Source organism: Arthrobacter sp. 10N44_2 (assembly GCF_056394385.1).
The window spans coordinates 1-55599 of record NZ_JBFTHT010000020.1; the positions used below are offsets into that span (position 1 = coordinate 1).

Annotated in this window: 54 protein-coding genes (1 of these 54 only partly in view); 26 read left to right on the forward strand and 28 right to left on the reverse strand. The window is 66.2% G+C overall.

All coding sequences use genetic code 11. From position 1 onward, the window contains the following. Window positions 1-196: 196 nt before the first annotated feature. Window positions 197-1180, reverse strand: coding sequence for an ABC transporter substrate-binding protein (locus AC1DBX_RS17855; RefSeq protein WP_476856081.1), 984 nt, complete (start codon window positions 1178-1180; stop codon window positions 197-199). Between the two features lie 283 nt (window positions 1181-1463). Between AC1DBX_RS17855 and AC1DBX_RS17860 the strand changes: the two genes are divergently transcribed. After that, complete coding sequence (locus tag AC1DBX_RS17860; RefSeq protein WP_476932367.1) at window positions 1464-2003, forward strand: SRPBCC family protein; 540 nt, start codon at window positions 1464-1466, stop codon at window positions 2001-2003. After that, complete coding sequence (locus AC1DBX_RS17865; RefSeq protein WP_476932368.1) at window positions 2004-2606, forward strand: DUF6919 domain-containing protein; 603 nt, start codon at window positions 2004-2006, stop codon at window positions 2604-2606. A 51-nt stretch (window positions 2607-2657) separates the two neighbouring features. Here the strand turns inward: AC1DBX_RS17865 and AC1DBX_RS17870 are convergent, their stop codons facing one another. Beyond that, window positions 2658-2987: an antibiotic biosynthesis monooxygenase family protein gene (locus AC1DBX_RS17870; RefSeq protein WP_028275943.1), complete on the reverse strand. Its 330-nt coding sequence runs from the start codon at window positions 2985-2987 to the stop codon at window positions 2658-2660. Between the two features lie 228 nt (window positions 2988-3215). Between AC1DBX_RS17870 and AC1DBX_RS17875 the strand changes: the two genes are divergently transcribed. Continuing rightward, a complete protein-coding gene (locus AC1DBX_RS17875; protein WP_476849956.1) occupies window positions 3216-3536 on the forward strand; it encodes a GYD domain-containing protein in 321 nt (106 codons plus the stop codon). Window positions 3537-3643: 107 nt separating this feature from the next. Here AC1DBX_RS17875 and AC1DBX_RS17880 read toward each other — a convergent pair whose 3' ends face one another. Beyond that, entirely contained in the window at window positions 3644-4051 is a 408-nt protein-coding gene (locus AC1DBX_RS17880; RefSeq protein ID WP_476856078.1) for a (R)-mandelonitrile lyase, read from the reverse strand. Between the two features lie 87 nt (window positions 4052-4138). Next, window positions 4139-5182: an NAD(P)-dependent alcohol dehydrogenase gene (locus AC1DBX_RS17885; RefSeq protein ID WP_476849958.1), complete on the reverse strand. Its 1044-nt coding sequence runs from the start codon at window positions 5180-5182 to the stop codon at window positions 4139-4141. A 144-nt stretch (window positions 5183-5326) separates the two neighbouring features. On the opposite strand from AC1DBX_RS17885, the gene AC1DBX_RS17890 reads away from it, so the two are divergent. Then, entirely contained in the window at window positions 5327-6220 is an 894-nt protein-coding gene (locus AC1DBX_RS17890; RefSeq protein WP_476849959.1) for a helix-turn-helix transcriptional regulator, read from the forward strand. A 19-nt stretch (window positions 6221-6239) separates the two neighbouring features. Here AC1DBX_RS17890 and AC1DBX_RS17895 read toward each other — a convergent pair whose 3' ends face one another. Further along, on the reverse strand, window positions 6240-6656 hold the full coding sequence (locus AC1DBX_RS17895) for a DUF7793 family protein (RefSeq protein ID WP_476849960.1): 417 nt from the start codon (window positions 6654-6656) through the stop codon (window positions 6240-6242). Window positions 6657-6912: 256 nt separating this feature from the next. Here AC1DBX_RS17895 and AC1DBX_RS17900 point away from each other — a divergent pair, with 256 nt between their 5' ends. Beyond that, window positions 6913-7755 (forward strand): alpha/beta hydrolase, encoded by an 843-nt coding sequence (locus AC1DBX_RS17900; RefSeq protein WP_476849961.1) that lies wholly within the window; start codon window positions 6913-6915, stop codon window positions 7753-7755. A 212-nt stretch (window positions 7756-7967) separates the two neighbouring features. Here AC1DBX_RS17900 and AC1DBX_RS17905 read toward each other — a convergent pair whose 3' ends face one another. The 6 genes from AC1DBX_RS17905 to AC1DBX_RS17930 form a co-directional block, all read right to left on the reverse strand. Continuing rightward, on the reverse strand, window positions 7968-9089 hold the full coding sequence (locus AC1DBX_RS17905) for an ABC transporter ATP-binding protein (RefSeq protein WP_476932369.1): 1122 nt from the start codon (window positions 9087-9089) through the stop codon (window positions 7968-7970). A gap of 9 nt (window positions 9090-9098) precedes the next feature. Beyond that, complete coding sequence (locus AC1DBX_RS17910) at window positions 9099-9926, reverse strand: ABC transporter permease (RefSeq protein ID WP_026539571.1); 828 nt, start codon at window positions 9924-9926, stop codon at window positions 9099-9101. Continuing rightward, on the reverse strand, window positions 9913-10800 hold the full coding sequence (locus AC1DBX_RS17915) for an ABC transporter permease (protein WP_476856077.1): 888 nt from the start codon (window positions 10798-10800) through the stop codon (window positions 9913-9915). Before AC1DBX_RS17915 ends, AC1DBX_RS17910 begins: the two co-directional genes overlap by 14 nt. Before the next feature lies 1 nt (window position 10801). After that, on the reverse strand, window positions 10802-11896 hold the full coding sequence (locus AC1DBX_RS17920; RefSeq protein ID WP_018775012.1) for an extracellular solute-binding protein: 1095 nt from the start codon (window positions 11894-11896) through the stop codon (window positions 10802-10804). 329 nt (window positions 11897-12225) lie between these two features. Beyond that, window positions 12226-13425: a metal-dependent hydrolase family protein gene (locus AC1DBX_RS17925; RefSeq protein WP_476932370.1), complete on the reverse strand. Its 1200-nt coding sequence runs from the start codon at window positions 13423-13425 to the stop codon at window positions 12226-12228. Window positions 13426-13475: 50 nt separating this feature from the next. Next, on the reverse strand, window positions 13476-14525 hold the full coding sequence (locus AC1DBX_RS17930; protein WP_476932371.1) for a LacI family DNA-binding transcriptional regulator: 1050 nt from the start codon (window positions 14523-14525) through the stop codon (window positions 13476-13478). A 166-nt stretch (window positions 14526-14691) separates the two neighbouring features. Here AC1DBX_RS17930 and uriH point away from each other — a divergent pair, with 166 nt between their 5' ends. The 4 genes from uriH (at window position 14692) to AC1DBX_RS17950 (ending at window position 19541) form a co-directional block, all read left to right on the forward strand. Continuing rightward, a complete protein-coding gene (uriH, locus tag AC1DBX_RS17935) occupies window positions 14692-15705 on the forward strand; it encodes a uridine-preferring nucleoside hydrolase UriH (RefSeq protein WP_243178259.1) in 1014 nt (337 codons plus the stop codon). Next, entirely contained in the window at window positions 15702-17126 is a 1425-nt protein-coding gene (uriT, locus tag AC1DBX_RS17940) for a uridine transporter UriT (RefSeq protein ID WP_476932372.1), read from the forward strand. The genes uriH and uriT overlap by 4 nt, the downstream gene beginning before the upstream one ends. Then, entirely contained in the window at window positions 17123-18079 is a 957-nt protein-coding gene (locus AC1DBX_RS17945; protein ID WP_476849966.1) for a ribokinase, read from the forward strand. Before uriT ends, AC1DBX_RS17945 begins: the two co-directional genes overlap by 4 nt. Window positions 18080-18380: 301 nt before the next feature. Next, window positions 18381-19541: a M20/M25/M40 family metallo-hydrolase gene (locus tag AC1DBX_RS17950; RefSeq protein ID WP_476932373.1), complete on the forward strand. Its 1161-nt coding sequence runs from the start codon at window positions 18381-18383 to the stop codon at window positions 19539-19541. A gap of 114 nt (window positions 19542-19655) precedes the next feature. On the opposite strand, the gene AC1DBX_RS17955 is transcribed toward AC1DBX_RS17950, so the two are convergent. Next, entirely contained in the window at window positions 19656-20627 is a 972-nt protein-coding gene (locus tag AC1DBX_RS17955) for a polysaccharide deacetylase family protein (RefSeq protein WP_476932374.1), read from the reverse strand. 15 nt (window positions 20628-20642) lie between these two features. Continuing rightward, entirely contained in the window at window positions 20643-22172 is a 1530-nt protein-coding gene (locus tag AC1DBX_RS17960) for a purine-cytosine permease family protein (protein ID WP_476932375.1), read from the reverse strand. Between the two features lie 107 nt (window positions 22173-22279). Here AC1DBX_RS17960 and AC1DBX_RS17965 point away from each other — a divergent pair, with 107 nt between their 5' ends. After that, window positions 22280-23824, forward strand: coding sequence for a PucR family transcriptional regulator (locus AC1DBX_RS17965; protein WP_230008773.1), 1545 nt, complete (start codon window positions 22280-22282; stop codon window positions 23822-23824). A gap of 36 nt (window positions 23825-23860) precedes the next feature. Here AC1DBX_RS17965 and AC1DBX_RS17970 read toward each other — a convergent pair whose 3' ends face one another. The 4 genes from AC1DBX_RS17970 to AC1DBX_RS17985 all read right to left on the reverse strand — a co-directional run bounded on the left by AC1DBX_RS17970 (window position 23861) and on the right by AC1DBX_RS17985 (window position 28791). Next, window positions 23861-24670, reverse strand: a complete 810-nt coding sequence (locus AC1DBX_RS17970; protein ID WP_243178252.1) for an IclR family transcriptional regulator — start codon at window positions 24668-24670, stop codon at window positions 23861-23863. Between the two features lie 94 nt (window positions 24671-24764). Continuing rightward, a complete protein-coding gene (locus AC1DBX_RS17975; protein WP_223914764.1) occupies window positions 24765-26021 on the reverse strand; it encodes an aminopeptidase P family protein in 1257 nt (418 codons plus the stop codon). A 63-nt stretch (window positions 26022-26084) separates the two neighbouring features. Next, on the reverse strand, window positions 26085-27494 hold the full coding sequence (locus AC1DBX_RS17980; protein ID WP_476932376.1) for an MFS transporter: 1410 nt from the start codon (window positions 27492-27494) through the stop codon (window positions 26085-26087). Between the two features lie 625 nt (window positions 27495-28119). After that, on the reverse strand, window positions 28120-28791 hold the full coding sequence (locus AC1DBX_RS17985) for a GntR family transcriptional regulator (protein ID WP_476873351.1): 672 nt from the start codon (window positions 28789-28791) through the stop codon (window positions 28120-28122). Window positions 28792-28934: 143 nt separating this feature from the next. Between AC1DBX_RS17985 and glyA the strand changes: the two genes are divergently transcribed. The 9 genes from glyA (at window position 28935) to AC1DBX_RS18030 (ending at window position 39690) form a co-directional block, all read left to right on the forward strand. Beyond that, window positions 28935-30275, forward strand: a complete 1341-nt coding sequence (glyA, locus tag AC1DBX_RS17990; RefSeq protein WP_476859559.1) for a serine hydroxymethyltransferase — start codon at window positions 28935-28937, stop codon at window positions 30273-30275. Then, window positions 30272-31492 carry a sarcosine oxidase subunit beta family protein gene (locus AC1DBX_RS17995; protein WP_026539064.1) on the forward strand — a complete coding sequence of 407 codons (1221 nt, stop codon included), beginning with the start codon at window positions 30272-30274 and terminating at the stop codon, window positions 31490-31492. Before glyA ends, AC1DBX_RS17995 begins: the two co-directional genes overlap by 4 nt. A gap of 14 nt (window positions 31493-31506) precedes the next feature. Next, the gene (locus AC1DBX_RS18000; RefSeq protein ID WP_476932377.1) at window positions 31507-31851 is read left to right on the forward strand and encodes a sarcosine oxidase subunit delta; all 345 of its coding nucleotides are present in this window, start codon (window positions 31507-31509) and stop codon (window positions 31849-31851) included. Continuing rightward, window positions 31848-34802 carry a 2Fe-2S iron-sulfur cluster-binding protein gene (locus tag AC1DBX_RS18005; protein ID WP_476932378.1) on the forward strand — a complete coding sequence of 985 codons (2955 nt, stop codon included), beginning with the start codon at window positions 31848-31850 and terminating at the stop codon, window positions 34800-34802. Before AC1DBX_RS18000 ends, AC1DBX_RS18005 begins: the two co-directional genes overlap by 4 nt. Beyond that, window positions 34795-35430: a sarcosine oxidase subunit gamma gene (locus tag AC1DBX_RS18010; protein ID WP_476856065.1), complete on the forward strand. Its 636-nt coding sequence runs from the start codon at window positions 34795-34797 to the stop codon at window positions 35428-35430. Before AC1DBX_RS18005 ends, AC1DBX_RS18010 begins: the two co-directional genes overlap by 8 nt. After that, window positions 35430-36845, forward strand: a complete 1416-nt coding sequence (locus tag AC1DBX_RS18015; RefSeq protein ID WP_476932379.1) for an L-serine ammonia-lyase — start codon at window positions 35430-35432, stop codon at window positions 36843-36845. The genes AC1DBX_RS18010 and AC1DBX_RS18015 overlap by 1 nt, the downstream gene beginning before the upstream one ends. Window positions 36846-36847: 2 nt before the next feature. Next, window positions 36848-37723, forward strand: coding sequence for a formyltetrahydrofolate deformylase (purU, locus tag AC1DBX_RS18020; protein ID WP_476856229.1), 876 nt, complete (start codon window positions 36848-36850; stop codon window positions 37721-37723). Window positions 37724-37733: 10 nt separating this feature from the next. Beyond that, the gene (locus AC1DBX_RS18025) at window positions 37734-38996 is read left to right on the forward strand and encodes an N-acetylglucosamine-6-phosphate deacetylase (protein ID WP_476932380.1); all 1263 of its coding nucleotides are present in this window, start codon (window positions 37734-37736) and stop codon (window positions 38994-38996) included. A gap of 100 nt (window positions 38997-39096) precedes the next feature. Beyond that, window positions 39097-39690, forward strand: a complete 594-nt coding sequence (locus AC1DBX_RS18030; RefSeq protein ID WP_476856062.1) for an NADPH-dependent FMN reductase — start codon at window positions 39097-39099, stop codon at window positions 39688-39690. Between the two features lie 55 nt (window positions 39691-39745). Here AC1DBX_RS18030 and AC1DBX_RS18035 read toward each other — a convergent pair whose 3' ends face one another. Continuing rightward, window positions 39746-40564, reverse strand: coding sequence for a GAF domain-containing protein (locus tag AC1DBX_RS18035; RefSeq protein ID WP_476856061.1), 819 nt, complete (start codon window positions 40562-40564; stop codon window positions 39746-39748). 489 nt (window positions 40565-41053) lie between these two features. On the opposite strand from AC1DBX_RS18035, the gene AC1DBX_RS18040 reads away from it, so the two are divergent. Then, a complete protein-coding gene (locus AC1DBX_RS18040) occupies window positions 41054-41515 on the forward strand; it encodes a hypothetical protein (RefSeq protein WP_476849981.1) in 462 nt (153 codons plus the stop codon). Window positions 41516-41556: 41 nt separating this feature from the next. On the opposite strand, the gene AC1DBX_RS18045 is transcribed toward AC1DBX_RS18040, so the two are convergent. Continuing rightward, window positions 41557-42357 (reverse strand): glycoside hydrolase family 25 domain-containing protein, encoded by an 801-nt coding sequence (locus tag AC1DBX_RS18045; protein WP_476932381.1) that lies wholly within the window; start codon window positions 42355-42357, stop codon window positions 41557-41559. Between the two features lie 147 nt (window positions 42358-42504). Here AC1DBX_RS18045 and AC1DBX_RS18050 point away from each other — a divergent pair, with 147 nt between their 5' ends. Next, on the forward strand, window positions 42505-43380 hold the full coding sequence (locus AC1DBX_RS18050; protein WP_476870254.1) for a PhzF family phenazine biosynthesis protein: 876 nt from the start codon (window positions 42505-42507) through the stop codon (window positions 43378-43380). Here AC1DBX_RS18050 and AC1DBX_RS18055 read toward each other — a convergent pair whose 3' ends face one another. The 5 genes from AC1DBX_RS18055 to AC1DBX_RS18075 all read right to left on the reverse strand — a co-directional run bounded on the left by AC1DBX_RS18055 (window position 43381) and on the right by AC1DBX_RS18075 (window position 49582). Continuing rightward, entirely contained in the window at window positions 43381-44994 is a 1614-nt protein-coding gene (locus AC1DBX_RS18055; protein ID WP_476932382.1) for a glycoside hydrolase family 32 protein, read from the reverse strand. It lies immediately after the preceding gene. Window positions 44995-45118: 124 nt separating this feature from the next. Continuing rightward, window positions 45119-46717 (reverse strand): glycoside hydrolase family 68 protein, encoded by a 1599-nt coding sequence (locus AC1DBX_RS18060; protein ID WP_476870255.1) that lies wholly within the window; start codon window positions 46715-46717, stop codon window positions 45119-45121. A gap of 519 nt (window positions 46718-47236) precedes the next feature. Beyond that, window positions 47237-47485: a CDGSH iron-sulfur domain-containing protein gene (locus AC1DBX_RS18065; RefSeq protein ID WP_476849986.1), complete on the reverse strand. Its 249-nt coding sequence runs from the start codon at window positions 47483-47485 to the stop codon at window positions 47237-47239. Window positions 47486-47515: 30 nt separating this feature from the next. Further along, window positions 47516-48580 carry an iron-containing redox enzyme family protein gene (locus AC1DBX_RS18070; protein ID WP_476859570.1) on the reverse strand — a complete coding sequence of 355 codons (1065 nt, stop codon included), beginning with the start codon at window positions 48578-48580 and terminating at the stop codon, window positions 47516-47518. Between the two features lie 744 nt (window positions 48581-49324). Continuing rightward, window positions 49325-49582 (reverse strand): hypothetical protein, encoded by a 258-nt coding sequence (locus tag AC1DBX_RS18075; protein ID WP_476932383.1) that lies wholly within the window; start codon window positions 49580-49582, stop codon window positions 49325-49327. A 274-nt stretch (window positions 49583-49856) separates the two neighbouring features. On the opposite strand from AC1DBX_RS18075, the gene AC1DBX_RS18080 reads away from it, so the two are divergent. Then, on the forward strand, window positions 49857-50570 hold the full coding sequence (locus tag AC1DBX_RS18080) for a TetR/AcrR family transcriptional regulator C-terminal domain-containing protein (protein ID WP_476849988.1): 714 nt from the start codon (window positions 49857-49859) through the stop codon (window positions 50568-50570). 21 nt (window positions 50571-50591) lie between these two features. On the opposite strand, the gene AC1DBX_RS18085 is transcribed toward AC1DBX_RS18080, so the two are convergent. Continuing rightward, window positions 50592-51068, reverse strand: coding sequence for a DUF4188 domain-containing protein (locus AC1DBX_RS18085; RefSeq protein WP_476932384.1), 477 nt, complete (start codon window positions 51066-51068; stop codon window positions 50592-50594). A 71-nt stretch (window positions 51069-51139) separates the two neighbouring features. Here AC1DBX_RS18085 and AC1DBX_RS18090 point away from each other — a divergent pair, with 71 nt between their 5' ends. Next, window positions 51140-51757, forward strand: a complete 618-nt coding sequence (locus tag AC1DBX_RS18090; protein ID WP_476849990.1) for a MerR family transcriptional regulator — start codon at window positions 51140-51142, stop codon at window positions 51755-51757. On the opposite strand, the gene AC1DBX_RS18095 is transcribed toward AC1DBX_RS18090, so the two are convergent. The 3 genes from AC1DBX_RS18095 to AC1DBX_RS18105 all read right to left on the reverse strand — a co-directional run bounded on the left by AC1DBX_RS18095 (window position 51754) and on the right by AC1DBX_RS18105 (window position 53481). Beyond that, window positions 51754-52239: an N-acetyltransferase family protein gene (locus AC1DBX_RS18095; RefSeq protein ID WP_476932389.1), complete on the reverse strand. Its 486-nt coding sequence runs from the start codon at window positions 52237-52239 to the stop codon at window positions 51754-51756. The two genes, AC1DBX_RS18090 and AC1DBX_RS18095, sit on opposite strands and share 4 nt — an antisense overlap. A 32-nt stretch (window positions 52240-52271) precedes the next feature. Beyond that, window positions 52272-52622 carry an ArsR/SmtB family transcription factor gene (locus AC1DBX_RS18100; protein ID WP_459383543.1) on the reverse strand — a complete coding sequence of 117 codons (351 nt, stop codon included), beginning with the start codon at window positions 52620-52622 and terminating at the stop codon, window positions 52272-52274. A 118-nt stretch (window positions 52623-52740) separates the two neighbouring features. Then, the gene (locus tag AC1DBX_RS18105; RefSeq protein WP_476849992.1) at window positions 52741-53481 is read right to left on the reverse strand and encodes an aquaporin; all 741 of its coding nucleotides are present in this window, start codon (window positions 53479-53481) and stop codon (window positions 52741-52743) included. A 45-nt stretch (window positions 53482-53526) separates the two neighbouring features. On the opposite strand from AC1DBX_RS18105, the gene AC1DBX_RS18110 reads away from it, so the two are divergent. The 3 genes from AC1DBX_RS18110 to AC1DBX_RS18120 form a co-directional block, all read left to right on the forward strand. Then, window positions 53527-54201, forward strand: coding sequence for an arsenate reductase/protein-tyrosine-phosphatase family protein (locus AC1DBX_RS18110; RefSeq protein ID WP_476856054.1), 675 nt, complete (start codon window positions 53527-53529; stop codon window positions 54199-54201). A gap of 163 nt (window positions 54202-54364) precedes the next feature. Then, on the forward strand, window positions 54365-54787 hold the full coding sequence (locus AC1DBX_RS18115; RefSeq protein WP_476849994.1) for an arsenate reductase ArsC: 423 nt from the start codon (window positions 54365-54367) through the stop codon (window positions 54785-54787). Window positions 54788-54982: 195 nt separating this feature from the next. Then, window positions 54983-55599: the 5' end (the start) of an FAD-dependent oxidoreductase gene (locus AC1DBX_RS18120; protein WP_476856053.1), read on the forward strand. Its footprint extends 814 nt past the window's final position; only the first 617 of its 1431 coding nucleotides appear in the window; its start codon is at window positions 54983-54985; its stop codon lies off the right edge, out of view.

Sequence of the window (55599 nt, forward strand, 5' to 3'; positions counted from 1 at the left end):
TCACCGCCGAGGACCTCGAGGCAATCGCCGACAAGCTCAACAACCGGCCCCGCCCCACGCTGAACCTCGAAACCCCCAAACAACGCATGCGCCACCTCATCGCCGCCGCGGCCTAAACCCCGTTGTTGCAACGACCAATTGACTTTGAGTCTCCGGGATGGGCGCGATGTGACCCCGCGTTGGATTTAAGGGCGGGCTACTTCTTCGGCAAGCCCGCCGGATTCAGCTCCGACTTCGCGACGGCTTCCGCGGACAACCCCCAGCGGTCCAGGATCTTGGCGTAGCTTCCGTCCTGGATCAGGTGGTTCAGTCCGGCCTGGGCCGCTGCGGCAAACCCGTTGTCCTTCTTGGTGGTGACGGCGATGCTGGCCTTCAGCGGCCAGCCGCCGTCGACCAGGCCGACGAGCTTTGTCTTGGCGTCGGAGGCCGCCTTGTAGGCCGCCGTGGCGTTGGGGCCGAACGTGAGGTCCGCCCGTCCGGACTGGATGGCGAGCTGGGAGGCGGAGTCGTCGTCGTAATACTGGAACTCCACGGGCTTGAGGCCGTTTTTCTTGTTCTCCTCATCCCAGCGCAGCAGGATTGCCTCCTGGTTGGTGCCGGAACCGACGATCACGCGCTTGCCGGCGACGTCCGGGGCCGATTCGACCTTGGTGACACTGCTGTCCGCCTTGGCGTAGAAGCCGAGCTTGTCCTCACGGTAGCTGGCGAAGTCGAACTTGAGCTTGCGCTCCTCCGTGACGGTGACATTGGAGAGCACAGCCTCATACTTGCCGGAATCGACGCCGAGCGGCCAGTCGGCCCAGGCCGTCGGGACAATGTCTGCCTCCAGGCCCAGGGACTCGGCCAGAGCGACGGCGATATCCACCTCGTTGCCCACCGGGGTCTTGTTGTCCGTGGCGTAAACGGCCAGCGGCGCCGCAAACGGGCTCACCGCCACGGTCAGCTTCCCGTCCTTCTTAATGGCTTCCGGGACGAGCGCGGCGGCCGCGGCATCCACCGTGGCCTTGACGCGGTCCTGCTGCGGCGAGAGGTTGAACTGCTTCACCCCGGTGGACGACGACGCCGCTGCCGACGGGCCGCCGGCAGCGGCGGCGCCGGGATCAGAGCAGGCCGCCAGACCCAGGACAGTGGTGGCCGCCAACGCGACCGCGGCGCCTGATTTAAACGAAAGACTGGACATGTTCTCCCCTTGAGAGTGGACTGAAATGGTGCTGGTGCCAGCAACTATCCGGGGCCCGGGAGAGCCGGTCAAAGCGCCGTGAAACCGGGTGAAACCAAGGGATACAGGCGGTAATACCCGTTCATCCGGCGTCCGCGGACGCTGCCTGCGGACGCCCTGTGTTACCGAAGATTGCCCTGCGTGACGCGACGGGACGGAATTGTTCACGGCAGGCCGCAACTGCCCTAGCCTGCATAGAAGACCTGCAAGGTGACAGCACGACACAGGAGGGGTGAACTTGTCAGTGAGCACGCACCAGCAAACGCACCGGACCACGCACCGGCTCGGCATCAACGCCCCGGCGGACCTTGTCTTCAGCATGCTGCGCGACGCCTCACATTGGCCCTATCTCGAGGGCCTGACGGTGTACTCGGAGCGCGTCAGCGGCGACGACGCCGGCCACGAGCTGCGCACGTCCGTGGTGTCCAACGGCTCACTCAGTTCAAGCCACTGCTGGCGCGTCTTTGACACCGCCAGCCACCGCGCCCAGTTCCACCAGCTGGACCTCGAGCCCCCGTTCCGGGAGCTCGGCGGCGACTGGCAGATCCGGCCGGCGGACGGGCTCTCCGTGGTCACGCTGAACCACGAGTTCGAGGTCGACGACGAGCACCTCACCGAGCGGATCCGTGCGATCATCGAGGACTACAGCCGGCGTGAACTGCAGGCGCTGCGGATCAGCTGCGAACGGTTGTCCGTACTCCTGCAGCACCACGCCCCGCAGGCGCACCCCACCCCACATCTCACGGCGCAGTCCACCCCGCACCCCACAGCACAGGAGGCCTAAATGTCAGAGGCCAGGTTCACGACGGAACGGGACAGCTTCGGCCGGCTTCTCGCGGACCGCGAAGTCTGGCGGCAGGCCTCCACCATCCCGGCGGCCGGCGAACTGACCGCCCGTTGGCTGGAGGGCAACAGCCAATACCAGCCGGGCGTCTTCGCGCCCGGGTTCGACGAGGAGACCGCGACCATCGCCGGAGAGCTCGCCCGGCTGAACCGCAACGGGCTCTTCACCAAGGAATCGCAGCCGGGCGTTCAGGCCGGGGGCCTCGCGCAGCGCGCCTACGTCACGGCCTTCTGCGGCCCGGAGGCGGCGACGGCACTCCTGGCCCTGTCCGCACGGACCGGCCTGGTGACGGTCGTCCACGACCCCGGCGAGGCGAGCAGCGTCTCCATCCCGGTGACCGTACAGGACGACGACGTCGCGACATTGCTCGGCAGCAGCGAGGGGCCCGTTGGGGAGGACCAGCTCAGGGACTGGGCAGCCGAGACCAACGAGACCTTGGCCCTGGTCCTGGCGGATGCCTGGTACGTGGAAATCTTCGATCCCGTCTGGGGCCGGAACGATGTCCTGTTGGCCGCCGTACTCGAGGCGCTGCAGGCCGCTTAGCCGGCGGGAACGCGCGCCGCGCTGCCGGCGGCGACCCGGTTCCCGGTAAATTCACATATCGGTCGCATCCCACCCGATGCTCGCGGCCTCGTCCAGGGTTCGCGCCTCGAAATGCTCCAGCATGTCCTTCATTGCCTCGAGGCCCTGCTTGAACAGGGCAGAATCCCGCCACTGTTCAATCTGTTCCAGGGACTCCCACGGGCCGGTGCTGATGAACCTGTTCTTGACGTCGCGATCGTGCATCAGCACGGCTTTGGCGTTGGGAAAGTCTTCCTTCGTCTTCCTGGCCAGATCCCGCCAGGCCTGCACAAAATCGTTCTCGCGGCCGGGATGCACCAGCCAGATTCCGAGCGTATAAACAGACACGTCGATCGCCTCCATTGTCCGTACGGGTTGATACGCCGATTATGTTCCTGTCCTCCGGCCGGCGGTAGTGCCGGACCGCCCGGAGCCCGGTTGTGGCCGCAAATGAACCGTTGTAAGGGTGAAGTGGAAGGCCTAGCATGTGGGCAGACCCCCACTCTGGGGCCAGCCTCGGACCTTCCATCGTTGGGAGCGGGCACACGTTCGGATGCCGATGTCCTGGGCGAACACAGGATAGGAAAAACGATGAGCAAATATCTGTTCGAAGCGAACTACGTCGGCGACGGAATCAAGGGACTCATGCGCGAGGGCGGCACCAAACGGCGTGATGCCGTTGTCGAAGCCCTCAAATCGGTGGACGGCTCACTGGAAAGCTTCTACTACGCCTTCGGGGAGACCGACGTCGTCGGAGTCTTCGATATCCCCGACCAGGCCAACGCCGTCGCCCTGTCACTGATGATCAATTCCACCGGCGCCGTGAACCTGCACATGAAACCGCTCATGTCAGCAGAGGATCTCGACGCGGCAGCCAAGAAGACGCCGTCGTACCGGGCCCCCGGGCAATAGCCCACACGGTGCCCGGCGTGCCGGTGCGGGGCCAGTCCCCCGGGCTGGCCCCGCACCGGCAGCGCCGGATGTTTTAGCGCAGCCGCGCTAACTGCCTGGCGGTCGTGCTACTTGGCGCCGTTGTATTCCTCGTCGGTCACGAGGTCACCCCACTCAGACTCCGCGCCCTCCGCGGGCGCTTCCCACATCGCGAGGTGGGTCATGAAATGGTCCGGCGCGGCCCCGTGCCAGTGCCATTCGCCCGGCGGCGTGTAGATCGTGTCGCCGGGGCGGATTTCGGTCACTTCGCCGCCGCGGGCCTGGACCAGGCCGACACCTTCGGTGACGTGCAGGGTCTGTCCGACGGCGTGCGAGTGCCAGGCCGTGCGGGCGCACGGGGCAAAGTGCACCGCGTTGACGCGCATGCGGGACGGTTCGGGCTGCGGGGCCGCGACGACGTCAAACCAGACGTCGCCGGTGAACATCTGCGCCGGTCCCTTGACGCTTGGCTTCCTGGCTTGGATTTCCACTGTCATTTCCTCACAGGGTGTTTTTGTCGGGTGGCGGGCGCGACCGGAGGCCGCGTCCGCCCACTCCCGGGGTTCTTCGTGCGCTGCTGCGTCCTAGTTCAGGGTCGCGGTGTCGATCACGAAGCGGTAGCGAACGTCGGAGGCCAGGACGCGCTCGTAGGCGTCGTTGATCTTCGCGGCCGGGATGACCTCGATTTCGGCGCCCAGGCCGTGCTCGGCGCAGAAGTTGAGCATTTCCTGGGTTTCGCGGATGCCGCCGATCATCGAGCCGGCGAAGGAACGGCGGCCCATGATCAGGGCGAACGCGTTCACCGGGAGCGGTTCCGCGGGGGCGCCGACGTTGACCAGTGCGCCGTCGAGGGTCAGCAGCTGCAGGTAGGAGCTGATGTCGATCGCGGCACTGACCGTGTTGATGATCAGGTCAAAAGTGCCGGCAAGGTCCGTGAAAGTGTTCTCGTCGCTCGTGGCGTAGTAATGGTCCGCGCCCAGCTTCAGCCCGTCTTCCTGCTTCTTCAGCGACTGCGAGAGGACCGTGACCTCGGCGCCCATGGCGTGGGCGATCTTGACGGCCATGTGGCCGAGTCCGCCGAGGCCGACGATCGCGACCTTCTTGCCGGGACCCGCGCCCCAGTGGTTCAGCGGCGAGTAGGTGGTGATGCCGGCGCACAGCAGCGGCGCGGCGACGTCGAGCTCGATGCCCTCGGGAATGGTGACCACGAAATCTTCGGTCACAACGACGTGGGTGGAGTAGCCGCCCTGGGTGATGGTGCCGTCACGGTCGACGGCGCCATAGGTGCCGGTGTTCCCGGCGAGGCAGTACTGCTCCTCGCCGGCCTGGCAGTTGACGCACTCGCCGCAGGAGTTGACCATGCAGCCGACGCCGACCCGGTCACCGACGGCGTGCTTGGTCACGGCCGTGCCCACCTCGGTGACAATGCCGGCAATTTCATGGCCTGGAACCAGCGGATAGGTCTGCGGGCCCCAGTCGCCGCGGACAGTGTGGATATCGGAATGGCAGATCCCGGCGTACTTGATCTCGATCAGGACATCGTGCGGTCCAACGTCGCGGCGCTCGATGGTGGTGAGGGCGAGCGGCTCGGTCGCGGACGGTGATGCGTAGGCGTTGACGGTAGGCAATGAATCTCCTGCTTGTTGATCGTTGGGGGTTGTTCAACGGAACACCATCCATCAAACCCGGTAACGCGGCCGTGAGGGAGTCCCTGCTGATAGGGGTACTGGCAGGGCCTCCCTCAGAGAGCCCAAAGGCCTAACGTTGATGGCATGGATAATCGAGAGGCGACCCGCGAGTTCCTTGCCTCGCGCCGGGCCAAGATCACCCCCGAAGAGTCGGGATTGCCGATCTACGGCGCGAAACGCCGGGTCCCCGGACTCCGCCGCGGGGAAGTCGCCATGCTGGCCGGCGTCAGCGTCGAGTACTACACGAGGCTGGAGCGGGGAAACCTGTCCGGCGTTTCGGAGGGGGTGCTGGACGCTGTGGCCAGGGCCCTGCAACTCGACGACGCCGAACGGGCCCACCTCTTCGATCTGGCCCGGGCAGCGGCCCCGGGCAGCCGGACCCGCCGTCGTCCCCGTCCCGCGGAGTCCGTCCGGCGCAGCGTTCAGCTGACGCTGAACGCCATCGCCAACGCGCCCGCCTTTGTGCGGAACGGACGCATGGACATCCTTGCGGCCAACCCGCTGGGCCATGCCCTGTATTCGGACATGTACGCGGGTCCGGCCCGCCCGGCCAACCATGCCCGGTTCATCTTCCTGGACGCACGATCGCGCAGCTTCTACCCGGACTGGGGCCGTGCGGCGAGCGACACCGTCGCGATCCTGCGCACCGAGGCCGGCCGGGACCCCTACGACCGCGGGCTGACCGACCTGGTCGGGGAACTATCGACGCGGAGCGAGGAATTCCGCACCTTGTGGGCGGCGCATAACGTGCGCCAGCACTACACCGGGCTCAAGCACTTGCACCACCCGGTGGTCGGGGATCTCCACCTGATGTACGAGGCAATGGACGTCTCCGCCGACGCCGGGCTGTCCCTGCTGGTCTACAACGCCGAGCCCGGCTCCGCGTCGGAAGATGCGCTGCGGCTGCTGGCCAGCTGGGCCGCGACCAACCAGCAAGTCAAGGAGGCCGGGGCGGCTTTTACGGTGGACAAGGCCTAACCGGGGCAGGCCGGCACTGTCACGCCAGGGCGGATATGCCGTCCGTGTATCCACCGGACTGGCCGCTGGAGGTGAAGTTGTTCAGCCAGGCCATGGCCTCGTCCCGGGACGTGAAGAATTCGTGGGGGTAGCGGGTGTGCCGGCTCATGGCCGCCGCGATCACACGATCCACTGTGCTCGATCCAAGCACGGCAATCGCCAGAACCCCTGTTGTCTGCGCGAACTCGTACCTGGCGGCCGCGCTGATCTCCACGTCCGTCATTTCGGAGAGCATCGGCATCGGTATTCCGCCGCTGATCTGCGCTACGGCCAGCATCGCGTCCCTGGCATCGTCGACATCAACAAACGTGCCCGGCTGCCAGACGGATGTGATGATGCCCGCACTGATGCTCAGCACGTTCTTTCCGTCAGCAGCTGCTATATGTCCTGGCATCATCGAGACCATTGTAGGGCCGGTCCTGACAAGCCACGGGTTTGGGGCCCGGTGCGCGTGGCGGACCGCAAACCATGGCTGCACTCCGCGTCGCTGACCGGCAAGGCGTACCCCGGGTGCCACGTGGCCCGCAGCCCGTGCCGGTATTCAGCAAAGGCATTGCCTTCGCCATGCCCCGCAGGCATACTCGTGCCTGCGGGAGGACGTCCCCGCGTCCCCCACCGACGACCCGCGATGCACACGCGAACGGATGAGCGCCATGGCTGATATGACGAACCTCGAGCAACAGCAGGTGGACCGGGCGAACGCTTCCGGCCTCAAACCCGTCGTCTTCGTCCACGGACTGTGGCTCCTGTCCAGCAGTTGGGACCGGTGGCGGGCCCTGTATGAGGAGAACGGCTACACCACGCTCGCCCCCACGTGGCCCGATGATCCCGAAAGCGTCGATGAGGCCAGACGCGACCCGGAGGTCTTTGCCAAGAAGATGGTCAGGCAAGTCACGGACCACTACCTCGACGCGATTGGCCAGCTCACCATCAAGCCCGCCGTCGTGGGGCATTCCTTCGGCGGACTCATCGCCCAGAGGATCGCCGGAACCGGAGCCGCCGCAGTCACGGTGGCGATCGACCCCGCACCGTTCCGGGGAGTCCTGCCGCTGCCGGCCTCAGCCTTAAAGTCAGCAGCGCCTGTGATCGCGAATCCCGCCAACGCCAAGCGTGCAGTGTCTTTGACTTTTGACGAATTCCGTTTCGGCTGGGCCAATGCCCTGGACGAGGACGAAGCCCGCCAATTGTTTGACACCTTTCATGTCGCGGCCTCCGGTGTGCCTCTGTTCCAGGCTGCAACCGCAAACCTCAACCCGTTCACCGAGGCCAAGGTCGACACGAAGAATCCGGATCGGGGGCCGTTGCTGATCATCTCCGGGGAGAAAGACCACACAGTGCCGTGGGCCATCGCCAATGCGTCCTACAAGCGTCAAAAAAGAAATTCGGCGCACACGGCAATCAAGGAGCTGCCGGACCGCGGCCACTCTCTCACGATCGATCACGGCTGGCCTGAAGTCGCCCAAACCGCCCTGGACTTCATCAAAGAGTTCGGCTGAGTACTGCCGGCCAGAGTTAACGTGTCCGGCCGAGGGCATGCCCCCTGCCGGCGCTCAGCAGTGGACATGTCCCCCCCCTCAGGAATGGACACGTCCCCCGGCGCGGCTCAGGGATGGACATAGTGGGCATATGTCCATCCCCGGGCGCCCGAGGAGGGCATGTCCCGCGGAGGGGATGCCGGAAGCTGCCCGGCCGTCACAGCATCCCGCGGTCAGGACTCCAGGACCAGCAGCTGGGCCTTGTCCGCGTCCCAGCCCACCCACAGCTCCTCGTCCGGCCGGATCCGGGCGACACTGTCGGAGCTCAGCTCGCGGAGCTGGAGGTCGTGGCCCCCGGCCGTGAGGCGGTGGCGGACCGTGGCGCCAAGATTCGTGGAGGACACCAGGGTCGCGGCGCATCCGTTGCCCGCCGCGGCCCGTGTCCTGAATTTGAGGTGCTCCGGGCGGATGGAGACGGCGTAGTTCTCACCGCTTGCCCCGCGGTCCCGGACCTTTGCCATCCCCAGTCCGCCGAGGTCCACCACGGCTTCCTCGCCGTTGCGCGCCACGATGGTGCACGGGATGAGGTTGGTGTCGCCCAGGAAGCTGGCCACCCAGTCGGTCATGGGGTGGTTGTACACCTCCTCCGGCGGGCCGGACTGCACGATCTGCCCGTCCCGCATCACCACGATCCGGTCCGACATGGCCATGGCCTCGTCCTGGTCGTGTGTCACGAACAGCACGGAGATGCCCAGGCCCTTCTGCAGGGTCTTGATCTCCTCCTGCATCTGCTCGCGAAGGCGCTTGTCCAGGGCTGCCATCGGCTCATCCAGCAGCAGGGCCGCCGGGTTGAAGACCAGTGCCCGGGCCAGCGCCACCCGCTGCTGCTGTCCGCCCGAGAGCTGGCGCGGCTTGCGCCCGCCCATCTTGCCCAGTCCCACACGGTCGAGAGCTTCCTCGGCGCGCTGGCGGCGTTCCGCGCGCGGCACCTTCCTCATGCGCAGCGCAAACTCCACGTTTTCCAGCGCGCTCATGTGCGGGAACAGGGCGTAGTTCTGAAACACGACACCGAGATTGCGGTCCCGGGGCGGCAGCGTGTCCACGGGTTTGCCGTCAATGAGGATGGCTCCGGCGGTGTGTTCTTCAAACCCCGCCACCATCATCATGGTGGTCGTCTTGCCGGAGCCGCTGGGGCCCAGAAGGGTCACGAACTCCCCAGGCTGGACCGTCAGGTCCACTTCGTCCACGGCAACGACGTCGCCGTAGTGCTTGCTGACCTGACGGAGCTCAATGGCGCCCTGGGCGGCCCTGCCCGTGCCGGGAATAGGCCCCGCGGAAATCACTGATGCGGTCATCGACTTTCCTTACGTTTGTGCGGACACGGCCAGCGGCAGCATCCGGGTTGAAGAGCGGCGCTTGAGGACAAACAAGACCTGGAGCAGCAGCCCGATGGTGGCGACGCTGACCAGCAGGGCGGAGGACACCGCGATCTTCGGGGTCAGGTTGAACTGGATATCCGTGAACATCTTCACCGGCAAGGTGGTGGCCCCCGGGGACTGCATGAACAGGGACATGACCGTCTCATCGATGGAGACCGAGAACGCGAAGAGCGCCCCGGAGATCAGGCCGGGCAGGATGATGGGCAGATACACGTGCCGCAGGACGGAGAGCGGTCCGGCCCCGAGGCTCTGCGCCGACCGGACCAGGGCCGGGTTGAGCCCGGCGAGGCTGGCGCGGGTGGTCAGGTACACATAGGGGGTCGCGATCACGGCGTGCGCAAGGCCGATGGGGACGATGCTGCCCACCATGCCGATCGAGATGAAGAACTGGTAGAACGCCAGCGCCAGCACCACGGTCGGCACGATCATCGGCGCGAGGATCAGACCCACCACGGCGGGCTGGCCGGGAAACTTGCGCCCGTGCAGGCCGATCGCCGCGGTGGCGCCCAGCAGCACGCCGATCACGACGGCGATCGCCGCCGACTGCAGGCTGGCCGTCAGGGCGGAGGTCCAGGCCCGGTCGGCGAAGAATCCGGCCACGGCGGCGAAGGAGATTCCCTCCGGCGGGAAGGTGATGTAGCGGCTGTCGTTCAGCGCGACCGGCACCACAATCGCCGTCGGAATGACGAGGAACAGGAAGGCCGGGATGGAAAGAAGCGCCAGCAGCCGGTGCTGTGGATTAGTTGTCTTCATGTTGGCCTCCTGCCTTGAGGACGCGCTGGTAGACGGCCACGAGGATGCTGACCATGACCGTCAGGATGACGGCCAGCGCAGCGGCCCCGGAGAAGTCCGTGAGCTGTCGGGCGTAGTAGTCGATCTGGTTGGCGATCATCATGTCGCCGGGCCCGCCCATCACCACCGGGGTGATGAAGAAGCCTGTGCTGATGATGAAGACCAGCAGCCCGGCCGCGGAAATGCCGGGCATGCTCAGCGGCAGCGTGATCCTGCGGAAGACGGATCCTTCCCGCGCGCCAAGGGAGCGGGCCGCGAGCCCCAGCCGGTCATCGATCGATGTCAGCGAGGAGAAGATCGGGAACACCGCGTACGGCAGGAGACAGTGCACCATGCCGACGATCACGGCGAACCGGTTGTGCAGCAACGGGATCGGCGCACCGGTCAGCCCGATTCCCTGCAGGAATGCGTTCACAATGCCGTTGTCCTGGAGCAGGACCGCCCAGGCGAAGTTCTTCACCAGGATGCCGGTCCAGAACGGCAGGAGTACGACGGCGAACAGGATCACCCGGGTGACGTTGCCGGCCCGCCACAGGACCATGGCGATGATGTAGCCCAGCACCACGGTGACAATGGTGCTGGCCAGGCTGATGGTCAGGGTGTTGACCAGGGCGCGCATCACCAGCGGGTCCTCGAGGACCCGCTGGTAGGCGTTGTCGGCGAAGCTTGCGCCGACCAGTTTGCCCAGCGGCGTCAGGAACAGCACGACGTCGAAGGCAAGGATCGGAGCCAGCAGCAGCCACCAGCCGCTGCGCCGCCGTCGGGGTGCTGCCTCGGCGGAGGCAGGCGCGCCGCGGCCCCGCGGCCGGGGCCGTTCGAGGGTTGCGTTGCTCATGTCAGCTGGCCTGCCAGAGCTTGAACTGCTGCTCGGTCTTCTTCAGGTTCTGCGACCACCACTTGTCGTCGCGGACCAGGATCTTGTCCGCGAGCCGGGGGCTGGTGGGAAGCGTGTCGGCGATTTCCTTCGGCAGCTTGGACAGCGCTGGGGTGTTGGCCAGGGTCAGGTTGGTGACCTTGTCGAACGCCGCGCCGGCCTCGGCGTCGTTGGACATGAAGTTCATCAGTTTGAAGGCCGCTTCCTTGTTCTTGGCGCCCTTCGGAACCACGAAGTAGTCGCCGGCGAGGACGGCGTTTTCGGCGGAGAAGTTCAGTTTCGCGCCGTCGTTGCGGGCTGCGTTAATGCGGTTGTTGAAGCTGGTGGAGAGCGAGACCTCGCCGGAGGTGAGCTGCTGGATGGGCTCCTGGTTGGCGGCGTGGTACAGAAGCCGGTCCTTGCCCGGGTGCTGGCCCAGGACCCTAAGGGCCCGGTCGACGTCGAGCGGGTAGATCTTGTCGAAGGGGACACCGTCGGCCAGCAGCGCGGCTTCCAGGACGGAGCTGTCGGAGAGCTGGTTGTACACCGAGCGCTTGGTGTTGTACTTGCCCTGGTCGAAGAATTGGGCCCAGTCTTTCGGGGCCTGCGCGTCGGAAATGACCTTCTGGTCCCAGGCCATGACAAACAGGAAGCTCAGGTACTTGATGCCGTATTCAGCCTTCGCGTATCCGGGCAGGCCCTTGTCGCTGATGATGTCGTAGTCGAACTTCTCTAACAGCCCCTCGGCCACGGCCACCTCATACTCCGGCGCCGTGATTTCCACGAGGTCCCACTGCACGTCGCCGGACTGGACCTGGGCCTTGAGCGCGGCCAGGGAGGTGTTGGCCAGCAGCGTCGTCTGGATCCCCGACTGCTTGGAGAACGGGTCCAGGATTGTCTGGGTCAGCTGGTCGTTGTACGAGCCACCATAGGACGTGACGGTCACCGTCTTGTTGGCAGCGGCACTTTCGGCGGGCTTCGCCGCGCAGCCGGAGAGCGCCAGACCCGCAAATGGCGTCAGCGCTGCCGCCTTGAGGAGCTGCCTGCGGTCAAAGGGAGTGGAACGGAATGCTGTCATGGGGGAAGTGCCTCTCATGGACGCGGGCACGCCAAAAGAGGGCGTGCAGGATTGCGGGCGTGGCGGGGTGCGGTGCGTGTGATTGCGTGTGACGCAGTGAAGCGAGAAGAAGTGAAGAGAGAAGGAGAAGTGACAGCTGCGGTTCGCGCGCGCCATCCATTCCAGCTGGAGATCTCGAGTCCGCCTTCCGGCGGCTTTTCGGTTTCGCAACTGTAACTGTGAAGTTGCTCACTAGTCAACAGTTGTATTGCTTTAAGAAACAACGAGATTTCTGCCCCGCGAGCTCCCCTAACGCCGGCCCTCCTGAGCCCGCCCGGGCATCTCCAAGGTCACCGAATGATGCGCCCGTCGTGGATAACAGTCCTCGACCTGTTGTGGTCCCAGAGAACTGCCGGGTCCACAAAGGGGTCGCCGTCCAGAATCACGGCATCGCCCGCCATTCCAGCGCCGATGCTCCCGATGCTTGGGTCCTGAAGGAGCTCTGCGTTTACTGAGGTAAGGGATCTCAGCGTCTCCAAGACGCCTGCCGCCTCGATCTGCAGCCGAATGCCGACAAGCTGATCATCCTCAAGGTCCCCCATCAGGTCGGATCCGAAGCCCACCTTGACTCCGGCCTGCAGGGCCAGTTCCACAGCAATTTTGCCGGCCTCAAGCACCTCGGCGTTCTTGGCCTGGGAAACGGGGTTCAGGCCCATTGCAGCTCCCCTTAGGCTCATGGCGTCGTAGGCGGCAAGCGTCGGCACGAGGAAGCTCCCGTGCTCGGCCATCATCTGCGCCGTGTCCCGGTCCAAGAGGTTCCCGTGTTCTATGGAACGTACCCCGTTTTCCACGGAATGCCTGATTGCCTCGGGTGAATACGCGTGGGCCGCCACGTAACTCTTGCGCCGGGTGGCCTCGTCCACCACCGCCCGGACTTCTTCCGCTGAATACTGCGGCAGCCGGATGGGATCTGTCAGGGAGACCACGCCTCCGGAAGTCATGATCTTGATGGCGTGGCTTCCCGTGCGGAACCGATCACGAACTGCCCGGCGCAGGTTGTCCACCCCGTCCACCACGGCGCACATGTGACCGTGATCGAAGCAGACATCCAGATCCGCGGACCGGGGATCGCCATGGCCACCGGTTTGGCTGAGGGCCGGACCCGTGTAGTAGTATCTCGGAGCCGTGACCAGGCCGCTGCGGATGGCGCGGGCCAGCCCGCTGTCCCCGCCGGCCACATCGCGGACGGTCGTGAATCCCCGCCGCACGGCGGCGCCCAAGCGGCGCGCCCCCACCAGTGCGGTGTAGCTCAGGAGCGAGCGCTCAACCTCAAGGCCGCCCAAGCCCACGGCGTACGCGTGAAAGTGGGCATCGATGAGCCCTGGCACCACGACGCGGCCGCCGGCGTCGATCACCTCACCTTCGGGGATGACGTCGCCGGTTTCCTGGATGATCCCGTCCCGGAACAGGATGGATCCGCTCGCCAGCTCGGGCGAATGTCCGTCAAAGATCCGGGCATTGTGGATGGTCAGGGCGTCTGCGTTGGTCATGCTGACAACTCCTCGGGTGAGATGTTCGTGGGTGGGCTCGGTCCGGTTTTCTAGGTGTTGGCCGGTTCCGTGGAACCGCGGACCATCAGTGAACCCTGGAGGATCAGCTGGTGCTGTTCCAAGCCCTTGCCCTCCATGACCCTGCGGAGCTGTTCGCCGGCCCTGGCCCCGAGGGCGTCGCCCGGAAGGTGGACGCTGGTCAGGCCCGGGTTGGACGTGGCCGAATAGGGCAGGTCATCGAAGCCTGCCACGGCCAGTTCCTGCGGAATGCGGACGCCGGCCACCCTGGCTTCCTGCAGCACGCCGTAGGCATGGGTATCGGTGGCGCAGACGACGGCGGTGACACCGTCCCGCTGCCAATCCGGCCACGCCGCGGCGAACGCGCCGGCGGCGGCGCCGACGTCAATGGTGGTGCCGATGACATGGTCCGTGGCCACGGTGATGCCCAGCGCCGCGGACTCCTCTAGGAATGCCGCCCGCCGGATATCGAAGGTCGCCGTGCCGGTCACACTGTCCATGTACGCCGCTTGTTTGTGTCCGGCGTCCGCCAGGTGCCGGGCCAGCAGGCGGGCGCCGTGTCCGACGTCGAGATTCACCGAGGGGGCGAAGGACTCCAAGCCGGGGGCGTCCAGCAGAACGAGAGGCCCAGCGACGGAAAGATCCTCCAGGAACTCCGCGCTGGGCGCATCTACGAGCAGCCCGGCCGGCCGCAAAGCCAGGAGCCTGCGGACGTCGTCGACGCGCGGGAACTCCCCGGCGTCCGTGACGGAGAGCAGCAGCTGGTATTCGGCGCCGAGCGCGCCGCGGACACCTGCAATGACGTTGGCGAAGAAAGGGTTGGAGATGTCCGGCGCCACGAGAATGACGATCGAACTGATGCCCTTGGCTAGCGAACTGCCAATACTGTCCACCACATAGCCGAGTTCCGCAATGGCTTCCCGGACCCGCGAAATGTTGTCCTCCGAGACCCGCCCCTGGGTCTTTCCGTTGGCCACAAGGGAGACCGTTGCGGTGGAGACCCCGGCCCGCGCAGCCACCATCGCCGCAGTGACGCGCGGGGTGCGCCCCCGAAGCTCGTGTACTTGTTCGCCGGATTCCATACCTCGATCGTAGCCGGGAGTGACGCATCGCACCTGCCGCAAGACATCAAGCGCTTGACGTCACTTACGTTAAGCGCTTGACGCTTGACGCTTGACAGTGCCAAACTCACTCTGAACGCTTTATCGCACCGCCCCGGCGGACCCCCAACGACGTGGAGATATTTACGTGGATCCCATCACCCTGAAACCGGAACGCAGGAAGATCATCCTGGACTGCGACCCAGGCCATGACGACGCCGTGGCCATGCTGCTGGCTCACGGCAATCCGTACATTGAGCTGCTCGCGGTCACAACGGTCGTCGGCAACCAGACCCTCGAAAGGGTCACCCGCAACGCCCTGTCGGTGGGCACGATTGCCGGCATCACCGGCGTCCCCTTCGCCGCCGGCTGCGATCGGCCCTTGGTCCGCAGCATCGAAACCGCCCCCGACATCCACGGTGAGAGCGGCATGGACGGCCCCGCCCAGCCCGAATCCAGCATCGAACTGGACCCGCGCCACGCCGTCGACCTCATCATCGACACTGTTATGGCGCACGAGCCTGGCACTGTGACGCTGGTGCCCACGGCAGGACTGACCAACATTGCCATGGCGGCCCGCAAGGAGCCGCGCATCGTGGAGCGCGTGAAAGAAGTTGTGCTCATGGGCGGCGGGTACCACGTAGGCAACTGGAGCGCCGTTTCCGAATTCAACATCATCATCGACCCCGAGGCCGCACATATTGTGTTCAACGAGCCGTGGCCGGTGGTCATGGTGGGCTTGGACCTCACGCACCAGGCCCTCGCGACCCCCGAAGTCGTGGAAAAAATCGCCGCCGTGGGTACCAAGCCCGCCCAGTTCGTGCTGGAGCTGATGGAGTTCTTCACCAAGACGTACAAGGACGCCCAGGGCTTCGATTACCCGCCCGTCCACGACCCCTGCGCGGTGGCCTACGTCATCGATCCCACGGTGATGACCACCCGCAAAGTCCCCGTGAACATCGAACTGCAGGGCCAACTGACGCTCGGCATGACCGTCGCCGATTTCCGCGCCCCGGCACCGGAGGACTGCCACACGTCTGTTGCTGTGGACCTCGATCACGCGAAGTTCTGGAACCTCGTCACAGACGCCCTGGTGCGCATCGGCGACGTGGACCCGTCCGCCGCCGTCAGCATCGGCGCAGGAAACGGAGCCAACTCATGAGCACTCTGACTTACGAATCCAAGACAACGGGACGAAGCGTCGCTGCACTCACGGCGGCCCTGTTGACGGCCTGCATTGCCTTCCAGCTCAACGCATCGATGCTCAGCCCCGCCCTGGTCACGATGGGCAACGAACTCCACACCGATCAGGCCGTGATCGGCCTGTCCCAGACCTGGTTCTTCACCGCGGCAGCACTGTTTTCCCTCTTCCTGCCGCGCCTGAGCGACATTGTGGGGCGCAAGAAGATCCTGCTGGGCATGATGTTGATGATGGCTGTCGGCTCGGTGATCGCGGCCATGGCTCCCGATATCACCTGGCTCTTCGTCGGACGCATCATCCAGGGCGTCAGCGGCCCCACGGTCCCGCTGTGCCTGATCATGCTGCGCTCCGCCGTCAGTGACCCGCGGAAGTACGGTGCCCTCATGGGCCTCATCACCGCCGTCAACGGCGGGGTTGCCGGCGTCGACTCCTTTGTCGGCGGTTACTTCGCCGAGCATTACGGATTCCGCAGCATCTTCTGGCTCATGGTGGTGCTGGCCGTCGTGGCGGCGGGCCTGGTCGCCGTTCTGGCCGGTGAGAGCAAGCCGGCGGTGGGCACCAAGATGGACTGGCCCGGCGTCTTCTTCATCGTGATCGCGGTCGGCGCCCTGCTCACAGCCCTCAACGAGGCCTCCAACCTGGTCAGCGGATTCTCCCCCGGCACCCTCGCACTGGCGACTGCCCTCATCGCCGTTGCAGTGATCGCCTTCTTCGGGTTCTGGACGGTGGAAAAGCGCTCCCGGCAGCCCATGGTGGAGACCGCCCACCTGCGCCAGCGCTCCACTTGGGCGCCGTTGCTGACCACAATCCTGACCATGACCGGCGTCTTCGCGGTCATCAACGGGATCGTTCCCGCCTACGTGCAGGCCACGGCTCCCGGCTTCGGCGTGGGACCGACCGAAATGTCACTCATCATCCTGACTCCCTACGCCCTCCTGGGCTGGGTTGTCGGACCCATCAGCGGCCGTTTGGCCCCGGTTTTCGGCTACACCAAAGTTTTGCGGATCGGCATGGCCGGCAGCGTCGTGGCCCTGGCGATCATCGCCTTCTTCGGCCTCAGCAGCCTGCCCATGATGATTGCCGGAACAGCGTTGCTGGGCATCATGTACGCGGGTACGGTCAACATCATGCTGAACGGCCTTGGCGTTGTCCTCTCCCCAGCTGGCAACCCCGGCTTTCTCCCCGGCATGAACGCCGGCGCGTTCAACCTGGGCGCCGGCCTGAGCTTCCTGGTCCTGCCGGCAGCGCTGGTGGCCTCTTCTGCACTGGGCGATGCCCAGGCATCCTACTTGACCGCGATCACGGTGGGCCTGATCATCACCGTGGCGGCTTTCGCCGCCTCACTCCTGATTCCCAAGCCCTTGGAAGCTGAGGCGAAATGACCCGCCCGGACTCTGGCCGGATCGTCGTCGTCGGTTCACTGAATGCGGACCTGACCATCTACTGCGACAGGCTCCCCCTCCCCGGCGAAACGGTGCACGGGAATGGCTTTGCGGTCAATCCCGGCGGCAAGAGCGCCAACCAGGCGGTCGCGGCGGCCAAACTCGGAAGCCGGGTCGCGCTGATCGGTGCGGTGGGCGACGACACCAACGGGACCATGCTTCTGGCCTCCACCGCCGGGGCCGGGGTGGACATTTCCCGCGTCCGCCGCACGCCTGATGCTGCGACCGGCGTCGCCGTCATTTCCGTCGACGCCCACGGTGAGAACAACATCATCATCTCGGCCGGAGCCAACGGCACACTGGCGCCCGGGGATGTTGCCGCTTCCGCCGAATTGTTCGAGGGCGCGTCCGTGATGTGCCTGTGCCTCGAGGTCGGTCTGGACACCGTTGAGGCCGCGGCCCGCTTGGGCCACGACGCCGGGGCGACAGTTCTGCTCAACCTGTCGCCCTACGCCGAGATCCCGGCGAGCTTGGCCGCACTCTGCGACATCCTGCTGGTGAACGCGCATGAGGCGTCGCTGTTCCTGGGCGGCGCCGCCGTGCCCGACGCCGGGGCTGACACCGCGGCGTGGGCGCCGGTCCGGGACAAGTTCGCCGATCGCGGACTGCACCGCGTTGTGGTCACTTTGGGGGCGAACGGCTCCGTCGTCCTGGACTCCGGAGCCGGCGCCGAGGGCCGCATCACCCGCATTGAACCCACCAGGGTCGACGCCAAGGACACCACCGGTGCAGGCGATGCATTCACCGGGGCCGTGGCTGCGCGCCTTGCCGCCGGCGATTCACTTCCGGCCGCTGCCGCCTTCGCGTCCGTTGCCGCGGCCTTGGCAGCGACCAGGAAGGGGACGCAAACGGCGTACCCGAAAGCGGCGGATGTGGAGGGACTGCTCGCTTAACGGCCACCCCCGCCAGTTAGGGCCGCCACGGGAGGGGGCGCCGCAGAGCCTGTCTGCGGCGCCCCCTCCCGGTTAAGCGCCGGACCGGTCTGGTGGTCCTTGGTTGATGCAACCCAATTGCACAGCAGATTCACAGCGAGGCGCTATTGAAGTTACAGCCGCGGGGCCGACAATGGTTCGACCTGATAGGAGTATTTGCCGGGCGATGGTGGCCGCGACTTACTGGAGCGTCAGTGGCGAGCGTCCTGACCAATCGAGCCGGAGCAAGCGAACTTGTACCGACTAGTGATGGGCTCCCGGCATGATCACTCTCCGCAAGCACGTACTTCCCTCGCTCCTCGCCCTGGTCCTGCTCTCGACGTCGGCCTGTACCTCCGGTGTCGCGGCTGGCATCCCGTCGGCCGGCGTTCCGTCCGGTGGCACACCATCTGGCACACCCTCAGGTGGCACACCGGGCAAATCCGGCGGCGGGACGAGCCAATCCGCCGCACCCGCCGAGTCCGCCAGCCCGAGTGCTGCGGTCCCGCAGCTGACCCCGGCGAGCACGGTGGATGCGCGCACGGTGCTGGCGGCGTTCAAGTCCCGGGACATGGTGGGGCACCTGCAGGCGCTGCAGCGCGTGGCCGATGCCAACGGCGGGAACCGGGCCTCGGGCACCTCGGGGTATGAGGAGTCGGCCCGCTACGTCGAGGAACAGCTGCGCGCCGCCGGGTATGAACCGGTGCGGCAGAGCTTCACGTTCAAAGAGGACGGCCGCCGCGGCAAGACGGTGGAGTCCTTCAACATCCTCGCCGACACCGGGGGCAGTGCCGGGCACACCGTGGTGGTGGGCGCGCACCTGGACTCCGTGCAGGAGGGCCCGGGCATTGATGACAACGGCAGCGGGGTCGCGGCCGTCCTGGAGACCGCGCGGTGGATGAAGGAGGCCGGGATCGCCCCGGCCAACCGGGTCCGGTTCGCGTTCTGGGGCGGCGAGGAGGACGGCCTGTACGGGTCCCAGCACTACGTCGACGAACTCAGTGCGGCCGAGATCGGCCAGACCGCGGCGAACCTGAACGTGGACATGGCGGCCTCGCCCAACGGTGTGCGGTCCGTGCATGACGGGGACGGATCGGATTTCGGCGACGCCGGCCCGGCCGGGTCCAAGGCGATCGAGGACGTCTTCTTCCGGTACTTCCAGGAGAACGCGCTGCCGGCCGAGACCACGCCCTTTGACGGGGGCTCGGACTACGACGCCTTCCTCTCGGCCGGCATTCCCGGCGGCGGGCTGTTCACCGGGGATGAGAAGAGGAAGACCCAGGCCCAGGCGCAGGCCTATGGCGGGGTGGCGGGCAAGGACCTCGATCCCTGCTACCACGAGGCCTGCGACACGATCGCCAACACAAACCCGGAACTGCTCACCGAAATGTCCGGCGCCCTGGCCTACGGCACCGTGGCCTACGCGATGGCCAAGACCGGCTAAACACCAGCTTCGCCGCCGGCTCCGGGCCGCCCCGCAGGAAGGTCCCCGGCCCAGCCACCTTCTGACGAGGGGCCGTGCCGGGGACCTGTGCTTGCCAGGGCCGAAATTTGTGCCCTAGATTCCGGCCCCGCGCCGCGCCGTGGCTCCTTGGGGCTGCCGCACGCCGGCCGGTGTGAACTGTGCGCCGGTGTCCGGGAATCCGGGCACGGCAATGCGCGCGTGGGTGTGGATCTCCTCGACGGAGTCGCGCGTGTGCTGCGCGATCTTCTCCATGGTGGTGACCCACATGCCGTCCATCGACTTGACCCGGTCCATCAGCTGTTCCAGGGCCACGGCCTTGGACGGCCGGCCGGAAATGAAGGGGTGGTTGGTCAGGACGAAGCAGCTCCCGGCAGCGTGGTGGGCCTCGGCCTCCAGCGTCCACATTTCGAGGACCTTGGCCGGGCTTTCGATGACGCCGCTTCCGGTGACGCCCGGGTAGAAGGCATACTGCTCCCAGTCGTCCAAAGCCCAGTCGACAGGGATTTCCACGAGATCGCGGGGGTCTGCCTCGGCAACGCTGAAGCGGTACGGCGCGTCGCCGTCGAGCAGGCTTGAGTCATACAGGAACCCGCGGTCGGCAAGGAGGGCCGGGGAATGCCAGTTGAGCTCCCACCACGGTGCCCTGTAGCCCGTCGGCCGGACGCCGGCGGCCTTGGCCAGGGCATCCAGGCCCCGGTCCAGGTACCGCGCCTCCGTGGCGGCGTCGATGCCTTGCATGGGTTCGTGCAGGTACCCGTGGTGTGCAATCTCGTGGCCGCCGTCGGCTATCCGGCGGACCACGTCCGGGTAGCATTCGGCGGTGAAACCCGGGACGAAGAACGTCGCCTGGATCTGCTGGCGCTCGAGGATCTGCAGAATCCGCGGGACGGCGACCTTGGGCCCGTAGGACTGGTGCGTCATGAGGGACATGCGCCTGGTGCTCTGCGGGTCATGGGCGATGGTGCAGGATTCGGCGTCGACGTCGAAGGTGAAGGACGCCGCGGCACGATGACCTTCGGGCCAGGTAATGGGATGGGCGGTATCGGCGAAAGCGGGTAAGTTCACGGGGTTGATCTCCTGCTAGAGGGCGGCGGGCGTGGTTGATGTGACCGCAAGGCCGGTAGCGTCAGGTGAATCTGCGGCCTGTTCGCTGGGGGTGGGGACATCCAGGAACTTCCTGTGGAACCGCGGACCGAGGACGGCGTAAGCCGCGGCACTGGCCAGTCCCCCGGCGAGCCAGGACAGGTCCCATCCGCCCAGGGCGACGGCGATGGGCCCCTGCATGGCCGGCACCAGTCCGTACATGAACAGCCAGGTGGCGAAGATGCCGATGAGCAGGGAAGCGACACCGGCCGGATTCACGCCCGGCAGGCGTTTGGTGCCGACGGCGTCAAAGAGCCGGGTTGGGTCGCCGGGCCAGCGCTTCTCGATCCAGAAGTAATGGACCAGCATGACTCCGCCCCAGGCAGCCACCCAGGCGACCAGCCCAATCAGCCAGGCATCCAGCACGGAGGCGAAATCCTCCTGGAAGATGAAGAAGATCACAGCCGCGAGGGAGAAGACGCCGACGAACAGGTTCAACTTGCGCCGGCTGATGGAGATGTCCAGGGCCTGCGTGGCGACGGAAAAGGTGTAAATGTTCAAGATGTTGGTCGCGATCGGGCCGTGCAGGACCATGAGCAGCACCGGGAGGGCCAGCGCGCCGAAGTTCTGGACGATGAGTTTGCCGGGATCAATTTCACCCGTGTTGGTCGCCAGGCTGGCCCCCAGGATGCCCAGCCAGACGACCGGGATGAACTGGCCCAGCACCGAGGCGAGGTAGACCTTGCGCTTGGGCACCGAGGTGCTGACAAAGCGGGAGTAATCCGCGGCGTAGGTGAACCAGGTGATGCCCCAGCCGATGCCGATGGCCGTCATGACTGCGCTCATCGCGGCGATGCGTTCCGAGCCTTCCAGGATGTGCCCCGCCGGGCCGGCGTAGGTCCAGTTGATCTTCATGCCGAACCAGGCCACTGCCGACATCACGGTCAAGATGATGATGGTGGGCGGCACGGTCCACTTCTCGAAGGCGGCGATGGCTTTATAGCCGAACCAGGCGATGGCTACCTGTACAGCCATGATGAAGGTGGCGATGCCAATCTTCCAGGCGTAGTTCTTGGCCTCCGGGTCAACCCAGCCGAGCGTTCCGAACAAGGCCATGACCAGATCCAGGATGATCCAGGTGTTGACCGCACACCAGCCGATCACCAGGAGAGCCTGGATGCCGGCGGGCAGGTAGTTGCCGCGCCGGCCGAAGGCGGCGCGGGCCAGCACCATGCCGGTCGCTCCGGTCTTTTGGCCCAGCAGGACGAAGCAGCCGAAGAGCAGCATCCCGATCAGGTTTCCGAGGACAAGAACCGTGACGGTGTCCGCGAATCCCAGGCCAAGCTGGATGCCGAGCGCTCCGAGCACCCAGTTGATCGGGGCGAGATTGGCGCCGGCCCAGATCCAGAACTGGCCGGAGACCTTGCGGGTCCGTTGTGATTCGGGGATGGGCTGGAGCCACGCTTCGTGGTCTACGCTCGCTTCCGGCGCGGTGCCGGCAGGGGCCGCTGGGGATTTTTGACGCATGTGGAGCCTCCGAGGATGTGTGGGATTCCTCAAGATTATGTGTCGTGGGCCACATACCACTATATACAATGTGTCTAAATATACCCAGAGCAACGCGACGGAGTGTAATGTCCATCCTTCTTCAAGACGTCCTGAACCATCCGACCATGGCGGCCGCCGACCCCATTGTCCGCGCCGCGGCCAGGGCCGCCGCCCGGGCGCAGCTGCGGTGGATCCACTCCAGTGAAATCATTGATATCGCGCCCCTGCTGGCTGGCGGGGAACTTCTGCTGACGGGCGGAGAAGCCCTGGCCCTCGCCTCGGAGGAGCGGCAGGTCAACTACATCCGCCAACTGGCGGAGCGGGGCGTTGCCGCCGTAGCTATCGAAACCGGGTCCGCCCTGCCGTCCCTGCCGTCCTCAATGGTGGCGGCCGCCGAAGCAGCCGGCCTTCCGCTGATCGAACTTCGCGGGGTGGTGCCGTTCGTCGGAATCACGCAGGCCATCAATTCGATGCTGGTCAGCGACTCGGTATCGCAGTTGCGGCGGGCCGATGAGGCCAGTCACGCGATGGCCGTCGAACTGGCGCACGGCGGTGGCCTGGACCGGATCCTCGCCGTGCTGGCCGGCATCATCAATGCCGAGGTGACGCTGACGTCCATAGCCGGCGCGACCCTGGCCAGCGCAAGCCCGGGGCGGGCCGAGGCGGCCGACGTCGATGCCTCCACCGTTGGGCCGCAGGAGCAGGCACGCCTGATTCACATCGACGTGCCTATCCGCGGCATCCTTGCGGCTCAGCTGCTGCTGCGGGTCCCGGCGGACGAGGACCAGAACCTGGCCCGGACGGCCGGAAATCGTTCTGTCGACATCCTGGCCCTGGCATTGCTGCAGCGAATGTCCCCCGGGCTCAAGGAAGTCGCCGGGGCGGCCCTGCTTCGCGCGATTGATTCCGGCAGCCAGGCCTGGCGGCTCCAGCAATTGGCTTCCGCGGCCGGGATTCCGCCGGGTGCCACAATCGTGGCCATCATGGTCCGCTCCGGCATGCTCCAACACCTCCGCGCTTCTGTGGAGCAGCTCTTGGCCCGGCGGGCGCAGCCCAGCGCAACCTATGTCGATAATGCCGAGCTGCTGGCGGTGGTGGTCCTCCCGGGCGATAGTCCGCTGGACAGCAGGGACGCACTTCTGGCTGGCCTGCGGGCGCTACCGGCCCCATCAGACACGCTGGTTGCCGTCGGCCCGGTGGCCGTCGGGATTTCGGAAGCCCCATGGTCCTTGTCGGAGGCCAGGCTGACCCTGGAATTGGCGGGCGCGCTGGGGCAACCACATACGGGAACCCAAGGTCCGCACAGTCCCGTGATCGATTGCGAGGCATTCGCCGTCGAACGCCTTGCCGTGGGAAGCCTGGACCCTGGCCAACGGCGGAACTTCGTGCGCCAGCAGCTGGGGGCTCTCTTGGATTATGATGCGCAACGCAATTCCCGGCTGCTTGGCACCCTGGCCATGTGGCTGGATTCCGGCTGCAACACGGCCCAGGCGGCGAGGGAACTGCACGTGGAGCGGCAATCGATGCATCAACGGCTGCAGCGGATCTTCGAGCTGTGCGGCGGCGACCCCCGGCGGACGGGCCGGCTCGCAGCGTTGCATTTGGCCGCGCGGCTGGCCCGGCTCAGCTGACGTGCGCTCGGCGCCTTAGTCCGGGCGCGGGCCGCGCTAGCCGTTGCTGGACGCGCGCCCGCCCAGCCGGCTGGTGATTTTATCGGCCGCAGCGGCGCACGCTTCGCCCAGGCTCTGCAGAGCCTCGCGTGAGACGCGGAACCGGGGCGCCGAGATCAGGACGGCCGCCACGATGTCGCCGCGGTGGTCGTGGACGGGAGCGGCGACGCCCACTTCATCGATGGAGGATTCGCCGTAGTTGATGGCCCAGCCCCGGGCCGTCACGTCCTTGAGCTTGATCTGGTAGCCATCCAGGCCCGCATCATCGAGTCCCGGGTAGCTGATCGCCCCGCTGCGCAGGAGCACACGGACGCGTTCGACGGGCGCTGCGGCCAGGAAGACCTGCACGGAGGCGCTCATGGCGTCGGTGTACCGGGCTCCCAGCGGGGTGGTGTGCTTGATCTGGTGGTGGCTGGCGATCTGCTCCACGCACATTGACTCTGCGCCGTTCCACACCATGAGGGCGCTGGTTTCGCCGGTCTGTTCGGTGAGTTCACGCAGGACGGGATACGCCACCCGCCGTTCTTCCAGTTCGGCCAGCAACGGCCCGGCGACGGCGATCAGTCCCAGCCCCAGCCGGAAGCGGCGGGTTTCCGGATCGCGTTCCACCAGGTGTTCCTGTTCGAACGTGGCCAGGATCCGGGAAACCGTGCTCTTGTGCAGGCCCACCCGGTTGGCGATCTCGGTGACTCCGAGCAACGGTTCGTCCGCCGTGAAGGTTCGCAGCACGGCGATGGCGTTGACGATGACGGAGGTGCCCTTGGTGTCGCCGTTTCCGGTGGTCCCGGGAGATTCTGCTGGGGTCATGGTGTCTACCATCATTCCGCATGAGGGCCCAAAAGCGGCGCCACGGTGGACGTGGCGCCGCTTCTGGGTCTTGCCTTCAGGGGGTCTGGGCGCCTCAGGCTCCGATGATGTTGTATTCGGGGCCGAACGGGAACTTCGTGATGTTCTCGGCTCCGTCTTCGCCGACCACCAGGATGTCGTGCTCGCGGTAGCCGCCTGCGCCGGGCTGGCCGTCCAGGACGGTGATCATGGGTTCCATGGAGACCACCATGCCGGGCTCGAGCACCGTGTCGATGTCCTCGCGGAGTTCCAGTCCGGCTTCGCGGCCGTAGTAGTGGCTCAGGACGCCGAAGGAGTGTCCGTAGCCGAACGTCCGGTTGGCGAGAAGCCCGTGGCCCACGTAGATCTCGTTCAGCTCGGCGGCGATGTCCTTGCAGACAGCTCCGGGCTTGATGAGCTCGAGGCCGCGCTTGTGGACCTCGACGTTGATGTTCCACAGTTCGAGGGAGCGGGCGTCGGGTTCGCCGTAGAACAGGGTGCGCTCCAGTGCCGTGTAGTAGCCGGAGGTCATGGGGAAGCAGTTCAGGGACAGGATGTCGTGTTCCTGGATCTTGCGCGTGGTGGCCCAGTTGTGGGCGCCGTCGGTGTTGATGCCGGACTGGAACCAGACCCAGGTGTCACGGATTTCCGAGTCCGGGAACGTCCGCGCGATTTCGTGGACCATGGCTTCGGTGCCGATCAGGGCGACCTCATATTCGGTGATGCCGGCGGTGATGGCGTTGCGGATGGCTTCGCCGCCCAGGTCACCGATGCGGGCCCCGTGCTTGATCACCTCGATCTCTTCCGCCGATTTGATCATCCGCTGGCGCATCGCGGCCTGGGCCACGTCCACCAGGGTGGCCCCCGCAAAGGCCGCCTGGATCTTGTTGCGGTTGTCCAGCGGGAGCGAATCGTCTTCGACGCCGAGCCGGCGGGGGTTGATGCCGCGGGTGCGCAGCGCCTCCTGGATGGCGAAGATGTAGTTGTCCCGGCGCCAGTCCGTGTACACCACGTTGTCGCCATAGCTGCGCCGCCACGGCATGCCGGCGTCGATGTTGGCCGTGACGGTCACGGTGTCGTCCTTGGTGACCACCATGGCGTAGGACCGGCCGAAGTAGGTAAAGAGGAAGTCCGAGTAGTACTTGATGGAGTGGTAGCTGGTCAGGACGACGGCGTCCAGGTCCTTTTCGGCCATGATGCGGCGCAGTCCGCCGAGCCGGCGCTCAAATTCGGCGTTGGAAAAGGTCAGCTTTTCCTTCTGCCCGTTGTGCAGGACTTTCAGTCGCTCCAGTTCGGCGATGGACGAAGCATTGTTGGACGTTGCGATGGTCATGGTGGTGGTGCCTTTCTGCATTGCTGTTCTTTGGAGGGGAAAATTTGGGGGCGCCGGCGCGGGCTACTCGTGGCGCAGCGGTTCTTTGCTGGTTTCCCGGGAAAGCGCTACGGCGATCAGGGAGATAGCCGCGGCGCCGGCGAGGTACCAGGCAGGAGCCAGGGCATTGGCCGTCGCGGCGATCAGGAGGGTCGCCATGAACGGCGCGGTGCCGCCGAAGAGCGCGTTGGAGAGATTGAAACTGACGGCGAAGCCGCTGTAGCGGACGCGGGTGGGGAACATCTCCGCCAGGAAGCTCGGGAGCGTACCGTCGTTGAGCGTCAGCATGCCGCCCAGCAGGATCTGGACCAGGACGATCACCAGGAAGTTCCCGGTGCCCAGCAGGGCGAAGGCCGGTACGGTCAGCAGGATGAAGCTCAAGGATGCGGCGATCAGCACCTTTTTGCGGCCGTAGCGGTCCGAGAGCATACCGGTCAGGAAGATGAACCCGATGTACGTCACCAGGGCGATGGTGGTGGCCAGGAAGGATTCGGCCGCGCCGAGACCGAGCTCCGAGGACAGATATGTGGGCATGTAGCTCAGGATCACGTAGAACCCGACGGCGTTGAGCAGCACGGCTCCGACGGCCTTCAGCAGCAACCGCCAGTGCTTCCGGAAGAGGCTGGATACCGGGGCCTTGATGGCCTGGTCCTCCTCTGCCAGTTCGCGGAACACCGGCGTGTCTTCGAGCTTGGTGCGGATGTAGCGTCCGATCAGGCCCATCGGTGCTGCGAGCAGGAACGGCAGGCGCCATCCCCAACTCTGCATCGCCTCGGCGCTGAGCAGGACGGTCAGCAGGCCCGCGAGCAGGGAGCCGAGCAGCAGGCCCGCGGCCGTGCTGGCCGGAACCACCGCCGCGTACAGGCCGCGTTTGTTGGCCGGGGCGTACTCGACCAGGAAGGCGGACGCGCCGGCGTATTCGCCGGAGGCGGAGAAGCCCTGGACGACGCGCACCACCAGGAGCAGGATCGGGGCCCAGATGCCGATGGAGTTGTACCCCGGGATCAGTGCGATGCAGAAGGTCGCTCCGGACATGATCAGGATAGACAGGGAAAGGGCAGTCCGGCGCCCCACCCGGTCACCGATGTGGCCCCAGACGAAGCCGCCAAGCGGCCGCACCAGGAACGAGATGGCGAAGAGGGCGAAAGTCAGTAGAAGCGCCGTCTGGGGATTGGACTCGGGGAAGAAGACCGCGGCGATTGTTGCGGCCAGGTAGCCGTAGACGGCGTAGTCGAACCATTCGACGAAGTTTCCGATGAAGCTGGCGGCGACGACCCGCCGTCGGGTTTCCTTACTGACTGCGGGATCGTGGCCGCCAGGGGCCGCATGGCCGCTCAACGTGGTCTGTCCCGAGGACGTACTGCCATGCCCGCTATTCGACTCCGGGCTGGTCTGCCCCGCAAGAGTGGCGGGGGAGGAAGTTTCGTTACTCATGTGTCCACCAAAGTGTTTTGGAGTTGCAATCAGTGCAACGCTGTTGCACCAGAATAGGCGTGACGCATGACACGGTCAATGCCTTTTTGTTTCAGGCTTGTGGATTAAGTCAATGAAGATGCCCGGGCGCGCCAGCCCTGGGAGCGGCCCACCTTGGAACTCAAGGTTGCGTTCAACGAGACGGGGTTGCGACAGATGCGCCTCTGACCTGCTGCCTTGTGAAAAGCTTGGGCCGGGCGGCGGCGCGGTTCCCTCCGGGGCGCCGCGGTGCGAGACTTGGTGAACTATCGAGCGACTGGGGGGCCAGGTCAGGAGATCGTCTTGGGCATTCTGGTACGCACGCGCACTTCCGGCCGCCGGACGGCGGACGAGCCATGATGGCCGGGTGGGCCTATCTCATGGCCGGAATCATGACCGTCGACTCGCTCCTGCTGGGGCTGCTTCTGATGAACGTGAAGTGGCCGAAGCGCTGGAAGAGAAACGGCTGAAGTTCCGGAACTCTAATCCACTGCGGCGGTGACTCGGGCGCCCGTCGTGGTCGAAGTCGCCGGTCACGTGCGGGCTCGCCGGAAGCTTAAGGCGAGCCCGCACGCTTCCCGCGACCTCGGCGGGAGGGTCGCCGCGGCTAGAGGACCTTGCGGATGGTCTCCTCGAAGCTGGTGACGTGGTGCAGGGCGAGCTCGCCGGCCCTGTCCGCGTCGCCGTCGGCCACCGCCTTGAGCAGCTCCACGTGCTCGGTGATGTGGCCGCTGACCGAGGGGACCTTGTCCAGGACCAGGCACCAGATGCGCGTGGCCAGGTTGTCGTAGCGGATCAGCGTGTCTTCCAGATGAGGGTTGGCCGCGGCCCGGTAGATCAGGCGGTGCACCGTCAGGTCGTAGCGCATCAGCTCCCGGGACTCTGCTGGGCTCGGGGCCAGTTCCGCAATGGTCTTGGCGACATCCAGCAGCTCGCGGCGCATGGCGGCGTTGGCCCGCGTTGCCGCCCGCCGCGCCGCCAGAGGTTCCAGCAGTTCCCGGATTTCCGAGACGTCGGCCAGTTCCGTGAAGTCCACGGTGGTGGCAAAGGTCCCCCTTCGCGGGTAGGAAACCACCAGGTGGTCCACTTCCAGCCGCTTGATCGCCTCGCGCACGGGAGTACGGCCGAACCCGAGCTCGGCGGCGAGCTGCCCGTCATTGATGGGTTCGCCCGGCCGGATTTCGAGCATGATCAGCTTGTCGCGCAACTGCCTGTACGCGGCCTCCGCCTGGGAGATGGCTTCGTCCTCTGCGGGCGGCAGGACGGTGAGTGCATTCACAGCTCGGCCCCGTTTCTGGATTTCAACCGGAAGCCTGGTTCCACTTGGCTTCCGGCTATTGACTCTGGTGTGATCTCAATCATACCATTGTTCTCACACTGATATATCAGTCATAGCAATAGTGGTATTTCAAAGGAGCAACCGTGGTTGAGCAGTTGAACGAGCGACTTTCCGTAGTCGATCCCGAGGTCGAAGAGGCCGTGGCGCGCGAACTGAAGCGCCAGCAGTCCACCCTGGAAATGATTGCGTCCGAGAACTTCGCCCCCGCCGGGGTCATGGAGGCACAGGGTTCGGTGCTGACCAACAAGTACGCCGAGGGCTACCCGGGCAAGCGCTACTACGGCGGCTGCGAGCACGTTGACGTGATCGAACAGCTCGCGATCGACCGGGTCAAGGCCCTGTTCGGCGCCGAGTACGCCAACGTCCAGCCGCACTCCGGCGCGCAGGCCAACGCCGCCGCCATGTTCGCCCTCCTGGAACCGGGCGACACCATCATGGGACTGGCCCTGGCCCACGGCGGCCACCTCACCCACGGGATGAAGATCAATTTCTCCGGCAAGCTCTACAACGTGGTCCCGTACCACGTGAGCGAGCACAACCACCTGGTGGATATGGCCGAAGTGGAGGCCCTGGCCCTTGAGCACCGGCCCAAGATGATCGTGGCCGGCTGGTCCGCCTACTCCCGGCAGCTGGACTTCGTCGAGTTCCGGCGCATCGCCGACCTCGTGGGCGCCTACCTCATGGTGGACATGGCACACTTCGCCGGCCTCGTGGCCGCCGGGCTTCACCCGAACCCGGTCCCCTACGCCGACGTCGTCACCACCACCACGCACAAGACCCTCGGCGGACCGCGCGGCGGCGTGATCCTGGCCAAGGAGGAGTACGCACGCAAGATCAACAGCGCCGTGTTCCCCGGCCAGCAGGGCGGCCCGCTGGAACACGTGATCGCGGCCAAGGCCGTGGCCTTCAAGATCGCGGCGTCACCGGAGTTCAAGGAACGCCAGGAGCGCACGCTCGAAGGCGCCGGGATCCTCGCGTCCCGGCTCCTGAAGGACGACGTCGCGGCGGCCGGGATCTCCGTGGTCAACGGCGGCACCGATGTGCACCTGGTCCTGGTGGACCTGCGGGACTCGGAACTGGACGGGCAGCAGGCCGAAGACCGGCTCCACCGGATCGGCATCACCGTCAACCGCAACGCCGTCCCCTTCGATCCCCGCCCGCCCATGGTGTCCTCCGGGCTGCGGATCGGCACCCCCGCCCTGGCCACCCGCGGCTTCGGTGCCGCGGAGTTCACCGAGGTGGCGGACATCATCGCCTCCGCCCTCATCTCGCAGGCGCCCGGGGACGAACTCAGCGACCAAACCGCCGCTGAACTGCGTGGACGCGTCAGCGCCCTCGCGGACCGGTTCCCCCTTTACCCGCATCTCGGCACCGGTACGACGGCGACCGGGCTTGAGGCAGAACTGATTGGAGCAGCACAATGACCACCGAACACCTGCCGGAGCACCCGGACTTCCTCTGGCGCAACCCGGACCCCAAGTCCTCCTACGACGCCGTGATTGTGGGCGGCGGCGGACATGGACTGGCGACGGCGTATTACCTGGCCAAGAACCACGGGATGACCAACATCGCCATCCTGGAAAAAGGCTGGCTCGCCGGCGGCAACATGGCCCGGAACACCACCATCATCCGCTCCAACTACCTCTGGGACGAGAGTGCGGCGATCTACGAGCACGCCCTGAAACTCTGGGAGATCCTGCCGGAGGAACTCGAATACGACTTCCTGTTCAGCCAGCGCGGGGTTATGAACCTGGCCCACACCCTGGGCGACGTCCGCGAAAGCGTCCGCCGCGTCGGAGCCAATAAACTCAACGGCGTCGACGCCGAGTGGCTGGACCCGCAGCAGGTCAAGGAACTCTGCCCCATCCTGAACATCAACGACAACATCCGCTACCCGGTCATGGGCGCCACCTACCAGCCGCGCGCAGGCATTGCCAAGCACGACCACGTCGCCTGGGCGTTCGCCCGCAAATGCGACGAGCTCGGCGTGGACATCATCCAGAACTGCGAGGTCACCGGCTTCATCAAGGACGGCAACCGCGTCACCGGGGTCAAGACCACCCGCGGCACCATCAACACCGAAAAGGTCGGACTCTGCGCCGCCGGGCACAGCTCGGTGCTTGCCGAAATGGCCGGATTCCGGCTCCCCATCCAGTCCCACCCGCTCCAGGCACTCGTGTCCGAACTGCACGAACCCGTCCACCCCACCGTCGTCATGTCCAACCACGTCCACGTCTACGTCTCCCAGGCGCACAAGGGCGAACTGGTCATGGGCGCCGGCGTGGACTCCTACAACGGCTACGGCCAGCGCGGATCCTTCCACGTGATCGAGCACCAGATGGCAGCCGCCGTCGAACTCTTCCCGATCTTCGCCAGGGCCCACGTGCTCCGGACGTGGGGCGGGATCGTGGACACYACCCTGGACGCCTCCCCGATCGTAGGCACCACCCCGGTGGAAAACATGTTCGTCAACTGCGGCTGGGGCACCGGCGGATTCAAGGGCACACCGGCGGCCGGGCTGACGTTCGCCCACACGATCGCCACCGGAGAACCGCACAAACTCAATAAGCCCTTTGCACTCGAGCGCTTCGAAACCGGCGCCCTGATCGACGAACACGGCGCCGCCGCCGTGGCCCATTAGAAAGAGGTAAGGACATGCTCCTGATTCCCTGCCCCAACTGCGGTCCCCGCGACGAGACCGAATTCCACTACGGCGGACAGGCCCACGTGGCCTACCCCGAAAACCCGGCAGAGCTCACGGACCGCGAATGGGCCGAGTACCTGTTCTACCGCGACAACACTAAGGGCGCCTTCGCCGAACGCTGGCTGCACAGCACCGGCTGCCGGCAATGGTTCAACATGCTCCGCGACACCGTCACCTACGACATCCAGGCCGTATATCCGATGGGCCAGCCGCGCCCTGACAAGGAAAACGCAGCCACGGGCCCCACAGCCCTCACCGTCACCAGCCCCGTCTCCCCGGAAGGAGCAGTCAAATGACCGCTCAGCCGCAGCCCGCGCGTCTTAGCACCGGCGGACGCATCGACCGCAGCGTCACGTGGCGCTTCACCCTGGACGGCCGTGAGTACACTGGCCACCCCGGCGACACCCTCGCCTCCGCCCTGCTGGCCAACGGCCGGCTCCGCGCGGGTGACTCCCTGTATGAGGGCCGGCCCCGCGGCATCATGTCCGCCGGCGTCGAGGAATCCAACGCCCTGGTCAAGGTCGCGGCCCGGTTCCCGGGCCACGTGGCCGAATCCATGCTCCCGGCCACCACGGTGTCCCTCGTGGACGGCCTCAGCGCTGAACTGCTCAGCGGACTGGGCAAGCTGGACCCGGCCGAGGACCACGCCGAATACGACAAGAAGTATGTCCACACCGACGTCCTGGTGGTCGGTGGCGGCCCGGCAGGCCTGGCCGCGGCCCGCGAGGCCGTCCGCTCCGGCGCCCGGGTCATCCTTATCGACGACCAGCCCGAACTGGGCGGCTCGCTGTTGTCCGGCTCCACGGATCCGGCCCTCGTCGAGAGCATCGAAGGGCAGCCCGCCCTGGAATGGGTGGCCAATGTTGAAGCCGAACTGATCTCCGCGGCCGAGTGCACGGTACTGAACCGCACCACGGCCTTCGGCTCCTACGACTCCAACTACATCATCGCGGCCCAGAACCGGACGGACCACCTCCTCACCCCGGCCGCGCCCGGCGTGTCCCGCCAGCGGATCTGGCACATCCGCGCCGCCCAGGTCATCCTGGCCCCGGGCGCCCACGAACGCCCGCTCGTTTTCGAAAACAACGACCGCCCCGGCATCATGCTGGCCTCCGCGGTGCGCAGCTACCTCAACCGCTACGCCGTCGCCGCCGGTTCCCGGGTGGTCATCAGCACCACCAACGACAGCGCCTACGCCCTGGCCGCCGACCTCCGCGCCGCCGGCATCAAGGTCGAGGCCGTCGTGGACGCCCGCCCACAGCTGAGCGAAACCGCCGCGGCAGCTGCGGCCGCGGGAACGCGGGTGCTGATCGGCAGCGCCGTCGCCAACACCACCGCCGCTGTGTCCGGCGACGGCCGGCTCCTCGGCGTTACCGTCCGGAGCATCAACGACGCCGGCGAACTCACCTCGGGCATCGAACACCTCGCCTGCGACCTGCTGGCCGTCTCCGGCGGCTGGTCACCGGTGGTGCACCTGCACTCCCAGCGCCAGGGCAGGCTCCGCTGGGACGAAGACCTCGCCGCCTTCGTCCCCAACAGCGTGGTCCCCAACCAGCAGGTGGCCGGCTCCGGACGCGGCAGCTTCGACCTCGACGACTGCGTGGCCGAAGGCATCTCCGCCGGGGCCGCGGCGGTCATCGCCGCGGGCTTTGAGTCCGATGCTGAACCGTCTGCGCCGACGCCGCCGCGCGCCGCCGCCCCCACCCGCCAGCTCTGGCTGGTACCCGGGCAGGACGGCGGCCCGGATGACTGGCACCACCACTTCGTGGATTTCCAGCGCGACCAGTCCGTGGCCGATGTCCTCCGCTCCACCGGTGCCGGCATGCGGTCCGTGGAGCACATCAAGCGCTACACCTCGATCAGCACCGCCAACGACCAGGGCAAGACCTCCGGGGTGAATGCGATCGGCGTCATCGCCGCCGCGCTCCGGACAGCCGGCGAAGCGTCCCGCGGGATCGGCGACATTGGCACCACCACCTACCGCGCCCCCTTCACGCCCGTGGCGTTTGCCGCCCTGGCCGGACGCCAGCGCGGCGAACTCTTCGACCCCGCACGCCTCACTTCCATCCACCCCTGGCATGTCGTCCAGGGAGCCCTCTTCGAAGACGTCGGCCAGTGGAAGCGCCCCTGGTACTATCCGCAGGACGGCGAGGACATGGACACTGCGGTGCTCCGTGAATGCGCCGCCGTCCGGGAATCCGTGGGCTTCATGGACGCCACCACCCTGGGCAAGATCGAGATCCGCGGCAAGGACGCCGGCGAGTTCCTGAACCGCATCTACACCAACGCGTTCAAGAAACTCGCTCCGGGTTCGGCCCGCTACGGAGTCATGTGCACCCCGGACGGAATGATCTTCGACGACGGCGTCACCCTGCGCCTGGACGAGGACCGGTTCTTCATGACCACCACCACCGGCGGCGCGGCCAAGGTGCTGGACTGGCTGGAGGAATGGCTGCAGACCGAATGGCCGGAACTGGATGTGCACTGCACCTCCGTCACGGAGCAGTGGTCCACCATCGCCGTCGTCGGTCCGAAATCCCGCGCCGTTCTCGCCAAAGTGGCTCCGGAACTGGCAGCCGACGGCGGCCTGCACGCCGAGGCCTTCCCGTTCATGACGTTCAAGGAAACCACCCTGGCATCCGGTGTCCAGGCCCGGGTCTGCCGGATCTCGTTCTCCGGCGAACTGGCCTACGAAATCAACATCCCGTCCTGGTACGGGCTGAGCACCTGGGAAGCCGTGGCGGCGGCCGGCGCGGAGTTCAACATCACCCCGTACGGTACCGAGACCATGCACGTGCTGCGTGCGGAGAAGGGGTATCCGATCGTCGGCCAGGACACTGACGGGACCGTGACACCGCAGGACGCCGGCATGGAATGGGTCGTGTCCAAGGTCAAGGACTTCATCGGCAAACGCTCCTACACCCGCGAGGACGCCGGCCGCACCGACCGGAAACACCTGGTCAGCGTCCTCCCCGTGGACGGCACCATCCGGCTCCCCGAAGGCACCCAACTGGTGGAACAGGGCATCACCGTCAACCCCGCCTACGGCCCCGTGCCCATGCAGGGATTCGTGACCTCGAGCTACCACAGTGCGGCGCTGGGCAGGTCGTTTGCCCTGGCCCTGATCAAGAACGGCCGCAACCGCATTGGCGAGACCCTGGTGGCCGCCGCCGGCGACCAACTCGTGGACGTAATCGTCGCAGAAACCGTACTATTTGACTCTGAAGGGGCCCGCAAAGATGGCTGACACCGCAGCACTCGAAAATTCCAAGAAGATCCAGACCCTCAGGAAGAGTCCGGCATCACTCCTGAGAACGGCTTTTGAAGCGGGATCCGTTGCGGGCACCGTGGAGCTGCGCGAGGTGCCGTTTCTGACCATGGCAGGGCTCCGGGTCGATCCTGCCGGCGACGCAGGGCAGCGGCTGGGCGCCCTCACGGGTGGCCTGCCCTCCGCTTCCGGGGAAGTCCGCGGCAGCGGCGACACCGCAGTGCTGTGGCTGGGCCCGGCAGAATTCCTGCTCGTGGCCCCCGCCGAATCCCACGAAAGCCTGGGCGGTGAGCTCCCCCGGGCGCTCATCGCAGCACTGGGCGACGGCCAGGGCCAGGTGGTGGATCTGTCCGCCAACCGCACCACGCTCGAGCTCTCCGGACCCCGGGCCAGTGCCGTGCTGGAGAAGGGCTGCGCCCTGGACCTGCACCCCCGCGTCTTCCAGCCCGGAACGGCCCTGTCCACGGAAATCGGCGGCATCCCCGTCGTTCTGTGGAAGACCGGGGACGAGACCTACTGGATCTTCCCGCGGGCATCCTTCGCGGAGTTCCTCGGCCGCTGGCTCCTCGACGCCATGCGCGAATATGCCTCCACCGAGGTCCCCTGATGGCGCTCAGCGTCCTCGACCTGTTTTCTGTTGGCATCGGGCCGTCCTCCTCCCACACGGTCGGCCCGATGCGGGCGGCCAAGCGGTTCGCAGACGGGCTCAAGAGCGACGGGCAGCTGAGTTCCACGGCGAGGGTGCAGGCCGAGCTGTTCGGTTCCCTCGGCGCTACCGGCCGGGGCCACGGTTCGGACAAGGCCGTCGTCCTGGGCCTCCAGGGCCAGGACCCCGAGACAGTGGACACGGGCACTGCCGATGACCAGGTGGCTGCCGCTGCGCTGGATGCGGAGCTGCAGCTCGCCGGCCATCACCGGGTGGATTTCAACTGGGATGAGGACGTGGTCCTGCACCGCCGCAAGTCGCTGCCCGCCCATCCGAACGGCATGACCTTCCGGGCCCTCGACCACGCCGGCGACGTCCTCAGCGAACGGAGCTTCTATTCGGTTGGGGGCGGCTTCGTCGTCGATGGCAATGCACTAGGCGCCGACCACGTGGTGGCCGACGACACGGTGCTGCCCTACCCGTTCACAACAGCTGACGAACTCCTTGAAATATGCCACCGAGAGAATATGTCCGTCTCCGACGTGATGCTGGCCAACGAACTCGTCTGGCGCACCGAAGCCGACCTCCGGGAGAAGCTCTTGGCCCTGTGGGCGGTCATGCGCCAGTGCGTGGACAACGGCTGCGCTGCCGAGGGCATCCTGCCCGGCGGGTTGAACGTCAAACGGCGCGCCCCGTCGTTGTTTCGGACGCTGGCAGCATCCGCCGTCAGCGCCGAGGCGGACGCCCGGAACCCATCGCCGGTCCAGGTCCCGGCCGACCCGCTGCTCGCCATGGAATGGGTGAACCTCTTCGCGCTGGCCGTCAACGAGGAAAACGCCGCGGGGGGCCGGATCGTCACCGCGCCCACCAACGGTGCCGCCGGCATTGTGCCGGCCGTGCTGCACTATTACGTCAAGTTCGTCCCCGGCGCCAACGACGACGGCGTCATCCGCTTCCTGCTGGCGGCGGCCGCCGTCGGGATCCTGTTCAAGATCAACGCTTCCATCTCCGGGGCAGAGGTCGGCTGCCAGGGCGAAGTCGGATCCGCCTGCTCCATGGCGGCGGCGGGACTCTGCGAAGTGCTGGGCGGGACCCCGGAGCAGGTGGAAAACGCCGCCGAAGTCGGGATCGAGCACAACCTCGGGCTGACCTGTGACCCCGTCGGCGGGCTCGTGCAGATCCCCTGCATCGAACGCAACGCGATCGCCAGCGTCAAAGCCATAAACGCCGCCCGCCTGTGCCTCCACGGCGACGGCAGCCACAAAGTCTCGCTGGACAAAGCAATCAAGACCATGCGCGAAACAGGAGCAGACATGAAAACCAAGTACAAGGAAACCTCCCGCGGGGGCCTCGCCGTGAACGTCGTGGAGTGCTGACCATGGTCCCGGACCAGACACCCGACACCGTTGAGCACGTCCTGACACTGGACTGCCCGGAAACGCGCGGGATAGTCCACGCCGTGTCCGGTTTCCTGCTGGACCAGGGCTGCGACATCCTGGAAAGCAAGCAGTTCGACTCACAGCTCGACGGCCACTTCTTCATGCGGGTCCATTGCGCGTCGGCCGGAGACCAAACCACCCTGGCTTTGCTGCGGGACGCATTTGTGCCGGTGGCCGAAAAATTCGGCATGCGCTGGGAGCTTCGGCGGCACGGGACCAAACGGCGCGTGCTGATCATGGTCTCGAAATTCGAGCACTGCCTCAACGATCTGCTGTACCGGGCACGCACCGGAGAACTGCCCATCGAGATCGTCGGCGTCGTTTCCAACCACCCCGACCACCGGCGGACCGTCGAGTGGCACGGAATCCCGTTCTTCCATGTGCCGATCACGCCGGACACCAAGCCCGCGGCCGAACAGCGGCTTCTGGAACTGATCGACCGGATGGACGTCGAACTGGTGGTCCTGGCCCGTTACATGCAGGTCCTCAGCGACAACCTCACCCGCCAGCTGGATGGCCGCGCCATCAACATCCACCACTCCTTCCTGCCCAGCTTCAAGGGCGCGAAGCCCTACCACCAGGCGCACGCCCGGGGCGTGAAGACGGTCGGCGCCACCGCCCACTATGTCAACGCGGAACTGGACGAAGGGCCCATCATCTCCCAGCAAGTGGTGGAGGTGGACCACACTTTCAGTCCGGACGATCTCGTGGCCGCCGGGCGCGATACCGAATGCAGGGCACTCTCCAATGCCGTCCGCTGGCACTGCGAGGGACGCGTCATCCTCCAGGGCAACAGGACCGTCGTGCTGCGCTAGGTTTGGCACCATGATCCTGCCCCTCGAGGACCGCGAAGCCGCCGCCCCTGCCTACATCCTGCGGGGTGCCCTCATCACGGACGGCGCCTGCACACCGGGCTGCGTGGTGGCGGTGAACGGCGGCCGGATCGCCTACGCGGGACCCGGCGACGGCTTTGACGCCGCACATTTCCCGGATGCGGAGGAGCTCCCGCTGCCGCCCGGCAGCTCCCTGCTTCCCGGGCTTGTCGACCTCCATTGCCACGGCGCCGCGGGCGGCGGATTCCCGGCCGGCAATGACCGGGGCTGCCGGGCGGCCGTGGACTTCCTGCACCGCAACGGGACCACCACCCTCCTGGCGAGCCTCGTCACCGCCCCGGAAGATGAGCTGGTGGGGTCGCTCGGCGTACTCAACGTCCTGGCGGCCGAGGGACTGATCGCCGGCGTGCACTCCGAGGGGCCCTTCCTCTCCGCCGCCCGGTGCGGCGCGCAGGACCCGCGCTGGCTCCGCGCCCCCGACCCTGCGCTGCTCCGGCGGCTGGTGGCGGCGGCCGGCGGAGCCCTGCGGACCATGACGTACGCCCCCGAACTGCCCGGCGCGAGTGAGCTCCTACGGATCCTCACGGACCACGGGGTGATCCCCTCACTGGGCCATACCGATGCCGCTGCCCCCGTTGCCGCGGCCTCACTGGCGGAAGCCGCGGACCTCATCCGCGGCGCGGCTTCCGGGGTCTTCGGGCCGCGGGCCCGGCCCACGGTGACCCATCTGTTCAACGGCATGCCTCCCCTGCATCACCGGAGTCCCGGACCGGCGGCCGCGTGCCTTCGGCTGGCGGCCGCCGGCACGGTCGTGGTCGAGCTCGTCGGCGACGGCGTCCACCTCGACCCGGAGACGGTCCGGATGGTCTTTGACCTGGTCGGAGCCGGGGGCATCGCGCTGGTGACGGACTCCATGGCGGCAACCGGGCTGCCCGACGGCGACTACGAACTCGGCCCCGTGGAAGTGGTGGTGCACGACGGCGTGGCCACCCTGCGGAGCAACGGCGCCCTTGCCGGGGGCACGGCGACCCTGTTGGAGGTTGTCCGCATGGCCATCGCGGCGGGGGTGAGTCCGGCCGACGCTGTCGCGGCGGCCACCCTGGTCCCGGCCCGGGTCCTGGGCCTGGAGACGGAGATCGGCGCCCTCCGGGCTGGAATGCGCGCCGATATCATCGCCGTTGACCCGGGCTTCGACATCGTGGCCGTGCTGCGCGGCGGACGGATCCTGGCGGACCATCGACGTGCCGCGCGTTAGCCCCTGAACCCGCGGGGCCCACGGCGGTTGCGGAAGTTTCGAGCCCTTCGTTTTGTTGTTCTGAGTGTGGGCAAACATTACTTCCGGAAAGGAGCCCGCCATGATCCGCATCGCTATCGTGCTCGGGAGCACCCGGCCCGGTCGCCTCGGAAAGGCCGTCGCCGACTGGGTAAGTGCCCGGGCATCAGAACGCGGCGATGCCACCTTTGACGTCCTCGACGTCGCCGATTTTGATCTTCCGCTGCTGGACGAGCCGCTGCCACCCTCCTTCGGCCGGTACAGCCAGCCCTACACCAAGGCCTGGTCCGAAGCTGTCGACGGATTCGACGGCTACATCTTCGTCACGGGCGAGTACAACCACTCGATTCCCGGCGCACTGAAGAACGCTGTGGACTACCTCTACAAGGAGTGGAACAACAAGGCGGCCGGGTTTGTCAGCTACGGAAGCAGCGGCGGCATCCGCGCCGTCGAACACTTCCGCGGAGTGTCCGCGGAGCTGCAGATGGCCGACGTCCGGGCCCAGGTGGCGCTGCCCCTGGCCACGGAGTTCGCGAATTACCGCACATTCATCCCGACGGCGGCCGCGGAAAAGAGCCTGCAGATCCTGTTTGACCAGGTGATCGCGTGGGCCGGCGCGCTGAAGGTCCTCCGGCCGGGCCATGCCCACGGAACAGAAGACGCCAGCGCGGCGTGACCCTGCCCTGGCTGGGCCCGGTTTGCCGTCCCGCGGGCCGCGTGCCGGTGTCCGCCTAAGCCGGAGTCCCCGTCCTGCGCCGCCGCCGCCGGACGGGGGGCGTGTCTCCGCCGTGTGGCGCCGCGGCATAGGGACTGGGCAGGGGCACGTTCTGGTCCGGAACGGAATCGGGGACCAGGACGTGGACCGTGCCGCCGGATGATTCCCGCGCGGCTCCGCCCGCGACGCTGCGCAGGTAGTCAAGCGCCCCTTCTTCGCTGAACCCGTACTCCCGCACCAGCGTCCGCAGCGCCAGCCCTGCCAGTGCCCGGGAGAGCTGCGCCGAGGAGAGATCTGCGCCGCCCCCGGACCTCAGCGCCAACTCCTGGACCAAACGCAGTGCACGGGAGATGTAGCGGGCCAGCCGAGCCGCTGCGATGATGTCTGCGCTGGTGAAGACGTGCGGCCACGCGGCGTACAGGTTCACGGCGGCATGGAAGACCGCTTGTGGTGCCAGTGGAACGGATACGAGGGACCGGACCCCGAAGGCTGCGGCGGCGCTGGCGTACCCGGGCCAGCGCCGTTCCAGGGAAGTGTCGCCCACGAACACATATTCGCCGGTTCGGACCGCCGTGCGGGCGGGCCCGTCATCGAAGGAACGCTGCGCCTCGTCGGCGGCCCGTGCCGGTGCGCTGCCCGCGGTCAGCGTGAGGGCCTCCGCGGACCCGACCAGTGTCACTGCCCAGCTGATCCCACGGCCGGGACCACCGATGTCGTCGACAAACTCACTCACGGCTTCGCTGAGGAAGGCACCGACATCCGGGTCGTTGAAGTGCAGCTCCCAGAAGGAGGCATAACGATCCTGCCGGCCGTCTCCTGCAATTCCTTGGGTCATGTTCCACGCTCGAGATCAAAGCACGCAGCTCACTGCTGAACCGATGAAAACAGCATACGTCCGGGCGGACACCGCCGCGCCTCCCATTTGTCAGAGCCAGGGCCTCTGTCGCATTGGTATGGTTCCGGGCTGTCCCGGCGACCTGTTTCGATGAACTGTTCCTCAGCCGTTCCGCTGAGCTGTTCCCGTGACAGCGGGAAATCTGCTTCAGCGCCGCGGCGGCCCAGGGAGGCTTTTAACATCCGCCCTGGACCGCCCGCCCCGGCTTCAACACCAGTCGCGGAGGACCCGTCCCGCCGTGGCACACCCATTAATACCCGCGTTCCGCAGGTCCCAAAAGGGCCTTTGGGCCCGTGCCGGCCGGCCGTGCACTGCCGCCCATTTCACCCCCGGCGGATGAGGTCCGCACGCGCGTCCGGGCAGACGATGGATATGCCCTTCGATGCCCCACTGCTCGGGGGCGATCCCAGCTGGGAGAGGAGCCTCCAAATGTCAAGACCGCACGCAATCACCGTGGGATCCATCGCGCTTGCGACCGCCGTCGTACTGCTCACCGGATGCAGCCCCACGAGTCCGCCGGCTGCCACCCCAAGCCCCACCGCGGCCATCTCGAGCCCGCCCGCGAGCGTGTCGGAAATCTGCGCTGCTGCCGATGCCCATGCCGCGGCCCTGGCGAATTTCAAGGCCACGCTCAAGCCGGACGCCACCATCGAGCAGGTGCGCTCGGCCCAAGACCAAGTCTCCAAGACCTATGAAGAGCTGGCCAAGGCAAGCGAGAACCTCGCCCAGCAACGGGCGGAGGCGGTTATGGCCGCCGAAGCCAAGTTCAATGCCGCAGTCGCCGCGGTGCCTGACAACGCCACGTTGACTCAAGCAGCTGATTCCCTCCGGGACGAAGCCTCCAACGTCGAGGCCGCGATCCGCGACCTCCGGACTGAGGTCAAGTGTTAGCGGTCTGACATGTCTTGTCCCAATCGGTGCCCGTTGGGCCCTCAGATGCAGGAATGGTCGTAGTCGAATCCTCCCGACACGTACTGGGCAATGGTGACTTTCCCGCCGGCCGTCAGTGGCGCCTCAGAGCATTTGCGTTTTGCCACGGCGAGTGACTTCGCCCCGGCCACCCAGCTGGGCAGCGTGTAAAGGTTGCTCGAGGACGGCACCGTTCCCACAATTTGGGTCCACTGCGTTTTGGTGGAGTAAAGGCCCGTTCGGGCTCCGACACTCGCGAAGTAGGCCGCCATCCCCTCCAGATCGGCACGGTTCGCCGCCGGGCGGGTTGACCAGCTATTGCCGGTCTCGACATCGAGCCACCACGTGTAGGCCGCCGCGTTGCTTATCCCCCGGATGTTGGCATCGTCGTAGGCCTTGGCATAGCCGTACATGTAGGAGCAGGCTTCCTCGACTGAACCCTCGGTGCACTCTCCGTAGGGGTTGGCGACGGTGGTTCCTCCGTAGTTGTTGCTGGTAGGCCACCAGGATCCTGAAGTACCGGGGTTGGCGGTGTTCACGTAGAGCGCGACCAGGGGCTGGCCAGTCCCGCCGGTGGACGTCCCGGCCCAGGACAGCTGCGTCGCCAGACACGGGTTGGTGGTGTTGGCCAGCCCATTGTTCACGCCGACGACGGCGAACGTCTGGCCCCGGGGCAGCGTTTTGCCGCATTGGGGCCACGACACATCGTTGCCCGGGCCCGCAGCCCCGGCTGCTTGGGCCGGCGTTCCGGCCAGCATCAGCGCGAAGCTTGCGGCGGCCGCAAGGATCACCCGGCAACGCGAGGAAAAGGGTGCAAGGGACATGGTGGGCCTTCCCGTCGATGCTGCTGAGCAGTTAGCACAGCATGGCCGCCGCAGGTTTGCCCGGTCAAGGCTTTCGGTAGTGAGTTCATGGGCCGGTCCGCCGGCGGCTCCCACAGAAGCGGTGGCCCGGCATGGGAGGATCGGTGTATGGAAACCACCCCGGAGGTCCTGCGCTATGCGGCCTTTTCCACGACGCCCAACGGCGGAAATCCTGCAGGCCTGGTGCTGGATGCCCGTGATCTGGATGATGCCGGGATGCTGGCGGTGGCGGCCGCCATCGGGTACGCAGAGACGGCTTTCGTGACGGAGCCGGGTGTCGACGGCGACCCGCGCCGGAGCCGGGTTCGGTACTTCTCGCCGATCGCCGAGGTGCCATTCTGCGGGCATGCGACGATTGCGCTGGCCGTTGCGCTGAGCGCACGCGACGGGGCGGGCGCCTTCACCTTCGAGACCCCCGTCGGCCCCGTCCGCATTGAAACGGCGGGGGACGGTGCCGAGATCACGGCATCGTTCACGGGCGTTGAACCGCAACTGGCCGCCTTCGACGACGACGTCCTGGCTGAACTTCTTGGATTGCTCGGTTTCGGTCTGGACGATCTCGATCCGGCCTATCCGCCGCGGATCGCGTATTCGGGGAACTGGCATCCGGTGCTGGTCGTCGCGGACCGCTATCTTTTCGACTCCTTTTCCTTCGATCCGGAGGCCGTGCGCCGGCTGATGGACGCACAGGGCTGGGCCGCGACGGTGACCGTCCTGCACCCGATTGCAGATGGCGAATTCGAAGCCCGGAACCTGTTCCCGGTGGGTGCCATCACGGAGGACCCCGCAACCGGGGCGGCCGCGGCGGCCGTTGGCGCCTACCTGCGCATCCTGGGCCTGGTCGATCCCCCGTCGAGAGTCCTCATCCACCAGGGACGGCACGTCGGCCGTCCGGGCCTACTCACCGTGGACATTCCCGCTGCCGGCGGAATAGTGGTCAGCGGCAGGGCCGTCCGGATCCCCGCCGCTGCGGGCAACAGCTGATCACTGGGTGGAGGCCAAGTGCCGGTAGCTGAAGGACTTCAGCGTCAGCGTGCCCCCTGCCGTGACGGCTTTGACCCCCGGCGTCCCCGCAGCGGGGAAAACGAGTGACGTCATGGTCTTTTCCCCGCCGTTGATGAAAACCTCCACCGAGCAATAGTCGACGAAAATCGTTAGCTCCACCGTCCCGTTCCGCGCTGGGCTGGCTGCGCGCCGCGATGCCCGATAGTCGGGGCTGAGTTCTGCCTTGCCGGTGGCGGCAACATCGGACTCCCGGGAGATGAATGCTGACTCGGTGGCGAAGTCGTATCCGACGGTGGCAAACGTGCCCCCGCCGCTTTCGAGTTCGATCCTGGCAACGGAACCGTCGTCCTGCGCTGTCCGCTCTAGAGTTACATCGAGCCGGTACGCCCCGCCTTCCGGGACCGGCAGTTGTCCTGCGCCATCCGGTGTCAGTCGACGTTCCCCGGTGGTTGCCGCGGGGCCTTCAAGGGATTTCATGGCAGTCGTGGGGCTCGACACCAGCGTTGGCTTTCCGTCGATTGTTTGCAGCCGTATGTCCCTCACTATGGAGTCGGCGCCGCCGTGCCAGTCCTGAGTGGGCAGCTGCCGGGCGTACTGCCAGTTGTTCATCCACCCGATGGCGTGCCGCGAGGACATCCGCTGGCTTTCGGTGAGCCTGGGATCATCCCACGTCACGGCGGCGTAGAAGTCGGAGCCGGCGTCGAGCCACTGGTGCGGCCCGTCAGACGGGGTGAATCGGGTTCCGTCCCATTCGCCAGTCCAGTAGGCAACGCCCGTGGTGAAGCCCTCTTCGCTCCCGTTGGCGCTGGCGGCCAGGACCCAGGTCCGTTTGGATGGATCACCGTCGAGATCCAACTGGAAAAGGTCCGGGCACTCCAGGACGCCCAGACCTTTGCGTTCGATGCCTGAGGCGTAGTGCCAGTCCAACAGGTTCGACGACGTATACATGCCGATCTTGTCGCCTTCGGCCAGGGCCATCACCCATTGGCCGTGGGCCGCATCCCGGATGATTTTGGGATCCCGCCAGTCCGGTTCGCCCGGGTTTTCCATGACCGGGTTCTGCGCATAGGCGGTGAAGGAGTATCCGTGGTCAGTGGAATAGAACAGGGACTGCCGCTGGATTCCCTGGTCCTGCTGCGTCATGACCGCAATGACAGCCCCCTTGCCAAAGCCGGCCGAATTGTCCTGGTCCACCACGGCGCTTCCGGTTTCGATGTCGCCCAGCCCGTTTTTGTACTTGGTGATCGCCACTCCCTCCTCCTTCCAGTGCACAAGATCCGTGCTGGTCAGGTGGTACCACTCGGTGCCGTTCTCCTTCGGGTACCCGGCGTTGTAGAGGTAGTAGTAGTGCCACAAGCCGTCGAGCAGGATGGGACGCTGCGGATCATTCATCCAGTTCTTCCCGGGCGTTATGTGATAGCTCGGCCGGAACTCGGATGCCCCCTCGGGCCGGTCGAAAGCTGGCTGCGCCTGCCCGGCGTGGCTCTGGGAACCCGGGCTTGATCCCGGCGAAGGGACCAGCGCCACCGCGATCAGAACGGCCGCGGCGGCGGCCACGGCGGCCACCATCCAGATCGTCCAATGGTTTTTCATGATTTAACATTCCTGGTCTTGGTGGAAGCCATCCCGCCCATCTATGGCCCGACGGTCTAGGCCCTGCGGGGGGACGGAAGCGCCCGGAAATCCGGGCGCTTCCGCCTCATGACTGCCTACTGCACTACTTGTACAGCCCGGCACCGCCGACGTTGAGGTTCGTGGGCAGGTACCCGAACGGGCCCAGGCCGTTCTGGCCGAAGCTGCGGTCAACGGCCGAAACTCCGTTGCGGAAGTTGATCTTCACGGTGGGCGAGAGGGACCCGCCGCGGACGCCGTCCACGTTGTCGATAAAGGACTGCACCAGCCCGCCCGGCTGCACGTAGTGCGAGTAGGCCTGGAACTGGCGGCCGTTCTGCCGGGGATCCGGCCCTTCGGGCGCATTGGCTGGCATATTCAGGTCCGTGGGGGATGCCAGCGTCAGGCCGCTGTTGTTCATGGGCTGGTAGTCGGAACGGACGCCGTCGCCCACAAAGCCGTAAACTCCGTCGGGGCCGCGCATTCCATCCGCATAGGTGAACTGGTGGCTGATGGTGAACAGGTAGTACTTGTTCTTGCCGCCCTCGCTCTGGATGAAGATCTGCGGACGCTCGGTCTGGTCGTTGACGCAGTTGGCGGACAGGATCGGCGGCAGGAAGTGCCATTTGGTCAGGTCTTTGTTGTCCGCCACGGCCAGGCCCACGTTGGCCGTCTGGAACCATGCACCGGTGGTGGCGTTGACGGTGTTCGCGGATTCGGCGCGGGGGTCCCCGGGCTGGTAGCCCAGGTCCTGCTCCGTGCACTTGTAGTCGCCCCGCTGGCCGCCGGTGTTGCCTTCGAAGACCATGAAGGTCTTCCCCGGGTGCGCCGGGTCTACGAACGTGTAGGGGTCCCGGAAGGCGAACCCTGGGTTCTGGGCCTTGTTCTGGTACATGACGCCGTCCGGCTCAAGGAGTTTGGTGTGCTCGAAGCCGTCGAAGCTCACGCCGTTCTTGTCAGCGTGGATGTTGCCCAGTGCCTTGGCGATCACGGCATCCGGGGCGATTCCGCCGCCGCCGGCGTTGCGCTCGGCAACGTCGTAGAACGTCGTTGCGGTGTAGAAGACGTTGACGTGGTTCCCCTGCATGAGGCGGGTGGAACCGGACCATTCGGTGTTGCCGACGGAGGTGTTGTCCAGGAACAGGTGTCCGCCGTAGTTCCACTTGTCCTTGGCCGGATCGGCGTTGGTCTTGCGGAAGAAATAGCCGATCCGGGCGTTCCAGTGCCGCTGGTCGAAGCCGTAGCCGGCGTGGCGGTCGGCAACGAGTGAGAAGATCACGTCCCAGCCCTTGTAGCTGATCTGGTTTGCGTTCTCGTCGGTCAGGGACCACGTGTCCCAAACCCAGACGTCGTCGTTCATGGCCGGGAAGTCCTGGGGAATTTCCGGCATGGTGACGTTCGGGCTCATGGAGTTCTGGCCCGGGGTTACGCTAGTGCTGCTTTGGGCCATAATCTGCTTGGCATCGGCACGCGTCCACTTGGAGGTGAAGGCCGCGGCCGGATCGAACGCCTGCTGGGTGTGCTTCGTGGGCAGGGGGAAGCCGGGTGTCGGAGCCGGCATCTGCCCGCCGCTCGGCGGATCCGAGGGCGTGTTTGCCTGGGCTGACGGAACGGCAAGGAAGACGGAGGCCGCCACGGCCGCCGCCAGTGCCGCGGCGACAGAACGCCACCGCAGCTTCCGGTGTGTATTGGGGTGCTCGTGCATTTTTGCTCTTCTCGCGGAGTTGAGACCATTCGTGGAAGACGGGCATATGCCCTCATTCCCCGAAACTCCGGCAGCCCCGATGACACCGCAGGCGTCATCGAGGACGCCATCGTGTCGAGGGGACGGGGCCTCGGTAGGGCCCCGTCGGTGGCCCGGGAGGGTGCTGACCTCCTGGACGTTCATCACCGTAGACAGTGCCGGCGAGGATTCAAAACCACATTTCAGACACCAAAACGGCTCATAACCCGGTCGATGTAAGCGCTTGCACAAACTCTCCGCGCGCGTGCCACGACTCTAAGATTGAGTCAAATATTTCCTAAAAAATATGCTTTCTTTTTCAAGTCGCCCGCTGTTTGCCCGTTCGTTGCCCCGCAGCCGTCCTTCACCCAGCCCACACTGCGGAGCACGACGCCGGTGCCTTGAGTGAGGCGCCGGGTGCCCAAAGCGTTCGTACTCCGGCCACCGGAGGCCACGAATCCGGCGATAAGTGCCACAGATCCCCAACCATTCCCGGGTGCCTCACGTCGCTTCTCTCGTCCCCGGGGTGGCAGGGAATTCGGTTCGGAACCCGATCAATTTGTGGGTGCCGTCGCAGTAGGGTTTGATCGCGGACGCGCCGCAGCGGCACAGGGCGACTGTTTTGCGCGACCGCGGCACTGCTCCCCCGGACGGGGTGACGATCTCAAACTCGCCGCGGACCAGGATCGGTCCATCGGGACAAATAACAATGGCGGCGTCGTTGGACGATTCCTGCGGGTTCTGGTTCATAGATGCTCCCTGACTGGGTTCGTGCCCGGGTCAGACCCCGGCGGGGACAGGCGGCTTCAGCGACGACGTGCCGCTCTCCCACGCCCCCATGATGTGCGCGGTGAGTCGGGCGTCGATGGCGAGCACCGCCGTCGCGCCGAACAGGACGTCCGGAAGGAGATCCGGTTCTGCCTCCACGAGCCCTCCGGCGAGATCCCGGCCCGCGATCTGTTCGTGGACGGCGTCCGCTTCGACGTGCTCGTCGAAGTACGCGGTCACATCGGCCCCGAATCCGAGACGCCGGAAACCGTTGCCGTACAGCTGATTCGGCCGGGAGGAGGTCATCTCATAGATCGCCAGATGCCCTGCGATGGCTCCCCGCAGTCTGCGGTTCAGGCCGAAAAGGGACATCATGTTGACGGCGGCGAGAGAGATGGCCGGGACGGCATCCACATAGCCGCCGTAGACATCGTTCAGCCCCAGCCCTCGCATGGTCCGGGCGAAAAGTGCGCTGTGCATGCGGTCCGGGCGGCCTCCGCCGTACTCGTCAGCCTGTATCTCCACCAGCGCAGCCTTGGCCCGCCCGGTCAGCCTCGGGATCGCCCAGGTGTGCGGATCGGCTTCCTTGAGCTGATAGATCGATTTGTGGACCAGGAATTCACGGAGCTGCCCGAGGGTGGCCAGCTTCGCCACATGGCGGGACATGCCCGGTCCACCGTCCTGGCCCGCGAGCCCGAACAGAATGTCCGCCACCGCGTCGCTGTCCAGGCCGGCGGCAGGAGCAGGCTGGACTGATCCGGCGGACGAGCGGGCCACGGACCGCAGCTCCAGCTCGAACGGTCCCTCCAGCAGCTGCCGGAGTGCGATCAGCCCGGGGTTCCATTCCCAGCGGTCGTCCACCCCATCCAAGCCGCCGTAGTGCAGCTCGTAGAGGCAGAACAGGGTCAATTGCACATCGCCGTCGTCGATGATGTCATCGGCGAGTGCCAGCTGCCCGTTGATGAGCTCGGTGAGATCGCGCAGCGTGCCCTGGGCTGCGGAATCATCTCCGGTCCCGTCGGCCAGAAGCCGGAAAAGGCCACGGCTTATGGGTCCGCGCGCGTCAGGGATCTTCATGTTTTCTCCTACGTGGGCCTCAGCGGTGTTGGCTGCGGCCGGTGAAAGTGCGTCGAAGTGAGCCCGCCCCGGGGTTACGGCCGGAGGGCCCCCAAGGGTGCGGCGCCTTAGCTGTTGCCGGTGTAGACGAGGCTGTCCGGGTCGACTTCGTTCGCCGGGGCATCCGCGAGTCCCTGCGGCGACAGATCCATGTCCATCAGCGCTGGTCGTTGATTGTGGGCCGCGGAGGCTCCGGTGGTGGCAGTGCTGTGGTTGGAAACGGTGTGCCCCTAATTCTTTGTTGGTTACAGACCCGGGAGGGTGTTGCCTGTCACGGGCGGGGCATTTCCATCTGGAACCCGCACCGGCACCGGAGAACGCGCGTCCGGAGGTAGTCGCCCAGAACATCCGGGCTCCCGGCGTGTGTGGAAACCGCCCGGTGGGCACTTCGCCGCTCGGGGTCCACTGCGGACATCGGCTCCTGGCAGTGGCGGTAGGCGTCCTCCCGGTGCATGGCGCCGCCGCTGTTCCCGTTCCGCGCCGGGATGATTGCGAGAAACGCCGCAGTCGTAGCTACCACGTGCGAGCTGCCGCAGTTGGTGCAGCTGATGGCGGCCGCGAGGGTTTCCTGCTGCGGATTCAAGGTGGCGACAGAGTCCAGGAGCAGGTGCCGGTCGGTCTCACATGTCGCACACCAAGGCCGGCGCCCTCGGGGCTGGTGGGCATCCCGGGGCAAGTACGTGCTTGACGTGATTGTCATCCGGGTCAGACCAGGCCCGGGTAGCTGGCCAGGATGTAGTCCGCCGCGGCTGGTCCTTTCATGCGGAGGCCGTTGCGCTTGGGATGGATCTGCTTTTCTTTCATGGCCGCCCAGAAGGCATCTTCGGGGCGGGGCGCGGTCTGGCTCAGGAAGCACCAGCTGGTGTAGAGCCCGTAGAAGCAGTCCCGGCCCAGGGCGTGGTCGGATGCAGGGTCCCGGGTGGTGGCTTCCTGCAGGAATTGGTCGTATTGGGAAGTTGCCATGAGTGGCTCGTTTCTTCGCGGTGCATTGTGTGCCGCCGTGTGGCTACAGCAGCTGAGCGTCAAAGCCATGCACGGGGCGATGAAGCAAGATCCCGCACTGCTGCGTCACCGCAGATCCGGGAGTAAAGCGTTACTGGGCTGACGGTCCGCATCCTGCGGAAACGAGCCAATGCAACTTCTCTACGATGTAGACTGTAGGCGTAGACTACACATTAAGCAACCGGCTTTTCATCCCGGAACTGTAACCACTCTGTACCGACCCGAACGGAAAACCATGTCGCCCGAAGAGCACCCGGCGCCCCCTGCGGCTCCCGGCAAGAAGGCTCGCCTCAGCCGGGAGATTGTCCTGTCGACGGCACTGGCACTGGTGGACGCCGAGGGACTCGACGCCCTCACCATGCGCAGGCTCGGACAGGAACTCGGGCGGGATCCCATGAGCCTGTACCGCTACGCCGCCAACCGCGCAGCCCTGCTGGACGGCGTCTCAGAACTCGTGCTGAACGAACTGGCCATCATTCCCGATGATCCCGACTGGCAGTCGCAGCTCCGGCGCATTGCCCACGACCTGCGGCTCCTGGCGCTCCGGCACCCCAACGTCGTGCCCCTCCTCGTGACCCGCCCCCTGTCAACGCCCCTGGGCCTGCGGCCGCTGGGAACATTGCGTCCGCTGGAGCAGATCCTGTCCCTGCTGATCGACGCCGGATTCGCCCCCGTTGACGCATTGCACGTCTACCGCGCCTACTACGGATACCTCTACGGGCACATCCTCAACGAACTGCAGGAATTCGTCGTCGACCCCGAGGAAAATGAGGCCCTTCTCCGGCTGGGGCTGCACCGCCTGCCACCGAAGGAATTCCCCCGCCTCCGCGCCCTCGCCCCGGTCCTCGCCGACTACGACGGGATGGCCGAACTGGATGAGGGAATCACCATCCTGCTCTCGGGGCTCGCGGCCCGCTGCCGGATGCCGGATTCCCCGACCAAACCATGATCCGGAAAGGCATCGGTCATCTCAGCCCGGGTTGGACAGCCGGTCCTTCGCCTGCTGGCTTCCGGGCCCCACGGGCAGAAGCTCTGTGGCCTGCGCGAGACCCTCGGTAGGCATAGAGACATACATGCTCTCGGCCCTGCTTACCTGGAAGGTCTCATGCCAGATGCCGACAGCTTTTGGGACCTTCCTTGCCTGGCGGTTGAAGGCAGCCCACGCGGGCCTGTGATCGGATTGGGGCGCACTTGCGTAGGCATACAGCTTGTCCACCGAGTCCCAGTACTGCACAATGACCGGCCCGCCGGCTCCGAGGGCAAACCGGCAACCAAGGAGGCCGGACCCCGGCTCCCGGAAGAGTTCGGTCAGCATCCGGGGCATCGCAAGGAACACCGGCAGCCAGAGATCCGGACGCCAGGGACTGTTGATGCGCATGCCGATGAGGAAGACCACCAAATCACCGGAATGGCGGTGAGTGAAACGTCCAGCATTGATGCGTGCCATACTTTTCTCCTAACTGGATACCACTACTCCCCAATATTGGCGAGTGCGACTATCCAAGCCAAGGAGAATCTTTGCGCATCTCACAGCTGGCCGCCGCTACTGAGATTCCGGTGGCCACCATCAAGTACTACCTTCGGGAGAAATTGCTTCACGAGGGCGTGCTGACGTCCGCGACGCAGGCCCGCTACGACGACTCGCATGTTCGGCGGCTGAAGCTCATCCGGGCACTCATTGGGACCGCCGGGCTCAGCATCAGCGCCACCCGCCAGGTGCTGCTTGGCCTGGAGAGCCCGCCGGAGTCAGGCCACGATCTGCTCGGAATTGCGCACCACGCGGTCACCCGGACCGCACCGGACGACGTCGACCTTTCCTCGGCACAGCGGCTCCTGGACCGCTGGGGATGGGGCGCGGAGACATGCGACCGCGATACGCAGGCCGCCCTGGTGGAGGCCCTGCGCGGGCTCTCAGATGCCGGGTTCGATGCGCCGGCTGCGCTCTTGGACCGCTACGCCGCGGCAATGCGGGACATCGCCGCGGCCGACCTCGAAAGTGTCCCCACCGATTCGGCCGAGGCCGCAATGAGGCACGTGGTTCTTGGGACACTGCTGATGGAACCGGTACTCCTGGCCATGCGCCGGCTTGCCCAGCAAAGCGCATCCTTCCAGCGGTTCGGCGGGGCGGGGTCCTAGACGACCGGGGAGCGCCGCTCGATCAGCACCGTGTCCCGCCATTGCCCTTCGCTGGGGCCGTAGCTCATGCGGGCAATGCGGTTCCGCCGGCCGACGACGGCAAATCCGTTCGCGAGGTGGAGCTTCAGGCTTGCTTCGTTTTCGGGGAAGACACTGGCCTGGATCGTCCAGATCCCGCATCGTTCGGTCGATGCGGCCAAGGCCTGAAGCAGCGCGGCCCCGACTCCCTTGCCGCGGGCTTCCGCGGCGACGTAGACGGAGTGTTCGACCACGCCGGCATAAACGGGCCGCGCTGACACCGCGGCGACAGCCGCCCAGCCAAGGATCCCGCCCTCGGGAGCCTCGGCGACGAGGCGGTGCGCGGGAAGCCGGGAACTGGTGAAGCGTTCCCAGTCCGGCACTTCCGCCTCAAAGGTGGCGTGGCCGGTGGCGATTCCTTCGCGGTAGATTCCCCGGACGGCCGCCCAATCGTCCTCGTGCATGGAGCGGATCGTCACCGCGGACTGTTGCGCGGTCACAGCGTCGCCAGGAGCCCGGCCGTCTGCTCGAGCGCGCCGGGCACCAGGGAGTAGTAGGCCCAGGTGCCGCGCTTTTCACGGTGCAGCAGCCCGGCCTCGACCAGGACCTTCAGGTGGTGGGAGACCGTGGGCTGGCCCAGGTCCAGCGGCTCGGTGAGGTCGCAGACGCATGCCTCCCCTGACTCGCCAGCTTTGACGATGGAGAGCAGCCGGAGCCGGTTCGGGTCGGCCAGCGCCTTGAAAACCAGGGCCCTCTGCTGGGCTTCCTCGGCACCCAGGGCAGGGGGCCCTGCCGGGGTGCAGCAGGATTCATCCGTGGCCGGCTCGAGTACAGGCAACAACTTCATGTACCCATTATGCCCTGATATTGACAATCATCAATGTATGGGCGCGGGAGCTCGGGTCGGTCGACCCGGCGCAGATCCGCTTTGGGTGGGGGCGGCATTGTTCGGCCGCCGGCCAAGGCTAGGAGCGGGCGGTTTCGGCACTGTGCGCCAGGACGACGCCGTCCGCGATGCGGGCCGCGGCCGGGAACAGGATGAGGAGAAGGCCAATTCCTATTGCTGCGCCGATCAGCTGCGCCAGAACGTAGCCTGGAACTGAGGCCGGTGCGATGCCGGCGAAGGTGTCGCTGAAGATGCGGCCCACCGTCACTGCCGGATTCGCGAACGAGGTCGAGGACGTGAACCAGTACGCGGCTCCGATGTAGGCGCCCACCGCCGGCGCGGCAAGGACGCCGCGGGAGGTGGCAGCCAAGGCGAAGATCAGCAGGACCAGTCCCGCAGTGGCGACAACTTCACCCAGGAGATGCCCCGGTGTTGCGCGCTCCTTGGACGAGATGGAGGTGCCCACCTCAAACATGGCGTTCGCGACCATACTGCCGCTGACCGCACCCACGGTCTGGGCAACCACATAGGTGCCCAGCTCCGGCAGGGTCAGGCCGGTACCGGCGCGGCGGCCCAGGATCCAGTCGGCGAGGGAGACCACGGGGTTGAAATGCGCGCCGCTCACAGGCCCGAGCACCAGGATCAGCACCGTCAGGCCCAGCACTGTGGCGGTGCTGTTCTGCAGCAGCTGCAGGCCAACGTCACTGGGTGAGAGCTGCTGCGCGGCGATCCCGGAGCCGACGACGATGGCCACGAGCAGGCTGGTACCGAGCAGTTCGGCGATGGCGCGGCGCCACAGCGGCGGCTGGTTGGAAATCATGGCAACAGCTTGACCGAAAGAATTAGCTCAGTCAAAATTGAACCAATGAATATTGAGGCAGCAGAGGGCTTTCGGGCGCGGGCAGCCAGGCACGCAGCCCTCGGCGATCCTGCGCGGCTGCGCATCGTTGATCTGCTGACCCTCGGGGACTTCTCCCCGACGGAGCTGCAGGCGGAGCTGGGGATGCCGTCGAATCTGCTGTCCCACCATTTGCGCACGCTGGAAGATGCCGGACTGGCAACCCGCCACCGCTCCGAAGCCGACAGGCGCCGCAGCTATATCCGGCTTGCTGCCGGCGCCCTGCAGGGCCTGGTGCCGGGGGCCGAACACGGGGCGCGCCGCGTCCTGTTTGTCTGCACACGAAACAGCGCCAGGTCCCAACTGGCCGTTGCTCTCTGGCAGCAGGTCAGTGAAATTCCCTCGACGTCGGCGGGAACGCATCCCGCAGACCGCATCGCCCAAGGCGCTATCGACGTCGCCCGCCGTCATGGCCTGGACCTCCCAGAGCTTCCTCCGCGCAGGCTGGAGCAGGTGGCAGACGAGGGCGACTTCATCGTGACCGTCTGCGACAAGGCCCACGAGGAACTGCCCGGATTGGCTGGAATCCACTGGTCGGTGCCGGACCCGCTGCGCCCGGGCACCAAAGAAGCTTTCGACATGGCGTTCAACGACATCACCCGCCGCATCAATGACCTTGCACCCCGCGTAACCGCCGCCTAGGTCCGTCGCAGAAATCCGCCGAAAACAAATATTGACATTCATCAATCTATAGCCCGATACTCTCTATATCGATCATCATCAATGTTCGGTTGAGAGTTTCAAACCGGGCGCAAGACTCCAGACTGTATCGCCCACTCACCTCATTGATTCCAGGAGAAACCCCGTGAGCACAGAAACCGCCAAGAAGCCCTCCGTCCTCTTCGTCTGCGTCCACAACGCCGGCCGCTCCCAGATGGCCGCCGCCTTCCTCACCACCCTCGGGGAGGGCCGGATCGAGGTCCGCTCCGCCGGATCCCAGCCCGCGGACAAGGTCAACCCGGCAGCCGTGGAGGCCATGGCGGAGCTCGGCATCGACATGTCCGCCGAAATCCCGAAGATCCTCACCACGGAGGCCGTGAAGGAATCCGACGTCGTGATCACGATGGGCTGCGGCGACGAATGCCCCTACTTCCCCGGCAAGCGCTACGAGGACTGGGTCCTGGAGGATCCGGCAGGCCAGGGCGTGGAAGCCGTACGCCCGATCCGCGACGAGATCAAGACCCGCATCGAGGACCTGATCGAGTCCCTGACCCCTGCCGCCAAGTAAGGGCCAGCACCACACGTCTGACAGAGGACGGAGAGGGGGTGAGCTGAATGAACACCGGATGCTGCAGCGACGGATGCTGCGACGACGAGGATCAGGACTGCTGCTAACCCAACACCGGCGCCTGCCGGCCCAACCCCGGCCGGCAGGGCCAACCGAAAACAACCGCAACACCACAACGGATGAAAGAGGACACCCATGGATTTGACGAAGAACCTTCCCGTTGCCGTGATCGGCGCCGGCCCCGTGGGACTGGCCGCCGCGGCCCACCTGATCGAACGCGGACTCGAACCGCTGATCTTCGAAGCCGGCCCCTCCGCCGGCGCCGCGATCGAGCAGTGGCGCCACATCCGGCTGTTCTCACCGTGGCGGTTCAACATCGATGCCGCCGCCGTTCGCCTGCTCGAAGCCGCTGGCTGGGAGGCGCCCCGGCCCACCGCGCTGCCCTACGGCGGGGAACTCATCGATCGGTACCTGGCCCCGCTGGCCGCGCTCCCGGCCATCAGCTCCCGGCTGCAGACCGGCGCCAGAGTCATCGCCGTCACCCGCACAGGCATGGACAAGACCCACACCCGTAACCGCGAGATCACACCGTTCGTCGTCCGCGTCCAGCACCAGGACGGGGGAACCCGCGACCACACCGTGGCCGGGGTCATTGACGCCTCGGGCACCTGGTCCACCCGCAACCCGCTGGGGACCTCCGGGCTTACCGCCATCGGCGAGGACTCCGCCGCGGACCGGATCTCCTCGCCGCTCCCTGACGTGACGGGCCGTGACCGTGGCGCTTTCGCCGGACGCCGTGTCCTGGTCGTCGG

Bases quoted from the DNA above. Each gene is read 5' to 3' on its own strand.
- AC1DBX_RS17855 (WP_476856081.1), bottom strand. From the start codon at position 1,180: ATGTCCAGTCTTTCGTTTAAATCAGGCGCCGCGGTCGCGTTGGCGGCC.
- AC1DBX_RS17865 (WP_476932368.1), top strand. From the start codon at position 2,004: ATGTCAGAGGCCAGGTTCACGACGGAACGGGACAGCTTCGGCCGGCTT.
- AC1DBX_RS17870 (WP_028275943.1), bottom strand. From the start codon at position 2,987: ATGGAGGCGATCGACGTGTCTGTTTATACGCTCGGAATCTGGCTGGTG.
- AC1DBX_RS17875 (WP_476849956.1), top strand. From the start codon at position 3,216: ATGAGCAAATATCTGTTCGAAGCGAACTACGTCGGCGACGGAATCAAG.
- AC1DBX_RS17880 (WP_476856078.1), bottom strand. From the start codon at position 4,051: ATGACAGTGGAAATCCAAGCCAGGAAGCCAAGCGTCAAGGGACCGGCG.
- AC1DBX_RS17890 (WP_476849959.1), top strand. From the start codon at position 5,327: ATGGATAATCGAGAGGCGACCCGCGAGTTCCTTGCCTCGCGCCGGGCC.
- AC1DBX_RS17895 (WP_476849960.1), bottom strand. From the start codon at position 6,656: ATGATGCCAGGACATATAGCAGCTGCTGACGGAAAGAACGTGCTGAGC.
- AC1DBX_RS17900 (WP_476849961.1), top strand. From the start codon at position 6,913: ATGGCTGATATGACGAACCTCGAGCAACAGCAGGTGGACCGGGCGAAC.
- AC1DBX_RS17905 (WP_476932369.1), bottom strand. From the start codon at position 9,089: ATGACCGCATCAGTGATTTCCGCGGGGCCTATTCCCGGCACGGGCAGG.
- AC1DBX_RS17910 (WP_026539571.1), bottom strand. From the start codon at position 9,926: ATGAAGACAACTAATCCACAGCACCGGCTGCTGGCGCTTCTTTCCATC.
- AC1DBX_RS17915 (WP_476856077.1), bottom strand. From the start codon at position 10,800: ATGAGCAACGCAACCCTCGAACGGCCCCGGCCGCGGGGCCGCGGCGCG.
- AC1DBX_RS17920 (WP_018775012.1), bottom strand. From the start codon at position 11,896: ATGACAGCATTCCGTTCCACTCCCTTTGACCGCAGGCAGCTCCTCAAG.
- AC1DBX_RS17925 (WP_476932370.1), bottom strand. From the start codon at position 13,425: ATGACCAACGCAGACGCCCTGACCATCCACAATGCCCGGATCTTTGAC.
- AC1DBX_RS17930 (WP_476932371.1), bottom strand. From the start codon at position 14,525: ATGGAATCCGGCGAACAAGTACACGAGCTTCGGGGGCGCACCCCGCGC.
- uriT (WP_476932372.1), top strand. From the start codon at position 15,702: ATGAGCACTCTGACTTACGAATCCAAGACAACGGGACGAAGCGTCGCT.
- AC1DBX_RS17945 (WP_476849966.1), top strand. From the start codon at position 17,123: ATGACCCGCCCGGACTCTGGCCGGATCGTCGTCGTCGGTTCACTGAAT.
- AC1DBX_RS17950 (WP_476932373.1), top strand. From the start codon at position 18,381: ATGATCACTCTCCGCAAGCACGTACTTCCCTCGCTCCTCGCCCTGGTC.
- AC1DBX_RS17960 (WP_476932375.1), bottom strand. From the start codon at position 22,172: ATGCGTCAAAAATCCCCAGCGGCCCCTGCCGGCACCGCGCCGGAAGCG.
- AC1DBX_RS17965 (WP_230008773.1), top strand. From the start codon at position 22,280: ATGTCCATCCTTCTTCAAGACGTCCTGAACCATCCGACCATGGCGGCC.
- AC1DBX_RS17970 (WP_243178252.1), bottom strand. From the start codon at position 24,670: ATGACCCCAGCAGAATCTCCCGGGACCACCGGAAACGGCGACACCAAG.
- AC1DBX_RS17975 (WP_223914764.1), bottom strand. From the start codon at position 26,021: ATGACCATCGCAACGTCCAACAATGCTTCGTCCATCGCCGAACTGGAG.
- AC1DBX_RS17980 (WP_476932376.1), bottom strand. From the start codon at position 27,494: ATGAGTAACGAAACTTCCTCCCCCGCCACTCTTGCGGGGCAGACCAGC.
- AC1DBX_RS18000 (WP_476932377.1), top strand. From the start codon at position 31,507: ATGCTCCTGATTCCCTGCCCCAACTGCGGTCCCCGCGACGAGACCGAA.
- AC1DBX_RS18005 (WP_476932378.1), top strand. From the start codon at position 31,848: ATGACCGCTCAGCCGCAGCCCGCGCGTCTTAGCACCGGCGGACGCATC.
- AC1DBX_RS18010 (WP_476856065.1), top strand. From the start codon at position 34,795: ATGGCTGACACCGCAGCACTCGAAAATTCCAAGAAGATCCAGACCCTC.
- AC1DBX_RS18015 (WP_476932379.1), top strand. From the start codon at position 35,430: ATGGCGCTCAGCGTCCTCGACCTGTTTTCTGTTGGCATCGGGCCGTCC.
- purU (WP_476856229.1), top strand. From the start codon at position 36,848: ATGGTCCCGGACCAGACACCCGACACCGTTGAGCACGTCCTGACACTG.
- AC1DBX_RS18025 (WP_476932380.1), top strand. From the start codon at position 37,734: ATGATCCTGCCCCTCGAGGACCGCGAAGCCGCCGCCCCTGCCTACATC.
- AC1DBX_RS18030 (WP_476856062.1), top strand. From the start codon at position 39,097: ATGATCCGCATCGCTATCGTGCTCGGGAGCACCCGGCCCGGTCGCCTC.
- AC1DBX_RS18035 (WP_476856061.1), bottom strand. From the start codon at position 40,564: ATGACCCAAGGAATTGCAGGAGACGGCCGGCAGGATCGTTATGCCTCC.
- AC1DBX_RS18040 (WP_476849981.1), top strand. From the start codon at position 41,054: ATGTCAAGACCGCACGCAATCACCGTGGGATCCATCGCGCTTGCGACC.
- AC1DBX_RS18045 (WP_476932381.1), bottom strand. From the start codon at position 42,357: ATGTCCCTTGCACCCTTTTCCTCGCGTTGCCGGGTGATCCTTGCGGCC.
- AC1DBX_RS18050 (WP_476870254.1), top strand. From the start codon at position 42,505: ATGGAAACCACCCCGGAGGTCCTGCGCTATGCGGCCTTTTCCACGACG.
- AC1DBX_RS18055 (WP_476932382.1), bottom strand. From the start codon at position 44,994: ATGAAAAACCATTGGACGATCTGGATGGTGGCCGCCGTGGCCGCCGCC.
- AC1DBX_RS18060 (WP_476870255.1), bottom strand. From the start codon at position 46,717: ATGCACGAGCACCCCAATACACACCGGAAGCTGCGGTGGCGTTCTGTC.
- AC1DBX_RS18065 (WP_476849986.1), bottom strand. From the start codon at position 47,485: ATGAACCAGAACCCGCAGGAATCGTCCAACGACGCCGCCATTGTTATT.
- AC1DBX_RS18070 (WP_476859570.1), bottom strand. From the start codon at position 48,580: ATGAAGATCCCTGACGCGCGCGGACCCATAAGCCGTGGCCTTTTCCGG.
- AC1DBX_RS18075 (WP_476932383.1), bottom strand. From the start codon at position 49,582: ATGGCAACTTCCCAATACGACCAATTCCTGCAGGAAGCCACCACCCGG.
- AC1DBX_RS18080 (WP_476849988.1), top strand. From the start codon at position 49,857: ATGTCGCCCGAAGAGCACCCGGCGCCCCCTGCGGCTCCCGGCAAGAAG.
- AC1DBX_RS18085 (WP_476932384.1), bottom strand. From the start codon at position 51,068: ATGGCACGCATCAATGCTGGACGTTTCACTCACCGCCATTCCGGTGAT.
- AC1DBX_RS18095 (WP_476932389.1), bottom strand. From the start codon at position 52,239: ATGCACGAGGACGATTGGGCGGCCGTCCGGGGAATCTACCGCGAAGGA.
- AC1DBX_RS18100 (WP_459383543.1), bottom strand. From the start codon at position 52,622: ATGAAGTTGTTGCCTGTACTCGAGCCGGCCACGGATGAATCCTGCTGC.
- AC1DBX_RS18105 (WP_476849992.1), bottom strand. From the start codon at position 53,481: ATGATTTCCAACCAGCCGCCGCTGTGGCGCCGCGCCATCGCCGAACTG.
- AC1DBX_RS18110 (WP_476856054.1), top strand. From the start codon at position 53,527: ATGAATATTGAGGCAGCAGAGGGCTTTCGGGCGCGGGCAGCCAGGCAC.